Annotated in this window: 53 protein-coding genes and 2 pseudogenes (2 of these 55 cut by a window edge); 12 read left to right on the top strand and 43 right to left on the bottom strand. The window is 60.6% G+C overall.

The window, feature by feature from the left end; genetic code table 11:
• From NQ050_RS01745 to NQ050_RS01735, 3 genes are all read left to right on the top strand, one after another.
• Nucleotides 1-153, top strand: partial view of an ABC transporter ATP-binding protein gene (locus NQ050_RS01745; RefSeq protein WP_257037528.1) — the final stretch only. The gene continues 984 nt to the left of window position 1, outside the view; 153 of the gene's 1,137 nt are visible here — the last part of the coding sequence; its start codon lies off the left edge, out of view; its stop codon occupies nt 151-153.
• A 141-nt stretch (nt 154-294) separates the two neighbouring features.
• Nucleotides 295-1,536: a DUF4032 domain-containing protein gene (locus NQ050_RS01740; protein ID WP_257037527.1), complete on the top strand. Its 1,242-nt coding sequence runs from the start codon at nt 295-297 to the stop codon at nt 1,534-1,536.
• The gene (locus NQ050_RS01735) at nt 1,533-2,240 is read left to right on the top strand and encodes a hypothetical protein (RefSeq protein ID WP_257037526.1); all 708 of its coding nucleotides are present in this window, start codon (nt 1,533-1,535) and stop codon (nt 2,238-2,240) included. The genes NQ050_RS01740 and NQ050_RS01735 overlap by 4 nt, the downstream gene beginning before the upstream one ends.
• Here NQ050_RS01735 and NQ050_RS01730 read toward each other — a convergent pair.
• From NQ050_RS01730 to NQ050_RS01715, 4 genes are all read right to left on the bottom strand, one after another.
• Nucleotides 2,198-2,938, bottom strand: a complete 741-nt coding sequence (locus NQ050_RS01730) for a hypothetical protein (protein WP_257037525.1) — start codon at nt 2,936-2,938, stop codon at nt 2,198-2,200. The two genes, NQ050_RS01735 and NQ050_RS01730, sit on opposite strands and share 43 nt — an antisense overlap.
• A gap of 92 nt (nt 2,939-3,030) precedes the next feature.
• Nucleotides 3,031-3,903 (bottom strand): sugar ABC transporter permease, encoded by an 873-nt coding sequence (locus tag NQ050_RS01725; protein ID WP_257037524.1) that lies wholly within the window; start codon nt 3,901-3,903, stop codon nt 3,031-3,033.
• Nucleotides 3,903-5,318, bottom strand: a complete 1,416-nt coding sequence (locus NQ050_RS01720; protein ID WP_257037523.1) for a carbohydrate ABC transporter permease — start codon at nt 5,316-5,318, stop codon at nt 3,903-3,905. The genes NQ050_RS01725 and NQ050_RS01720 overlap by 1 nt, the downstream gene beginning before the upstream one ends.
• Before the next feature lie 131 nt (nt 5,319-5,449).
• A complete protein-coding gene (locus tag NQ050_RS01715; RefSeq protein ID WP_257037522.1) occupies nt 5,450-6,697 on the bottom strand; it encodes an extracellular solute-binding protein in 1,248 nt (415 codons plus the stop codon).
• Between the two features lie 317 nt (nt 6,698-7,014).
• Between NQ050_RS01715 and NQ050_RS01710 the strand changes: the two genes are divergently transcribed.
• Nucleotides 7,015-8,724 (top strand): glycoside hydrolase family 13 protein, encoded by a 1,710-nt coding sequence (locus NQ050_RS01710; RefSeq protein WP_257037521.1) that lies wholly within the window; start codon nt 7,015-7,017, stop codon nt 8,722-8,724.
• Between the two features lie 64 nt (nt 8,725-8,788).
• Here the strand turns inward: NQ050_RS01710 and rplO are convergent, their stop codons facing one another.
• Genes rplO through rpsH form a run of 6 tightly spaced genes read right to left on the bottom strand, consistent with a single transcriptional unit; the run spans nt 8,789 to nt 11,451 of the window.
• A complete protein-coding gene (gene rplO, locus NQ050_RS01705; protein WP_257037520.1) occupies nt 8,789-9,235 on the bottom strand; it encodes a 50S ribosomal protein L15 in 447 nt (148 codons plus the stop codon).
• Nucleotides 9,236-9,238: 3 nt separating this feature from the next.
• Nucleotides 9,239-9,424: a 50S ribosomal protein L30 gene (rpmD, locus tag NQ050_RS01700; protein WP_257037519.1), complete on the bottom strand. Its 186-nt coding sequence runs from the start codon at nt 9,422-9,424 to the stop codon at nt 9,239-9,241.
• A 3-nt stretch (nt 9,425-9,427) separates the two neighbouring features.
• Nucleotides 9,428-10,054 carry a 30S ribosomal protein S5 gene (gene rpsE / locus NQ050_RS01695; protein ID WP_257037518.1) on the bottom strand — a complete coding sequence of 209 codons (627 nt, stop codon included), beginning with the start codon at nt 10,052-10,054 and terminating at the stop codon, nt 9,428-9,430.
• A 37-nt stretch (nt 10,055-10,091) separates the two neighbouring features.
• Nucleotides 10,092-10,496, bottom strand: coding sequence for a 50S ribosomal protein L18 (gene rplR / locus NQ050_RS01690; RefSeq protein ID WP_257037517.1), 405 nt, complete (start codon nt 10,494-10,496; stop codon nt 10,092-10,094).
• A gap of 3 nt (nt 10,497-10,499) precedes the next feature.
• Nucleotides 10,500-11,036: a 50S ribosomal protein L6 gene (gene rplF / locus NQ050_RS01685; RefSeq protein WP_257037516.1), complete on the bottom strand. Its 537-nt coding sequence runs from the start codon at nt 11,034-11,036 to the stop codon at nt 10,500-10,502.
• A gap of 16 nt (nt 11,037-11,052) precedes the next feature.
• Complete coding sequence (gene rpsH, locus NQ050_RS01680; protein ID WP_257037515.1) at nt 11,053-11,451, bottom strand: 30S ribosomal protein S8; 399 nt, start codon at nt 11,449-11,451, stop codon at nt 11,053-11,055.
• 455 nt (nt 11,452-11,906) lie between these two features.
• Here rpsH and NQ050_RS01675 point away from each other — a divergent pair, with 455 nt between their 5' ends.
• Nucleotides 11,907-12,071 (top strand): antitoxin, encoded by a 165-nt coding sequence (locus NQ050_RS01675; RefSeq protein WP_257037514.1) that lies wholly within the window; start codon nt 11,907-11,909, stop codon nt 12,069-12,071.
• A gap of 134 nt (nt 12,072-12,205) precedes the next feature.
• On the opposite strand, the gene rplE is transcribed toward NQ050_RS01675, so the two are convergent.
• The 4 genes from rplE to NQ050_RS01655 all read right to left on the bottom strand — a co-directional run bounded on the left by rplE (nt 12,206) and on the right by NQ050_RS01655 (nt 14,335).
• Entirely contained in the window at nt 12,206-12,772 is a 567-nt protein-coding gene (gene rplE, locus NQ050_RS01670) for a 50S ribosomal protein L5 (protein ID WP_257037513.1), read from the bottom strand.
• Nucleotides 12,773-12,774: 2 nt separating this feature from the next.
• Entirely contained in the window at nt 12,775-13,089 is a 315-nt protein-coding gene (rplX, locus tag NQ050_RS01665) for a 50S ribosomal protein L24 (RefSeq protein ID WP_257037511.1), read from the bottom strand.
• Nucleotides 13,090-13,092: 3 nt separating this feature from the next.
• Nucleotides 13,093-13,461 carry a 50S ribosomal protein L14 gene (gene rplN, locus NQ050_RS01660; protein WP_257037510.1) on the bottom strand — a complete coding sequence of 123 codons (369 nt, stop codon included), beginning with the start codon at nt 13,459-13,461 and terminating at the stop codon, nt 13,093-13,095.
• Nucleotides 13,462-13,636: 175 nt separating this feature from the next.
• Nucleotides 13,637-14,335 (bottom strand): NUDIX hydrolase, encoded by a 699-nt coding sequence (locus NQ050_RS01655; protein WP_257037509.1) that lies wholly within the window; start codon nt 14,333-14,335, stop codon nt 13,637-13,639.
• A gap of 80 nt (nt 14,336-14,415) precedes the next feature.
• Here NQ050_RS01655 and nadA point away from each other — a divergent pair, with 80 nt between their 5' ends.
• Nucleotides 14,416-15,387, top strand: a complete 972-nt coding sequence (gene nadA / locus NQ050_RS01650) for a quinolinate synthase NadA (protein ID WP_257037508.1) — start codon at nt 14,416-14,418, stop codon at nt 15,385-15,387.
• Nucleotides 15,387-16,313: a carboxylating nicotinate-nucleotide diphosphorylase gene (gene nadC, locus NQ050_RS01645; protein ID WP_257037507.1), complete on the top strand. Its 927-nt coding sequence runs from the start codon at nt 15,387-15,389 to the stop codon at nt 16,311-16,313. The genes nadA and nadC overlap by 1 nt, the downstream gene beginning before the upstream one ends.
• Before the next feature lie 50 nt (nt 16,314-16,363).
• Here the strand turns inward: nadC and NQ050_RS01640 are convergent, their stop codons facing one another.
• Both NQ050_RS01640 and NQ050_RS01635 read right to left on the bottom strand, forming a co-directional pair.
• Nucleotides 16,364-18,367: a sucrose-specific PTS transporter subunit IIBC gene (locus NQ050_RS01640; RefSeq protein WP_257037506.1), complete on the bottom strand. Its 2,004-nt coding sequence runs from the start codon at nt 18,365-18,367 to the stop codon at nt 16,364-16,366.
• A gap of 295 nt (nt 18,368-18,662) precedes the next feature.
• Complete coding sequence (locus NQ050_RS01635; protein ID WP_257037505.1) at nt 18,663-20,024, bottom strand: glycoside hydrolase family 32 protein; 1,362 nt, start codon at nt 20,022-20,024, stop codon at nt 18,663-18,665.
• Between the two features lie 446 nt (nt 20,025-20,470).
• Between NQ050_RS01635 and NQ050_RS01630 the strand changes: the two genes are divergently transcribed.
• From NQ050_RS01630 to NQ050_RS01615, 4 genes and pseudogenes are all read left to right on the top strand, one after another.
• Entirely contained in the window at nt 20,471-23,227 is a 2,757-nt protein-coding gene (locus tag NQ050_RS01630) for an FtsX-like permease family protein (protein WP_257037504.1), read from the top strand.
• A gap of 218 nt (nt 23,228-23,445) precedes the next feature.
• A pseudogene (locus tag NQ050_RS01625) lies at nt 23,446-24,426 on the top strand (PhoX family phosphatase); the annotation flags it as partial.
• Nucleotides 24,427-24,599: 173 nt separating this feature from the next.
• On the top strand, nt 24,600-25,532 hold the full coding sequence (locus NQ050_RS01620) for a serine hydrolase (protein ID WP_237208030.1): 933 nt from the start codon (nt 24,600-24,602) through the stop codon (nt 25,530-25,532).
• Between the two features lie 81 nt (nt 25,533-25,613).
• Nucleotides 25,614-26,708 (top strand): annotated as a pseudogene (locus NQ050_RS01615) (PhoX family phosphatase); the annotation flags it as partial.
• Here NQ050_RS01615 and pulA read toward each other — a convergent pair.
• From pulA to NQ050_RS01510, 21 genes are all read right to left on the bottom strand, one after another.
• Nucleotides 26,705-28,573 carry a type I pullulanase gene (gene pulA / locus NQ050_RS01610; RefSeq protein ID WP_257037501.1) on the bottom strand — a complete coding sequence of 623 codons (1,869 nt, stop codon included), beginning with the start codon at nt 28,571-28,573 and terminating at the stop codon, nt 26,705-26,707. The pseudogene NQ050_RS01615 and the gene pulA sit on opposite strands and share 4 nt — an antisense overlap.
• Nucleotides 28,574-28,639: 66 nt before the next feature.
• The gene (gene rpsQ / locus NQ050_RS01605; RefSeq protein ID WP_257037500.1) at nt 28,640-28,936 is read right to left on the bottom strand and encodes a 30S ribosomal protein S17; all 297 of its coding nucleotides are present in this window, start codon (nt 28,934-28,936) and stop codon (nt 28,640-28,642) included.
• Nucleotides 28,937-28,938: 2 nt separating this feature from the next.
• Entirely contained in the window at nt 28,939-29,169 is a 231-nt protein-coding gene (rpmC, locus tag NQ050_RS01600) for a 50S ribosomal protein L29 (protein ID WP_257037499.1), read from the bottom strand.
• Entirely contained in the window at nt 29,169-29,585 is a 417-nt protein-coding gene (rplP, locus tag NQ050_RS01595) for a 50S ribosomal protein L16 (protein ID WP_257037498.1), read from the bottom strand. Before rplP ends, rpmC begins: the two co-directional genes overlap by 1 nt.
• A 3-nt stretch (nt 29,586-29,588) precedes the next feature.
• On the bottom strand, nt 29,589-30,338 hold the full coding sequence (rpsC, locus tag NQ050_RS01590; RefSeq protein ID WP_257037497.1) for a 30S ribosomal protein S3: 750 nt from the start codon (nt 30,336-30,338) through the stop codon (nt 29,589-29,591).
• Nucleotides 30,338-30,697, bottom strand: a complete 360-nt coding sequence (rplV, locus tag NQ050_RS01585) for a 50S ribosomal protein L22 (protein WP_257037496.1) — start codon at nt 30,695-30,697, stop codon at nt 30,338-30,340. Before rplV ends, rpsC begins: the two co-directional genes overlap by 1 nt.
• A gap of 3 nt (nt 30,698-30,700) precedes the next feature.
• Nucleotides 30,701-30,976 (bottom strand): 30S ribosomal protein S19, encoded by a 276-nt coding sequence (rpsS, locus tag NQ050_RS01580; RefSeq protein ID WP_144275457.1) that lies wholly within the window; start codon nt 30,974-30,976, stop codon nt 30,701-30,703.
• A 15-nt stretch (nt 30,977-30,991) separates the two neighbouring features.
• Nucleotides 30,992-31,834, bottom strand: a complete 843-nt coding sequence (rplB, locus tag NQ050_RS01575) for a 50S ribosomal protein L2 (protein WP_257037495.1) — start codon at nt 31,832-31,834, stop codon at nt 30,992-30,994.
• Between the two features lie 21 nt (nt 31,835-31,855).
• The gene (gene rplW, locus NQ050_RS01570; protein WP_257037494.1) at nt 31,856-32,158 is read right to left on the bottom strand and encodes a 50S ribosomal protein L23; all 303 of its coding nucleotides are present in this window, start codon (nt 32,156-32,158) and stop codon (nt 31,856-31,858) included.
• Nucleotides 32,158-32,811, bottom strand: a complete 654-nt coding sequence (gene rplD, locus NQ050_RS01565) for a 50S ribosomal protein L4 (RefSeq protein ID WP_257037493.1) — start codon at nt 32,809-32,811, stop codon at nt 32,158-32,160. Before rplD ends, rplW begins: the two co-directional genes overlap by 1 nt.
• The gene (rplC, locus tag NQ050_RS01560; protein WP_257037492.1) at nt 32,808-33,464 is read right to left on the bottom strand and encodes a 50S ribosomal protein L3; all 657 of its coding nucleotides are present in this window, start codon (nt 33,462-33,464) and stop codon (nt 32,808-32,810) included. The genes rplD and rplC overlap by 4 nt, the downstream gene beginning before the upstream one ends.
• Before the next feature lie 32 nt (nt 33,465-33,496).
• Nucleotides 33,497-33,802: a 30S ribosomal protein S10 gene (gene rpsJ, locus NQ050_RS01555; RefSeq protein WP_257037491.1), complete on the bottom strand. Its 306-nt coding sequence runs from the start codon at nt 33,800-33,802 to the stop codon at nt 33,497-33,499.
• Between the two features lie 452 nt (nt 33,803-34,254).
• Nucleotides 34,255-34,920, bottom strand: coding sequence for a hypothetical protein (locus tag NQ050_RS01550; protein WP_257037490.1), 666 nt, complete (start codon nt 34,918-34,920; stop codon nt 34,255-34,257).
• A 63-nt stretch (nt 34,921-34,983) separates the two neighbouring features.
• Nucleotides 34,984-36,174, bottom strand: a complete 1,191-nt coding sequence (gene tuf / locus NQ050_RS01545; RefSeq protein WP_257037489.1) for an elongation factor Tu — start codon at nt 36,172-36,174, stop codon at nt 34,984-34,986.
• A gap of 344 nt (nt 36,175-36,518) precedes the next feature.
• Nucleotides 36,519-38,645 (bottom strand): elongation factor G, encoded by a 2,127-nt coding sequence (fusA, locus tag NQ050_RS01540; RefSeq protein ID WP_257037488.1) that lies wholly within the window; start codon nt 38,643-38,645, stop codon nt 36,519-36,521.
• Nucleotides 38,646-38,869: 224 nt separating this feature from the next.
• Nucleotides 38,870-39,337 (bottom strand): 30S ribosomal protein S7, encoded by a 468-nt coding sequence (gene rpsG / locus NQ050_RS01535; protein WP_257037487.1) that lies wholly within the window; start codon nt 39,335-39,337, stop codon nt 38,870-38,872.
• 3 nt (nt 39,338-39,340) lie between these two features.
• A complete protein-coding gene (gene rpsL / locus NQ050_RS01530) occupies nt 39,341-39,712 on the bottom strand; it encodes a 30S ribosomal protein S12 (protein WP_025251882.1) in 372 nt (123 codons plus the stop codon).
• Nucleotides 39,713-40,131: 419 nt separating this feature from the next.
• Nucleotides 40,132-41,223, bottom strand: a complete 1,092-nt coding sequence (locus NQ050_RS01525; RefSeq protein ID WP_257037485.1) for a sn-glycerol-3-phosphate ABC transporter ATP-binding protein UgpC — start codon at nt 41,221-41,223, stop codon at nt 40,132-40,134.
• 35 nt (nt 41,224-41,258) lie between these two features.
• Nucleotides 41,259-42,560: an ABC transporter substrate-binding protein gene (locus tag NQ050_RS01520; RefSeq protein WP_257037560.1), complete on the bottom strand. Its 1,302-nt coding sequence runs from the start codon at nt 42,558-42,560 to the stop codon at nt 41,259-41,261.
• A gap of 104 nt (nt 42,561-42,664) precedes the next feature.
• Entirely contained in the window at nt 42,665-43,450 is a 786-nt protein-coding gene (locus NQ050_RS01515; RefSeq protein WP_257037559.1) for a carbohydrate ABC transporter permease, read from the bottom strand.
• Nucleotides 43,451-43,548: 98 nt separating this feature from the next.
• Nucleotides 43,549-44,400: a carbohydrate ABC transporter permease gene (locus NQ050_RS01510; RefSeq protein ID WP_257037558.1), complete on the bottom strand. Its 852-nt coding sequence runs from the start codon at nt 44,398-44,400 to the stop codon at nt 43,549-43,551.
• 247 nt (nt 44,401-44,647) lie between these two features.
• Here NQ050_RS01510 and chrA point away from each other — a divergent pair, with 247 nt between their 5' ends.
• Entirely contained in the window at nt 44,648-45,763 is a 1,116-nt protein-coding gene (gene chrA / locus NQ050_RS01505) for a chromate efflux transporter (RefSeq protein WP_257037484.1), read from the top strand.
• Between the two features lie 437 nt (nt 45,764-46,200).
• Here the strand turns inward: chrA and NQ050_RS01500 are convergent, their stop codons facing one another.
• The 6 genes from NQ050_RS01500 to NQ050_RS01475 form a co-directional block, all read right to left on the bottom strand.
• Nucleotides 46,201-46,335: a hypothetical protein gene (locus NQ050_RS01500; protein WP_257037483.1), complete on the bottom strand. Its 135-nt coding sequence runs from the start codon at nt 46,333-46,335 to the stop codon at nt 46,201-46,203.
• Nucleotides 46,336-46,415: 80 nt separating this feature from the next.
• Nucleotides 46,416-47,291 carry a VOC family protein gene (locus NQ050_RS01495; protein WP_257037482.1) on the bottom strand — a complete coding sequence of 292 codons (876 nt, stop codon included), beginning with the start codon at nt 47,289-47,291 and terminating at the stop codon, nt 46,416-46,418.
• A gap of 41 nt (nt 47,292-47,332) precedes the next feature.
• On the bottom strand, nt 47,333-48,436 hold the full coding sequence (locus tag NQ050_RS01490; RefSeq protein ID WP_257037480.1) for a Fic family protein: 1,104 nt from the start codon (nt 48,434-48,436) through the stop codon (nt 47,333-47,335).
• Between the two features lie 504 nt (nt 48,437-48,940).
• Nucleotides 48,941-52,951, bottom strand: coding sequence for a DNA-directed RNA polymerase subunit beta' (locus NQ050_RS01485; RefSeq protein ID WP_257037479.1), 4,011 nt, complete (start codon nt 52,949-52,951; stop codon nt 48,941-48,943).
• Nucleotides 52,952-53,081: 130 nt separating this feature from the next.
• Nucleotides 53,082-56,576 carry a DNA-directed RNA polymerase subunit beta gene (locus tag NQ050_RS01480; protein ID WP_257037477.1) on the bottom strand — a complete coding sequence of 1,165 codons (3,495 nt, stop codon included), beginning with the start codon at nt 56,574-56,576 and terminating at the stop codon, nt 53,082-53,084.
• Nucleotides 56,577-56,924: 348 nt separating this feature from the next.
• On the bottom strand, nt 56,925-57,671 hold the 3' portion of the coding sequence (locus NQ050_RS01475; RefSeq protein ID WP_257037475.1) for a DUF3068 domain-containing protein. 204 nt of this gene lie beyond the right edge of the window; the window shows 747 of its 951 coding nt (coding positions 205-951); its start codon lies off the right edge, out of view — the gene reads right to left on this strand; it ends in the stop codon at nt 56,925-56,927.

Genomic DNA, 57,671 nt, shown 5'->3' with positions numbered 1-57,671 from the left:
GACGCAAACCCGGACGACACCCCAACTGGTCAGATCATCGTGCGCACCGCGCCGCACTCTGCGCCACCAATTGGCTCCGTAGTCCACGTGCGAATCCGCCCAGGTGCGCAGCACAACTTCTCCAAGGCCACCGGAGCGCGCCTGCCTGAATAAGGCTTGCGCCTCAAAGAGAGCAGTGGATTACTAGGCGGCACCTCGTTGGGGTGCCGCTTTCGCTTTTCCACATCTCCCACTTCTCCCACATCTCTGTGAGCTTCCCTGTTTTCCTCACTTCCCGCCGTTGAAAGGTCCACCATGCCCGCCAGCAACCCATCGATGAGTATTGCCAACTCCACGTTTGCGTACTCGCTGCTCCAGCTCCCCTGGCATTTGCCCCTGGTGGACTGGCCGCAGGACCTCATCGCGGCGCTGCCGCGCGGTATTTCCCGCCACGAGGTGCGTTTTGTGCGCATCAACGGGCATGTGATCGCCATCAAGGAGATCGGCCAGAAGGTGGCCCACCACGAATTCCGGATGCTCCAGCAGCTCGGCCGGCTGGGTGCGCCCTGCGTGAAGCCGATCGCGGTGATCACGGGCCGCGAGGATGAACACGGCGAGGAACTCACCGCGGCACTCGTCACCGAACACCTGGAATACTCATTGCCCTACCGTGCAGTGTTCTCCCAAGCCATGCGCCCAGAAACCGCAAGCAGGTTGATCGACTCCCTCGCCGTGCTGCTCGTGCGCATGCACCTGCTCAACTTCTTCTGGGGTGACGTCTCCCTTTCCAACACACTGTTTCGCCGCGACGCCGACTCCTTCTCCGGCTACCTCGTGGACGCCGAAACCGGTGAACTCCAGCCCGAGCTCTCCGAGCAGCGCCGCCTCTACGACGTAGAAATCGCCCGCGTAAACATCATCGGCGAGCTCATGGACCTCCAGGCAGGCGGCCTCATGGAGCCTGAAGTGGACACCATCGCCGTGGGCAATCACATCGTGGAAAAATACGAACTCCTGTGGCGCGAGCTCACCGCAGAAGAGGCAGTGGACCCCGCCGAGCCATGGCGGGTTCAGCAGCGCATCGAGCGCCTCAACTCCCTGGGGTTCGACGTCGGCGAGCTCAAAATTGCCGGCGACGAACACTCCCTACGCATCCGCCCCCGCGTGGTGGACGCCGGCCACCACAACCGAGCCCTCATGCGACTCACCGGCATGGACTTGGAGGAGCGCCAGGCCCGCCGCATCCTCAACCTCATCGCCTCCTACGCCGCAATGCGCTCAGTGGAGGTGGACCCCCAGGTGGCGCACAACTGGCTCGCCGAAATCTACGAACCCGTGCTCGCCCTCCTGCCCACCGACGCCTCCCAGAAACTCTCCCCCGCCCAAACCTTCCACGAGATCGTGGAGCACCAGTGGTACCTCTCCGAAGCTGCCGGCGCCGAAGTCCCCCTCATGGACGCCGCCCGCCACTACATTGACACAATCATGCCGCAGCGGCGCAATGAGGCGGTGTTGCTCGATGATGATGACGCCGAAACCGAAGCCGACCCCTCATGAGCAGAAAATTCATCCCCTGCCCCGCCGCGATTGTTCATGAGGGGGAGGTGTCGGTGCGCCCGCGCCGGCTCACGGGCGAAGAACCCCTCACCATCCGCGTCGACCAGCGCGAGGTGGCCAACCTCTGGCGCATCCCCGGCCAGGACATCGCCCTAGCCAGGGGCTTCCTGGCGGCCAGCGGCATCACCGCCGAGGTGCTGGAGGCCTGCTATTGCAGCGGCGCTGTGGCCGGAGTGAATCCCTACAACCTGCTGGATCTCACGCTGGGCGCGCCCCGCGAACCCCTCTCCCCCTCATGGACACCGCTTGAGGTGTCGCAGCTTGACGACGCCTGGCAGCAGTTCAGCAAGGCAGCAGGCTCAGCCAAGGCCCCATACTGCGCGGCGGGAATCGACCTTGAGCGTGCGGTTGCCGCTGTGGGGTGCGTGAGCATGAGCAATGCCCTGGACAAGGCCGCCGGCCTGCGCGAGCTCGCCCCGGCGCCGATCATCGCGCTGAACGCTCCGGTGGACCGTGAGCTCATGAGGAGGATTGTGGCGCACGGGGCACCCAAAGTAGTGCTCTCCCCTGCCCCACCCACCGCGGCGGCGGCGCAGCTCGCGGCGGATCACGCGGTGGGCATCGCCACCTCCCCATCCTCCGCCCCAGCCCCCTGGACCGTTTACGGTGACACCAACGCCGTGATCCCCAACGCCACCGGATAGGCCCAGAGCCAGATTTGTTTGGGCAGGGCCCACGAGGCGTCGTCGAGGGGCTTTCGATAGTGCAGCAGCACCACGCCAAGGCCCGGCATGAGCAGCATCATCGCGCCTAGCCCGCCGGCGGTGAGCATGGCGGCGTTCTCGTTGGTCCACAGCGTAGCGAACACCAGGAAAAACACCAGGATCAGCACCCCTAAGGAGAGGAAGCCAAAGCGGGTGCCAACGTTCATGAGGATCGCCCAGATTATCGTTGCCAGGAATACGGTGCCGACGATCACCGCGCGGGCCATCCGAGAACTGTTGCGGGTGCTGCGCAGGATCGCCCAGAGGAGCATCGCCAGGAGGAATCCCCATACGGGCGACTGCGCCTCCAGGGCAAACCACTTCCCTTGGTTCACTTGGTCATAGAACGGCTCGCTGAGAATCGCCAACCCGAGCAGCGTTCCGGTGACACGCCACGGGTTCACGCCGCGGCGCAGAACCAACACCAGCACCCAGGTGAACACCGGTAAAGCTGCCCATGAGGCGAGCTCCAGGATCACCGCGGCAGTGAGCTGGGCGTTGCCCATCGTGGAGAAATCTTGCCCAGGTGGTGCGATTAGCGTAGAGGCCATTCCCGCGGCGGTGAGCACGGCGGCTATCACCAGCAAGGTACTAACGCTCAGTCCCTTGAGGGGCGGGTTCGGGTGTTTCGCAGTCATAGTGTGTTCCAGGCTATCCCAAGTGAGGGTGAATCGAGAACGCCCGCGCTCCCCGTATGGATAAGGAGACGCGGGCGCGGGATTTGTGGAGCTTAGCCCTTCACGGAACCGGACATAGAATCCTGGTAGTAGCGCTGCATCACGATGAACAGCAGGGCGATTGGGATGGAGACGCACACGGCGCCGGCAGCGAAGCGTGCGAACCAGTCATAGATGTATTCCTTCTCCAGCATCTTCCACAGGCCCAGGGCCACCGTGTAGTTTTCCTGGGTCCGGGCGATTGCCTTTGCCAGCACGAAGTCCAGCCAAGGGATCAGGAAGCCCACGATTGCCTGGTAGACGATCATTGGCTTACAGATCGGCAGGATGATCAGGCGGAACACCTGCCAACGGGTGCAGCCGTCCAACAACGCAGCCTCATCAAGGGAGATGGGGATGGTGTCCATGAAGCCCTTCATCACGTAGAAACCCATGCCGGTGCCGGCCGAGTACACGATGATCAGCGCCAGGTTTGTGGTCCAGCCCTGGGTGAGACCAAGTGCCTTGAGGATGAAGTAGATTGCCACCACAGCCATGATCGAGGGGAACATGCCCAGGATCAGCGCAATGTTCATGTAGACCTTGCGGAAACGGAAGCGCAGGCGGCTGAGCGAGTAGGAGACGATCAGCACGAAGATCACCGAGATCACGCAGGTGAAGCAGGCGATGATGAAGGTGTTGAGGAACATCTTCGGGAAGTTCAACACGGCGCGTTCGGTGAATAGCGCAATGTAGTTGTCGAACGTCCACTCAGTGGGGAAGAACGTGGAGGTGTATGGCGCGGTGTTCTTGTTGAAGCTCTCCGCGAACACCCACACGATTGGCACCACCCAAAGGATGGCGAGTACAGCCAGGAAGATGTGGACCACCGCGTTGGTGATCGCGTTGGCGCGGCGCTGGCTGTGCACCTTTTGCTTTTGAGCCATCACTGGAATCCTTCCTCATTGCGGTACGAGCCCGAACGGCGGTAGGTCACCAGCGCCACGCTGGCGAGCACGATGAACGTCAAGATACCGATCACGGCACCGACGTTGTAGTCACCGCGGTCCACAGTGAGCTTGTAGAGCCAGGTAATCAGCAAGTCAGTCTTACCCGCGGAGGCGCCAACAGGTGTTGGGTCACCGCCAGAGAGCAGGTAGATAACGTTGAAGTTGTTCACGTTCGCGGTGAACGTGGTGATCAGGTACGGGGTCATCACAAACAGCATGTACGGCAGCGTGATGTTGCGGTAGATCTGCCACCAGGAAGCACCATCAAGGCGGGCGGCCTCGTACAATTCCGCTGGGATATTCTGGAGAATACCGGTGACCTGCATGATGGTGTACGGAATACCAATCCACAGGTTGATGAGGATCACGGTCACGCGCGCCCAGGTAGCGTCGGTAAAGAATGGCAGCCCGGAGTCGATCCAGCCCCAGTCCAGCAGCATGCGGTTGATGATGCCTTCTGGCTGCAGCATGGAACGCATGACCAGGAGCGTCACGAACTGTGGCACAGCAACGGACAGAGAGAAGATTGCGCGCCAGAAGCCTTTTCCGCGGGTACCGTTGCGGTTGATGAGCATTGCCAAGAACATTCCGGCGAAGTAGTTCAGGAATGTGGCAAAGAATGCCCAGACCAGGGTCCAGATCAGCACCTCAACGAAGAGATTGAGGTTCACAGTGCCGCCGCTGTTGGAGAGCACGGTGACAAAGTTGTCCAGGCCAACCCAGTCGAACTTGGTCACGTGGCCGGAATCGTAGCTGGTGAACGCCATGGCGATCATAAAGATCAGTGGCAGCACCGTGAACGCCAGGATGCCGACGGTGGGCAGGGTCATGAGCAACGTGGGCGCGTCTTCGTCGGTCAGCGCATGGAGATCTTCCTTGAGGGTGCGTGCGCGCCCCTGCTCCTGCTGGAACACCTGTGCTTTGTAGGCGCTGCGCAGAGCGATGGTAGCAAACCACAGGAAGACGATGATGAGGAAAACGGTTGCCACGCCTTCCAGGAGGAGCACTACTGAGGGTTCGGAGTTTTCATAGACCCAGAAGCCATCTACCTGCACGCGCTTCTGCTCACCGGTGCCGAGGCCCGGCAGCTCAGCGAGTGCGCTGAACCCAGTGGTGAACAGGTACGCCAGGAAGGCGATTTCAATGGCGAGGAAGGCGATTCCCTTTACTACCTGCTTGCGGGCGAGGTTGCCGAGGCCGAACACCAGAAGGGAGGCCTTGGTGAGAGCGTCGCCGTGTTTCCAAGCAGTCCCAGTTGCGTAGGGGCTCGGTGGGTCTTCTCGTTTGCGGGTGTGCTTTGGTTTCGCGGGCTTGGGTTGCGCCCCAGCCGTTGCGAGGACTCCTTGGGTCATGAGTCCGATGTCCTTTCAACTATTGCCAACCGCCTACGCGGCTGGCCGTGTAGGCCATACAAAGGGCCCAGCAAGGTGCTGGGCCCGATGGTTGAAAGCATTAGCGTAATGCTATGGATTCGAAGCGCAGCTTACTGCAACTGGGAGACAAAAGCCTCGGTCTGAGCAGCGGCGTTCTCTGGAGTGACGTCGCGGTTGGCAATAGCCTTACCGAAGTTCTCTGCAGGATCCCAGAAGTCAGACATGGACTTCACGGTTGGCTGCAGGATGGAGTTGGAGTCCACGGTGGTCAGCAGGGCGGTTGCAACGGGGTTCTCAGAGATGGTGGCGTCGGTAGCGAGGGTCTGATCGGATGGGATCACACCGTTCTTCTCGTAGTGCACCTTCTGGGAGTCAGCGCTTGCGAGGAAGGCTGCGAACTCTGCGGCTGCGCGGGTGTCAGCGGAGTTCGGGTTGTAGGCCACGGCCTTGGAGCCGGAGAAGGCCTTCATCTGGATCTGCTCGCCGCCGAGGGTAAAGGTTGGCAGGGTGGCAACGCCGTAGTTCTCGCCGAGGATCTCCTCGATCTTTGCTGCATCCCAGGAGCCGGAGAACACTACGTCCACGGAGCCATTCTGCAGGCCGCCAACGCCGGAGCCGTCAACATCGTTGATGAAGTTCGGGTTCGCTGACAGCTCTGCGAGGTACTGGGTGACCTCTGCAGCGCGGTCGCCGAGATCGATGCCGGCTGCCTCATCCAGGCCGTCCTCACCGAAGAAGGTTGCGCCAGCGCCAGCGTAGAAGGCTGGGAAGTACCAGGAGTTGGACAGTGGGAAGGAAACGCGTGCCTTCTCCAGCATGGTGTCCAGGTTGGTCACGTCCTCAGCAGTGAGTGCGGAGGTGTCGTAGTACATGAACCAGGTGTTTGGCTCAATTGGCAGGCCGTAAGCTGCGCCATCCTGGCCAGTCACGGAAGCAGCCATGGTGTCTGCTGCCTGCTCGGAGAGCTGAGCTGCGCCGGAGTCGGAGAGCTGGCCGATTGCGCCTGCCTCGAGCAGGGCACCGAGCTGGTCGTTTGCAAAGACGTAAACGTCTGCTGCTGCGGATGGGTCCTGATTCACGGTGGTGCCGGCGTCTGCTGCGGAAACCACTGCGTTTTCCCAGGTGATGTTGTACTCAGGGTGAGCCTCAGCGAACTGAGCCTGCATGGTCTGCAGCCATGCGTCATCGTTGGTCTGATCTTCCTGAGAGGACCACACGGTGAGGGTCACGTTGGTGGTGTCGCCAGAGGATGCGCCCTCGGAGGAGCTAGAAGATGAGGAATCGGAGGAGCAAGCAACGAGGCCCAGGGAGGCTGCTGCGAGGACCGCGATGGTCTTCTGAATGTGGTTGAAAGCCACGATAAATCACCTATCTCTACTTTGTGTTCAGTGACAAGAACGGCTCACAGCCCTAGTCCGATCCCAACTGCTACGTCCACCCAGATACAACGATTCGCGTTTTCCAACATATCGGGCAGATCGGACATTTTGGTTCAGTGAGTTTTCCGCTTACACCGCCACAATACCCATCATGAGTTCAGTTACAAAAACGCTTAGCAATGCCGTAAATCACATTTGTTTGTCTTGTATTCATTTCCGCATATGAGCAGTTGTTTTTCTTTGTAGTGGGAATTGCCACATGAACAGAATGAAATCAAAGCATGTAGCGTGAACGCATGTCCTCTTCTGGTTTTGATTCCGATTTCAGCAGCTTCAACCCCACTCCCCAACCAGACAAGCAACCACAAACACAGTGGTGGCGCGACGCAGTGATCTATCAGATCTACCCCCGTTCCTTCGCGGGAAGTACAGGCCCGAACGGCACTTTGGCCGGTATCACTGCCCGCCTTGAGCACGTCGCTAAGCTCGGCGCAGACGCAGTCTGGCTCTCCCCCTTCTACACTTCACCCCAAAAAGACGGCGGCTACGATGTGCAGGACTATCGCAACATCGACCCCATGTATGGCACGCTTGCCGACGCCGACAGACTCATCGAACACGCGCATGCACTCGGGCTAAAGATCATAGTGGACTTGGTGCCCAATCATACCTCTGACCAGCACCCTTGGTTCCAGGCTGCACTCGCCGCTGGTCCAGGATCCCCTGAGCGCGAGCGCTACTGGTTCCGCGACACCCCGAACGACTGGCAGTCCATCTTTGGCCAAGGCGCGTGGACCCAGGTGTGCCAACGCCCCGACGCCCCCGGCTCCTCATGGGAACACGACACCTCCTGGTACCTCCACCTCTTTGACAGCACCCAACCAGACCTCAATTGGTCCAACGAGGATGTCCATGAGGAGTTCGCGCAGATCTTGCGCTTCTGGCTGGATCGCGGCGTGGACGGTTTCCGCGTGGACGTGGCACACGGCATGGCTAAGGACCCGGAACTGCCGGACTGGCAATTTCACTTCGCCATGGTGGAGGGCGGCGACCGCTCCGAGGAAAGCAACGTTGTGATCCCAGATCCCCCAATGTGGGACCGCGAGGAAGTCCACGAGATCCACCGCGAATGGCGGGCCATCCTTAACGAATACTCCCCGGCTCGCATTCTGGTGGCCGAAGCCTGGGTGGACCCCGACCGCGGCCTGGCAAAGTACGTGCGGCCAGATGAGATGCACCAGGCGTTCAACTTCGACTTCCTGGTGGCCAAATGGACCCCCGAGGTCCTCGCGCCGGTGATCACCCGTTCACTGAAGGAATTGGCCACGGTGGGCGCGCTGCCAACGTGGGTGATGAGCAATCACGACGTCGTCAGGGCCGCTTCCCGGCTGGGTTTGGCTGCACTGGACAGGCCGAACGGCATCAGGCCCACGGATCCGCAGCCGGATGCGGAGCTGGGTGCGAAGCGGGCTCTCGCCGCCCACGCCCTCATGGAAGCACTGCCTGGTTCGGTATACATCTACCAGGGAGAGGAGCTTAACCTGCCGGAGCACACGCAACTGCCTGACTCCGTGCGCCAGGACCCGGCGTACTTCCGCACCCTGCCCACAGACCACCCGGAGCCGGGGCGCGATGGCTGCCGCATTCCGCTTCCCTGGGTGCACAACGCCCCCGCCTTTGGTTTCAGCGATACCGGCGAAACCTGGCTGCCGCAGCCGGAGGAATACGGGGATTTTGCTGTTGATGTGCAGGAAGCCAACCCGGATTCCGCGCTGCACTTCTTTAGGAAGATGATTCGCCTGCGCAAGCAGCTTGGCTTGGGTCAGGGAGCCGCGGAAAACATCAGGGTGGAAAACGGCACCCTGCGCCTGCGGAACATGGGCGTGGAGGTGGTGACAACCTTTGACCATCCCTACCCTGCCCCGGAGGGTGCTGTGCTGCTTTCCACTCAGGAGCTGGTTGATGGGGTGATTCCGCCGAATACCACCGCGTGGATTGCCTCATGAGATAGCAAAAATCCACCCACGGTGTGCACATGATGCACCGTGGGTGGATGTTTTTTGCGAGGTGTTACTTCGCGGTGACAGTGCCGCCGGCTGCCTCGATCTTCTCGACTGCAGACTTGGAGAACTTGTCAGCGGTGACGTTCAGCTTGACGCCGAGCTCACCGTTACCCAGGACCTTCACTGGCTGCTTTGCACGCACGAGGCCTGCTGCAACGATGTCGGCCACGGTGACGTCGCCACCGTTCGGGAATGCCTTTTCCAGGTCAGCAACGTTGACAACCTGGAAGTAGACCTTGTTGTTGTTCTTGAAGCCCTTGAGCTTTGGCAGACGCATGTGCAGTGGCATTTGGCCACCCTCGAAAGCAGCGGAAACCTGCTTACGAGCCTTGGTGCCCTTGGTACCACGGCCTGCGGTCTTACCCTTAGAGCCTTCACCGCGACCAACGCGGGTTTTGGCCTTGTGTGCACCCTTTGCTGGGCGCAGGTCATGAAGCTTAATTGGATCGCTCATGTGTTACTCCCCTGCCACTTCTTCGACAGACACCATGTGGCGCACCACATTGATCATGCCGCGCACTGCGGGGGTGTCATTACGGACTACGGAGTGGTTGATGCGCTTGAGGCCCAGGGCAGCCATGTTCTTGCGCTGCTTTGGGTTTGCACCAACCAGACCTTTGTTCTGGGTGATCTTCAGAGCCATGATTTATGCCTCCTGTCCTGCGCGTGCGCGCAGCATGCGAGCTGGAGCAACTTCCTCCAGGGTCTTGCCACGGCGGGCAGCGACCTCTTCTGGGCGGACGAGCTGCTTCAAGCCATCAACGGTGGCGTGAACCACGTTGATTGCGTTGTCAGAGCCGAGGGACTTGGACAGGATGTCCTGGATGCCTGCGCACTCGAGCACTGGACGTGCTGCGCCGCCTGCGATCACACCGGTACCTGGGGCTGCTGGCTTCATCATCACGATGCCTGCCGCTGCCTCACCCTGAACTGGGTGGGTGATGGTGCCGCCAACCATTGGGACGCGGAAGAAGTTCTTGCGAGCCTCTTCTGCACCCTTCTGGATAGCTGCTGGAACTTCCTTGGCCTTGCCGTAGCCAACGCCAACCATGCCCTTGCCGTCGCCGACGATCACGAGGGCGGTGAAGCTGAAGCGACGACCACCCTTCACGACCTTGGACACGCGGTTGATGGTCACGACGCGCTCGATGTACTGAGAGCGCTCGTCCTGCTGCTGGTTACGACGGTCGTCGCGGCGGCCGCCGCGGCGCTCGTTCTTGTTCTGGTTTTCGTCGGCGGAGCGTCCGCCGTCACGCCGTTCACGTCCCGGCATTACGCGTTCCTTCCGTTGTTGGTGATGATGGTAGCCATTAGAACTTCAGACCACCTTCACGAGCTGCGTCGGCCAGTGCAGCAACACGGCCGTGGTACTTGTAGCCAGCGCGGTCGAAAACGACCTGCTCGATGCCGGCTGCCTTTGCACGCTCAGCGACAAGCTGGCCAACCTTAGCGGCCTTTGCCTTCTTGTCACCCTCGAATGCGCGCACATCTGCCTCAATGGTGGAGGCAGCGGCCAGGGTGTGACCTGCGAGGTCGTCGATCACCTGGACGTGGATGTGGCGGGAGGAGCGGTGCACCACAAGGCGTGGAGCCTCTGGGGTGCCACGCAGGTGCTTGCGGATACGGTTGTGGCGACGTGCGCGGGCCAGACGGCGACGGGTGGAAATATCCTTGCCAACTGGCAGGCGCTTGCCGTTGTTGTTCTCGTTGCTCATGTTTTACTTACCCGTCTTTCCGACCTTGCGACGGATCTGCTCACCCTCGTAGCGGATACCCTTGCCCTTGTAAGGATCATCCTTACGCAGGCGACGGATGATGGCGGCGATCTGTCCGACCTTCTGCTTGTCGATACCGGAAACAGACAACTTGGTGTTGCCGTCTACGGCGAAGGTGATACCTTCTGGAGCCTCGATCAGCACTGGGTGGGAGTAACCGAGAGAGAACTCCAGGTCCTTGCCCTTCAGTGCTACACGGTAACCCACACCGAAGATTTCCATCTTGACGGTGTAGCCCTCGGTGACGCCAACCACGAGGTTGTTCACCAGGGAGCGGGACAGACCGTGGAGCGAGCGGCTCTTGCGGTGATCATCTGGACGGGTGACAACGATCTCGTTGTCTTCCTGAGCAATGGTGATCGGTGCTGGAACCTCAAGGCTCAGAGTACCCTTAGGGCCCTTGACCTCTACGAACTGGCCGTCAATCTTGACGTCAACACCGGATGGGATTGCGATAGGTGCCTTACCTACACGTGACATCTCTAAATCCTCCCTATTACCAGACGTAGGCGAGAACTTCTCCGCCTACGCCCTTCTCGGTAGCCTGACGGTCGGTGAGCAGACCCTGGGACGTGGAGATGATCGCCACGCCCAGGCCGCCGAGGACCTGTGGCAGGTTGGTGGACTTTGCGTACACGCGCAGACCTGGCTTGGAAACGCGGCGCACACCAGAGATGGAGGCCTCGCGGTTTGGGCCGTACTTCAGGTCGAGGGACAGGGTCTTGCCAACCTTTGCGTCCTCTACCTTGTAGTCAGCGATGTAGCCTTCTCGCTTCAGGATCTCAGCGATGTTCACCTTCAGCTTGGAAGAAGGCATCGACACTGCGTCATGGTGCGCATTGGATGCGTTGCGCACGCGCGACAGCATGTCGGCGATTGGATCAGTCATGGTCATTGATGTGACCTAATGCCTTTCTCGTTGCGGTTCCTTCCCACCTTGAAGGCGTCACCGCATGATGATGGGCCACTCAGACGCTCCCCACACTCAGTAGCATGGGGTACTCGCAGCCTCGTTCTGCCTTGCGGTCGCATAGGGCGGGGGGCCTACAACAAAGTAGGTTGAAAAAGTACTCATGGACTTTTCAGCGGGCGCAAGCGGAGATGAGTCCGTGCTCATGAGAGCGCACCGGAGCTGACAAAAGTCCAAGCGGCAACATTACCTGATTTCCAAAGACTTGTAAATAGGCTGAATGGGATCGTGGCGGCAAGGCGCGAGACTAAGCCCTTTCAGATAAGATTCCCATAAGGTTTTGTAAGAAACTATCGTGCACCTGAAGCACCCAATCAGCATGGGACAGCGTGAAACGTTGAGCGTTTCGGCGCTGCACCCCCAAAAGGAAGGAATCCACCATGGGCATCATGGACAAGGCAAAGGAACTGCTCAACCAGGAAGGCACCACTGACCAGATCCTGGACAAGGCCGAGCAGCTCGCCAAGGAGAAGCTGGGCGAGGACAAGGCCGAGCACATCGCCAAGGCTCGCGAGGAAGCAGACAAGCGCCTGGGCACTGAGTAAGCTTCCCGACGTTACCTGCAGCCACCCCTCGAGGGTGGCTGCTTTATTGTGCGCCGGGAGCGTTTGAGCCATGCCGTTTCCCGGAAACAGCAAAACCGCCCCATATGAAATGGGGCGGCAGAGCAGACAACGATTTAGGAAGCGTCAGACTTCTTGAATGGGAAGCCGAGTTCGCGCAGCAGTGCGCGGCCTTCCTCGTTGTTGGTTGCGGTGGTGACAACGGTGATGTCCATACCGCGTGGGCGGTCAACCTTGTCTACGTCGATTTCGTAGAACATGGTCTGCTCGGTGAGGCCGAAGGTGTAGTTACCGTGGCCGTCGAACTGCTGGTCGGAGAGGCCGCGGAAGTCGCGGATACGTGGCAGGGCCACGGTCAGCAGGCGGTCCAGGAACTCCCACATGCGGTCGCCGCGCAGGGTAACGCGGGCGCCGATTGGCATGCCTTCACGGAGCTTGAAGTTAGCGATGGACTTCTTTGCGCGGCGAAGCTCTGGCTTCTGGCCGGTGATCGCGGTGAGGTCCTCGAGTGCGCCGTTGATGAGCTTGGAGTCGCGGGCTGCGTCGCCCACACCCATGTTCACAACAACCTTGACCACACCTGGGATCTGCATGACGTTCTCGTAGGAGAACTCATCGTTGAGCTTGGTGCGGATTTCCTCGCGGTAGCGGGTCTTCAGACGTGGAGTGTAGTTCTCGCTCATGTTTAGATGTCCTTCCCGGTGCGGCGAGAGATACGGACCTTCTTGCCGTTCTCGTCGAAACGGTAGCCAACGCGGGTTGGGGTGCCGTCAGCGTCCAGAAGCATCACGTTAGAAACGTGGATTGGAGCTTCCTGGGTAACGATGCCGCCGGAGGAAGCGCCGCGCTCTGGTGCAGAGTTTGCAACGTGCTTCTTGATGCGGTTCACGCCCTCCACGAGTACCTTGTCGCGGCGTGGGTATGCCTCGATGACCTTGCCCGTTGCGCCCTTGTCTGGGCCGGAGATCACGATGACGTTATCGCCCTTCTTGATCTTCATGGGTTAGATCACCTCCGGTGCGAGAGAAACGATCTTCATGAACTTCTTGTCGCGAAGCTCACGAGCAACTGGGCCGAAGATGCGGGTACCGCGAGGCTCAGAGTCGTTCTTGATGATGACGGCTGCGTTCTCGTCGAACTTGATGTAGGAGCCGTCTGGACGACGGGTTTCCTTCTTCGCGCGAACAACTACTGCCTTTACAACCTCGCCGGCCTTTACGTTGCCGCCTGGGGTTGCTTCCTTGACAGTCGCGACGATTACGTCGCCAATGCCAGCAAAGCGTCGGGTGGAGCCACCGAGGACGCGGATGCACAGAATTTCACGTGCACCGGTGTTGTCGGCGACCTTCAGACGCGATTCCTGCTGAATCACTATGGGTCTCCTTGACCTGGATTGTATGTGTGGCAGATTTCCGAACTGACACACGCGGTCTATGTACTCACTCGCCTTTCGCGCCCCCGCCGCTCCCGGAAACTAGCAGCACGAACGCACCTGTGAAAGGCAACCCGACTATTCAACCACACCCGCCGCCTGCTTTGCAAGATGCTCATGAGGGGCGAAACGCTGCAAAGGGATCCGTGACCACGAGCCGCTGGGAGGCAAAGCGGTAGAGCGCAGCGGGGCGCCCTCCCCCGGCAGGCTTCACGACGTCTCCAGTTGGTTCAAGCACCCCTCTGCGACTCAGCACCCGCTTCAGGTTGGTCACGGATACCTCATATCCCAATACCGCGCAGTACACCTCACTGAGCTGCGCCAATGAGAACGCCTCCGGCATCAACGCGAACGCGATGTTGGTGTAGCTGAGCTTGCCGCGCAGTCGGGCAACCGCGAGCTCTACGAGCTCCAGGTGGTCAAATGCCATTTCCCTGAGCCCTGCCACCGGCAGCCACTGCCCCTCATGAGCTTGGGGCGTCAAGCCCAGGTAGGCGGTGGCAATCGTGCGGTCAAAAGGATCCCTGCCCACCTCGCCGCGCGTGACGAGCTGTTCGAAGTGCGCAACCTTGGCGGCGTCGGCACTGCGATTCAGGAGATTCCTGAGATGCCTGATTACGGACTGATCCAAGCTCTCGTCTACTTCCACCGGACCGGAGGGGAGTTCGGGGAGGCCCGGGAAGGGTTCGCGCTGGCGGGTGTGGGTGAGGACCTCGAGTTGTTCGGTGACGCGCAGGACCACCGCCACTGCTTGATGGCGGAATTTCGCGGTGCCGGCGTGGTCGCGCAGGGGGCCTACGGGGGGATGTGTCACGGGTTCATGCTACTGTGCAAAGCAGTTTTCGCCTAATGGTCTAAAACCCCAGTCCATACCAGCCCCTTGGAGAACACCTCATGTCCACACTGCCTGCCAATTGGGCCGATGAAGTGCGCGAACTCGCCTCCGCGCGCAATGCAGTCATCCTTGCCCACAACTACCAGCTCCCCGAGATCCAGGATGTAGCGGATCACGTTGGTGATTCCCTAGCACTTTCCCGGATCGCCGCACAGACGGACGCAACCGAGGTGATCTTCTGCGGCGTGCACTTCATGGCGGAAACCGCCAAGATTCTCTCCCCAGAAAAGCGCGTGCTTATTCCGGACGCGGCGGCGGGCTGCTCGCTTGCAGACACCATCACGGCGGACGCACTACGCGAATGGAAAATGCAGCACCCCGGCGCGGTTGTGGTGAGCTATGTGAACACCACCGCTGAGGTGAAGGCGGAGACGGACATCTGTTGCACCAGCGCGAACGCCGTGGACGTGGTGCGGTCTATCCCGGCGGACCAAGAGGTGCTGTTTTGCCCAGACCAGTTCCTGGGCGCCCATGTAAAGCGCGAGACGGGACGTGAAAACATCCGCATTTGGGCAGGTGAATGCCATGTGCATGCGGACATCTCCCCCAGCGGGCTCACCCGGGCCGTGAAGGACAATCCGGACGCCGAGCTATTTGTGCACCCCGAGTGCGGCTGCACCACCTCTGCGTTGTGGCTGGCTTCCCAAGGGGAGTTTCCCGCGCAGCGCACGCACATCCTCTCCACCGGCGGCATGCTGGATCAGGCCCGCGCCACCTCCTCCAAGAAGGTGCTGGTGGCCACCGAGGTCCACATGCTGCACCAGCTCAAGAAGGCCCGCCCGGACACCGAGTTCCTGCCCGTCAACCCCGATGCTTCCTGCCCGTTCATGGAGATGATCACCCCGGAGAAGCTGCTCCGCTGCCTGCGCGAAGGCCGCGACGAAGTCCACGTTGCCCCCGACGTTGCCGCCAAGGCCGCCCAGGCGGTGCAGCGCATGATCGCAATTGGCACCCCAGGTGGTGGCGAATAATGTCCACTCAACACCCTGAAACCGGGTTGCTCCCCGCACCACTGATCAAACAGTTGCGCGAGGCCGACTTGGACCCCGGCTATGTTGTGGATGTGATCGAGCGCACCCTCGACGAAGACCTCCAATGGGGCCCGGACGTCACCACCTTGGCCACCATCGGCAGCTCCCTCATGGGCACCGCGGACATCGTGGCCCGCGCTCACGGTGTGCTCGCCGGCGTTCCCGTAGCCGCCGCCGTGGCGTACTGCTGGGCCGGGCGCTATGAGGGCCGCGTGATGCAGGTGGATGTGCAGCAACACTGTGCCGATGGCTCCAGGGTCACGCCCGGCACGAAAGTACTGAGCGTCACTGCCCCAGTGGTGGACCTGCTGACCTTCGAGCGCACCATGCTGAACCTCATTTCCCAACTCTCCGGGGTGTCCACGCACACCGCCGCGTGGGTTGAAGCCTGCGCAGGCACCACCACGAAGGTTCGGGATACCCGAAAGACGATCCCCGGCATCAGGATTTTGCAGAAATACGCGGTGCGCTGCGGCGGCGGCGTGAACCACCGTATGGGTTTGGGCGACGCCGCCCTGGTGAAAGACAACCACATTGTGTCCACCGGCTCCTTGAGCGCCGCGGTGGAAAAGGTCCGCGCCTACGCCCCGGACCTGCCGATAGAGGTGGAGTGTGACACCCTCGCCCAGGTTGCCGAGGCCATCGAGGCCGGGGTGCGGCTCATCCTGCTGGACAACATGAGCCCAGATGAGGTCAGCGAAGCGTTGGAGCTCATCCACCCCGCAGGGGCGCTCGCGGAAGCCAGTGGCGGGCTCACCCTTGAGGTGGCCGCGCAGTACGCCGCCACCGGGGTGGACTTCCTGGCCGTGGGCGGCCTCACCCACTCCTCGCTGGTGCTGGACCTGGGGCTGGACCTGCGCGCATAACACAAAACCACCTACCGCGGTAGGTGGTTTGAGCATTGAGCTGAATGCGCTTAAACGTTCGTGGTTTCCACTGGAGCGGCCTTTGGATCCACGGTCATTACGCGCTCGCCGGCGATCACCGGGCCAGGGATTGCACCTGGGACCGGGAGCACCGGGCCGGTGCGCTTGGAGTTGGACACCACCACGGGAGTGGTGACCTCGTAGCCTGCGGCCTTGATGGCATCGATGTCGAACTCGCAGAGCAGGTCGCCTGCCTTGACCTCATCGCCTTGCTGCTTGTGGGCAGTGAAGTGCTCGCCCTTGAGGTTCACGGTGTCAAAGCCCACGTGCATGAGGATGTCTACGTCCTTGCCGTCTGCACCCTGGGTGCGCACTGCAAAGGCGTGGCCGGATGGGAAGGCAACCACGATCTTGCCGTCAACTGGGGCTACCAAGCGGCCTTCGGTTGGCACGATTGCAATACCCGCGCCCAGCTTGCCCTGGGCAAACATTGGGTCAGACACGTTGGAGAGCACCTCTGCCTCACCGGTGAGTGGGGCCACAACATCCAGGGCGTTTGGCGCTGCTGGCGGGATGACCTCTGCCAGCGCTGCGGCTGCCGCGGCATCTGCCTGCACGCTGTCAGTTGCGTCAGGATCGATGGTGCCGTTCTTGGTTACCAGGTAGCGGCCGTAAGCGAAGGCTGCGATGAAGGCCACGATGAAGGTAATCACGGCGATCACAAGGAACTGCGGGATATCCTCTGCGCGGATGGACACCGCACCAATGAAGCCTGCTGCGCCCAGCGCCTTGGCCTTGACGTCGAACAGGGCAACCAGTGCCGAGCCGATGCCGGCAGCGCCGAGGCCGATGTAGAACGGCCAGCGCAGGCGCAGGTTTACACCGAAGATTGCAGGCTCGGTAATACCGAAGATTGCGGAAGTACCAGAGGCACCCGCCAGACCCCTGAGCTTCTCGTTCTTGCTGAGGAAGTACACCGCGAATGCCACGGCACCCTGTGCAATGTTGGCCATGGAGGCGGTAGCAAAGATGAAGGAACCGCCTTGCTCGAAGAGCATGAGCTCGATCGGCGGGAAGGACTGGTGCAAGCCGGTGATCACGATTGGGGAGTAGACCAGGCCAAACAGCAGACCAGCGAAGATACCGCCGGCCTCGTAGCCGTTTGCCAGGCCTTGCGCGAGCATGTCGCCCACCCAGCGCAGCGCAGGACCCACGGCAATGAAGGTGATGAAGCCGGTGATCAGCAGCGTGAGCACTGGGGTGATCAGGAAGTCAGCAGTGCCCTTGAAAGTGCGGTGGAAGAACTTCTCCAACGTGGCCAAGATCCAGGAAACAGCGAGCACTGGCAGGACGGTGCCCTGGTAGCCAGCCTGTGCAACATCAAGACCGAAGAGGTTCCAGTAGGGCATGGAGCCGTCGGCAATCGCCTCTGCCACGCCGTAGCCATTGACCAGGGATGGGAACACCATGGCCATACCCATGCCGGCGCCCAGGAACTCGTTGCCGCCGAAGCGCTTGGTGGCCGTGAAACCCACCAGCACGGGAAGGAAGGCAAACGGTGCAGCAGCCAACAAGTTGATCATTTCCGCCATGCCGGCGATGTTCGGGAACTGCTCCACCAGGGACTGTGGGCCGAACAGGTCCTGGGAGGTGAGCACGTTGTTGATTGCCATCAACAAACCGCCACCCACGAGGATCGGGATGAGTGGAACGAAGATGTCCGCGAGGACCTTCACCGCACGGGTGAACCAGTTGCCGGACTTTGCGGCAACTTCCTTGAGCTCCTCAGTGGACACGGCGATGTTTTTGGAAGTCATCTTGTCCAGCTCAGCGAACACATTGTTCACGTCACCTGGGCCAACGATGATTTGGTACATGCCGCCGGTCTCAAAGGTGCCCTTGAGGTCGGGGTCATTGTCCAGTGCAGCCTGGTCCACATCCTTGGAGTCCTTCAGGACCATACGCAGACGCGTAGCGCAGTGCGCAGCGGCAACGAGGTTTTCCTCGCCACCAATAGCCGTGAGCACACGGCTGGCTACTTCCTTATGTTGCATTGCATTCCTTTTGCGTTGTAGGAACTTGAACTTTCACAGAACTTCACATCATTAGACCAACAAAACAGAAGGAATACAAGCTAAATCACAACATTTCCCAAATGTAATGCCCATCACCCTAAGGTGGCGAATGTGCTACCAACGGCCTGCGAAAATCTGCCACTGAACAGGGATGATTTTCATTTACCCCCAAAACCGGTACCACAGAAACAAAAAATGTCCGATACCACAAGCAAACATCGCAATTGTGGTATCGGACAAAACCGGAAATTACACCCGTCCCCTCATGAGAACATCAGAAATTGCTCACGCGGCGCACCCCAGCCCAGCCCCGCGGATCCGCGGCAAACACGGCACTGGCCAACGCCACCGCACCGCCGCCCGCAGTGACTTCCACAGCACATCCATCGGCGTAGATCACGAGTTCCCCACCCTGCTCTGGCAACGCGCACTGGCGCACATCTCCCGCCACATCCAAACTCAGCGCGCCATCGGCAACACTCACCTTGAGCCCTGCGGCGCCAGCGGCGTCGTAAAGCTCCCACGCACCCTCCCCCGTGATTTCCTCGCGATGAACCAGGGCCTCCTTGGGAAGCAGCAACTCCTGGAACAAACGCCCGCCACGAAGGCGCAGCATGCGCGGCGTGGTGAGGGTATGGACCCAGCCTTCCTCGGTGACGGTGGGGGTGTCATCTTGCGCAGGCAGTCCCATCCAACCGACGAGCAACGCGCCCTGCTCGTAGGCCGTGACCTGCGGTGCGTAGAACTGGTGGCCAAAATCCAGTTCACTGAAACCACGCAGAACCTCAAACGTGGTGCTGTGAAGGCGCCCAACCAAGTAACCGCACTGGTCAGAAGATGCGTAGTGGGTGTTGCCTTGGGTGTCGGTGATCGGGGCGAGACCCTGGGGGCACATAATGAGGACGTCCAGGTCCTCGCCGGTTTCCTCGTCGCACAATGTGATGAGGTTCGGGCACTCCCACATGAACCCGCCGGGCACGAGGTCGGGTGCGGACCCCGGCTGGGCATGGTCGATGCTGAACTCCAGCGCGCCTGCAAACTCCCAGTGGAAGAGGTCTTCACCGCGGTACAGGGCCACTGCTGGAGTTTCGTCCTCGCGCTGCGCACCGATCACCATGCGCCACTTGGACTGCCCCGTGGGGTCTTTGGTCACCATTGGGTCGCGGAAATGCCCAGTAAAGCCCGGTTCTTGGCGTGCGATGAGGGGGTTGTGCTCGCTACGGCGGTAGATCCCGCCCATGGGGTCGCCGTAGCCCACCGCTGGCACGATGTTTTGGCTGGGGATGCGTTCCCCGTCCACCTTGAGGTTGCCGGTATAGAAGAGGTACACCTGGCCGTCATCGTCGCGGGCCGCGCCGCCCGAGTAGACGCCATGCAGGTCATAGGGGGCATCCGGGTAGAGGGCGTCCGGGTGGTGCGTCCACACCAGTTCATCGAGCTTCGCGGAGGCGTGGCCCCACCCCGTGCGCTTGGCGCCAAAGGGGAAGGCGGGGTCGTGCTGGTAGTACACGTGGAGCGTATCACCATCCACGAACATGCCGTTCGGGTCATTCAGGCGGCCCTGCGGCGGCGAGACATGAAACTTCGGGCGGTGGGGGCCAGCTGAAGAAATGGATGGCTGGTGTGTTGTGCTCATATTGACCAAGCATATCCACGCACCGTGGGAAATATTTTGATCGGGCACACAATCTGCCCGGTTCCTTGGCCTATCTCACACAGTTTTCGCGCTGATCCCACGGTTTTCGCAGTTCCCGCGCCTCTTCCTCCCGCGATCCATCGGTCCTTTTGGCGGGCTTGGTTGGCTTTGATTCCGAACTCCACCGTATGCGAGCATGAATCAGTAACAATTCAATTCCGTGCGCGATAATTAAACAGAAACCCTTTTTCCACATCCCGCCTTCCAGACCCCACCCTCAAGGGGGAGAAGAGGACCACTAGTTCCGTGTTCAGCCCGAACCCCGACGCCCCCGCAAGCTCCCATACGGGAACCCCTGCGGCACTTCCTGCAAGCACCATTGCCCTAGGTGCAACAGCGTGATTGGAATTGGGAACGGGGACGGTTCGGGACAAGGAGCTGACGGTTTGGACGCGGGAACAGGCGCGGGCAACAGCACTGCCCTACGCACGCGCCCACGCAGCGGAGGCAACACTGTGCGCGCGATCCCCGCGTTGCTGCGCATCGCAGGGAAAAACATTCACTCCCATAAGGCGCGTTTCCTGCTTTCTCTGCTCGCCGTGGCAATCGGCGCGGCCTTCCTCGCGGGAACCGTGGTGCTTACCTCAAGCATCCAGTCCACGCTCAACACGCTGGTGTCAAACGAGTACCAAAACACAGACAGCATTGTGCGCCAGCAACGCGGGATTATCGGCACCTCTGCGGAGCAGCGCCTGGAGGCAACCGAGCAGCTTGAGTCCAGCAACCTTGGGCTTTCCGTCCTGCTCACCTCAGATCAGCGCATCCCCATCAGCCTGTTGGAACCGATCCGTCAAAACCCAGAGGTAGCGGCAATCAATATTGATACTGCCTACTCCATGACGGTCACCGACGCCCAGGGCAACAATCCCTTCCAATTCCGCCCACCCACGCTGAGTACCTTTTATGGCACAGAAGAGATCGTGGGCAACAAGTACCAGGTGATCGAGGGCCGCGCCCCCGAGCAGCACGCCCCGGAGGCTGTCATCAGTGACACCATGGCCAAAGAGGGCAACCTGTCCGTGGGAAACACCATTCACGTCACCCACCCCTACTTTTCCGCTGACCTCCTGATCACCGGGATCTTCCAGGACGTGCAAACCCAATCCACACTTTTGGGCGGAACCCGCGACGTGCTCGCCCCAACAGAAACCTCCCAGATCAGGGTTTCTGAGGGCACCTTCATTCACACCTTCACCGACGGCCAGTTTGTGGGGTCCATGAAGCTCAACGGACGTACCATGCACGGCGCTGAACTGGCGAGCTACCTGCGCACCACCTTCCCCGAGGCCCAGTTCCTCGACGCACCCACGCTTGCGGCCCAACTGGAAGGGACGATCAGCACCACGATCACCTTCCTGCGGATGTTGCTCACCGCATTCGCCCTCATTGCCCTGGTGATCTGCGCTTTCGTGATCTCCAATACCTTCGGCGTGGTTGCGGCGCAACGCATCGAGGAGTTCTCCCTCCTGCGCTCCATCGGCGTGCAGCGTAAGCAGTTGCTCTCACTAGTACTCCTGGAGGCCTCCGCGCTGGGCTTGCTGGGCTCCGCGCTCGGCACCGCTGTGGGCATCGCTTCCGGCTGGGCCGGGGTGAAATGGATTGGCACCACCGCGGTTTCCCCAGCCCCTCCGGCGTTTTCTGTGCCGGTGGAGGCAATCTCCCTGCCCGTGGTCGTGGGTGCGTGCGTCACCGTGCTCGCGGCGCTGCGTGCGGGCCTGCGTGCGTCGAAAGTGCGCCCCCTTGAAGCCCTGCGCCAATCCGAGCAGCTCACCTCCCGCCCCACGCACCTGCGCACAATCCTGGGCCTGGCGCTGCTCGCCGTGTCCGGAGTGTTGATTGTGTTTCCGCTGCCGCACACCTACGCCCTGGTCACCGGTGGCGCCGCGGCGGTATTGTGCATCCTGAGCGTGTTCCTCATCACCCCGGCGGTGCTGGTGCTGATCGGTACCCTGCTCGCGCCACCAAAAACCACAGCCTCGCACCGCAAAAAACGCGCTTCTTCGGGCAGGACACTGCGGCAGATGGCGGCGCAGTCCATGATCCGCACCCCGCGGCGCAGCGCAGCAACCTCCTTCGCATTTGCGCTCGGCGTGAGCTTGGTGATTGCGTCGCAGGTGCTCAGCACAGCCGCGAACAGGCTGATGACGGACGAGGTCCGCCAGGAAATCACCGCCGCCGTGAGCATCCAAAGCTCCGCCGACGGCTCCTTTGAAGTACCCGCTGAATCCATTGAGGCATTAGGCACCTCCCCCGAGGTTGCCCAGATGCTCACCATGAGCGTTGCCCCAGTTCAGGTAGCACAGAAGACGCAGGGGACGCTGCCGGTAACCACCGTCATGAACCAAGACCCCGCAAACTTCATAGCCCTTGAGGGGGTTTCGGGCTCCACCGACCTCTCCCAACCCAACACTTTTATTGCCGACGCCGCCACCGCCGCGGCAAACGGCTGGAGCATCGGCGCTCAAGTCCCGCTGCTCGGCGCGCTGGGCGACCAGTACCACAACCTCACCCTCATCGGCATCTACAGCTCCTCCAACACCATGGGCAGCCTGGTCATTTCCACCTCGAGCCTGGAGGACCTCCCATACGGGCCCACCCGCAACCTCACCTCCTACTTCCTCAACCCCATCCCGGACGTCCCCGCCGCACAACTCCTCACCACCGCGCGCGCCGAACTCAGCGAGTACCCACTGCTGCGCGTGGGCTTGGGCCAGGACTTCACCTCTAGCCAGGCACAACTGTTCAACCAGGTGCTCTTGCTAGTGAATGTGCTGGTTGCGCTGGCGCTGGTGGTAGCGGTGCTTGGTGTGGCAAACACGCTGGTACTCAGCGTCCTGGTGCGCCGCCACGAGTACGCCCTGTTGCGCGCCATCGGGCTGCTGAGCACGCAAATCCGCGCACTCATCCAGCGCGAAGCACTGTTCCTCGCCGCAATCGGCGCCGCTGCGGGCATCACCTTGGGGCTGGTAATTTCCGGCATCGTCCTAAGCAGACTCGCACCAGACACCGTGCGCGCCACCCTGGACACCGCCCTGCTTTGCAAGGTGGCGGCAGTCGGCGCGGGCGCGGTACTCATCGGCTGGATCACAGCGCTCACCCCGGCACGAGTCGCCGCGCGCACCTCTCCCCTAGAAGCAATCTAGATCCGACTAGATTCGGGCGCTTTTCGACGCGCACCGGGGCCCAGTATGGCACGGTACACGAGCGGGCTCGCGGCTGGAGGTCGCCAGGAAGCAGGAGTGCACTTGAGGTTCAGTTCAGCGGTGCCAGATTGTCACCACACGCGCATAGTCTCCGCCTAGCCAACGCCTAGCCAACGCCTAGCCAATCTGGCATCGCTTAGTGATCGGAGACTTCACCCATGGCACTCAAGGGCCTCAATCTGCTGTTTCAATCCAACCGTTCCAAGCTCACCTGCACCTACAAGTGCGGCAACGCCTGTCTTGGGGAGTGCACCAACAACTCAGACAACCCCTACTTCGGCACCATCGTTTCCCGGCGCACCGTCTTGCGCGGCTCCGCGCTCACCGCTTTGACCTTTGGTGGCGGTGCTGCGTTGGCGGCGTGCAGTCCGGCGTCGGAAAATGCCAGCTCCTCTACCACCGCCGTTGATACGTCACGCGCGGCGGCAGCGGCAGACCCCGCGGGGCTACGCTTTGAGAACGTTGCCCCAAACACCGATGACCGCGTAACCGTTCCCGCAGGTTACGCAGCCGGAGTGCTCATCGCTTGGGGCGACCCAGTGTACGAGGACGCCCCGGAGTTCGACCCCAACAACCAGACCGCAGCGGCCGCCGAGCGCCAGTTTGGCTTCAACAATGACTTCGCCGGCCTGATTGAACACCCCGAAAACCCCGAGCGCATGGTGTATGTCTGCTCGCATGAATACACCACCGAACCACAGATGTTCCCGGACTACGACCCAGAAAACCCCTCCAACGAGCACATCAACATCGGCCTGGCCGCCCACGGCCACACCATCTTAGAAGTGACCAAAGACGCCAGCACCGGCGAGCTCACCCGCACGTTCGGGCCGCTCAACCGCCGCATCACCGCCAACTCCGACTTCCGCCTGGTAGGGCCTTTGGCTGGCTCCGACCTGGTACGCACCAGCGCCGACCCCACCGGCACCCTGGTCAAGGGCACACTCAACAACTGCGCCGGCGGCATGACCCCATGGGGAACCTTTCTTTCCGGCGAGGAGAACTTTGAACAATACTTTGGCAACGCCAAGGACCAAGGCGAGGGGCGAGCCGCGGAGGACCTCAAGCGCTTTGGTGTGCCCGAGGAGGAGTCAGCGCGCAAGTGGGAGCGCCTGCATGACCGCTTTGATGTGTCCAAGGTGTGACTTTGTCCGCTAAATGGCGTGACATCTTGATCGCTGTGTGGCGCCCTCAGAGTGTCCACTCGTGAGACGCGTCGCTGGTAGGGTGAACAGGTATGAAACCCGCCTGTCTCACAAACGCATCAACGACAGACGGTGACACCGCTCTGGCAGGCCTTCTACTCAACTCCTTGCCGCTCAAGCGTCCCGTCTATGCCGCCTGTCTCGCCACAGTCGGCCCGGCAGGCACTCGCATCGCCACGATCGGGTGCGACCTGCAGAAAACGTTCCACATCGGTTCAATCAGCAAAGCCCTCAACGGCTTGATCTACACCGACATGGTGCAGACCAGGCTGATCTCACCGCACGACCGACTCGAAGACTACCTCCCCCTGGCCGGAACAGCTGCCGGTGAAGCGACTTTGGAGTCCTGTCTGACCCACACCTCAGGACTGCCTGCCACCGGCGGGGGAATCCGCTCAGCAGCCCGAGCGCTCAGTGCTGTACTGACAGGTGGTGATCCACAACCCGAGAACCTCGCCGATCTGATGAACCAACTTCGCCGATCGCGTGTCCGTCATGCCGGGCGCTTCAGCTACTCCAACCTCGCCGCCTCAGCATTGGGCCACGCGTTAGCGGCCGCCGACGGGGCGGACTACCCGACGCTGGTGCGAAACAGGCTGACGATACCGCTGGGGTGTTCACGCCTGCGCGCTCAGCAACCTGCACAGCGAAACCTCCCGCATGACCTCAACGCTGTCACCGTGTGGGGCACTGACCAACTGCCCTGGACCGGGCAAGGCTATGGACCGGCCGGAGCGATCAGGGGAAGCGCCCATGATTTCGCCACGGTCATGTCAACCCTTCTCGCCGATGACTGTGTCTACGAGGATGCTTTCCGAGTGCGCTTCACTGATGACACTAAATCTGTCGCGGCGGGGTGGTTTGTTGAAGACAGATCCGATCGACCCCTGGTGTGGCACAACGGTTACGCCTCCGGATTCGGCGCTCACATGGTGCTGGATCGCCAGCGCCGACGAGGGGCGTTCATCTCGGTGGTCAGCCCGTATCCCGACGCGGACATCGAGCCCGTCGCGATGACAATGCTGGATGCGGCGGTGTAAGCGACATCCTCTGTACGAGGCCACGACGACAGCAGGACGTTCTCGTCAGTGCCCGAGGACCATGGTGCTGGCAGCAGCCTCAAGGAGCCAAATGAGATCAACCGCTTTGGCTACATCGTGGAAATCGACCCCCTGGACCCCAACTCCACCCCGGTCAAGCACACCGCGCTCGGCCGCTTTAAGCATGAGGCAGGTAACATCCACGTGACGTCGGATGGCACCGTGGTGTGTTACTCCGGCGACGACGCCCGCTTTGAGTACATCTACAAGTTTGTCTCCTCAAAGAAGATCAAGGAGGGCGACATCACCCACAACATGACCATCCTGGACGAAGGCACCCTCTATGTAGCCTCCCTGGAAGGCAACTCCCCCGCCGCGGAAATCACCGGCACCGGAGAACTGCCCAAGGACGGCGCCTTTGACGGCACCGGCACCTGGCACAAACTGCTCACCGTTTCTGGCGACACCGCAACCTCCCACGTGGACGGCTTCACTGCCGAAGAAGTTGCCGTGTACACCCGCCTGGCCGCAGACACCGTTGGCGCAACCAAAATGGACCGTCTCGAGGACTTCGAGGCCAGCCCCAAGACCGGCAAGGTGTACGTAGCGCTCACCAACAACTCCTACCGCGGCGCCACTGGCGCGAACGCCTCCAAATCCAAGGAGGACCCAATGGAGTGGGCGCCGGTGCGCGAAAACAAAAACGGCCTGGTGATGGAACTCGACGACGACCACGCCGGCGAATCCTTCACCTGGAACATCCTGCTGGTCTGCGGCGACCCCGAGGAAGCCAACACCTACTTTGGCGGCTTTGACAAGTCCCAGGTCTCCCCCATCTCCTGCCCAGACAACCTGGTCTTCGACGACCACGGCAACCTCTGGATCTCCACCGACGGCAACGCCCTCAAATCCAACGACGGCCTCTACGCCGTAGCGCTGGAAGGCCCCAACCGCGGCCAGCTCAAGTGCTTCCTCACCGTCCCCGTGGACGCGGAAACCTGCGGCCCGGTGGTCCAGCGCAACCGCGTGCTCGTGAACGTCCAGCACCCAGGCGAAGCCGACGACGCCACCTTCACCCAAGCCACCTCCTCCTGGCCCGAAGGCGGCAGCAACATCCCACGCCCCGCAGTCGCCACGGTCTGGCGTACCGACGGCGGCGAAATCGGCATGGCCTAAAATTCACCGCGCTCGCCGCGCCGCTGCAGCACCAACACACTCAGCGGCGCGACGGGCTGCTGGTCCCAGGGGCGGGCTGGTGTGAACACGCGCTCGTCAGCCACATGCACCACCCACCCCTCATGAGCAGAAGTATGACGTCTGATGTCCCACGCGGTGACGTCGGCATTGATCACAATCAGGGCGTCTTCGCCATCGAAGGCCCCCGCCACGCGATAGCAAAGGTGCAACCCTTCTGCTTCCATGAGGGAGGTTGTGGCGGCGATCGTGGCGTAATCGCTCTCCGTCACCCACCCCCAACGCCGGCGGAATGCCACCAGCTCCCGGAAGAACTCGAGTTGTTCAGGGAACGTGAGGGCGCGGTTGTAGTCGAAGGCATTGATGGAATCTGGCGCGTTATAGGAGTTTTCCACTCCTTGCTTCGTGCGCAGCAGCTCTTGTCCCGCGTGGACAAAGGCGATGCCTCGGGAAAGCATTTGGATGCTGGTGGCGAGTGTATGCCGCCGCGCAATTTCCCCCTCATGAGCATGTTCCAACCCGGCGGTGCCGCGGAGTTTGTCGAACATCGTGAAGTTATCGTGTGCCTCGTTGTAGATCACGCATTGCGCGGCGCTCAGGTAGTTGCGGCCCTCGGGGGCACCGTTCATGGCGTCGAAGAGCAACTTCGCTGCGGGCTTTTTGTCCATGAGGGTGGAGTCGGGGGCGTAGGAGGGATTCCCGCTGACAAACCCCGGCCCGGCGAGGTTGAAGTTGGAGCCTTTCACCACGTCGCGGAACGTATCTTGGAACATGCCAATCCTAGGCATGAGGTGGCCTGCGTTTTGGTCGGCGGGGATGACGCCGGGCTCGTGGTTGCCCATGGTCCAGCCTTCGCCAATGATGAGGATGCCGGGGTCGATCTCATCGAGGGCTTCGCGCACGGCGTTCATGGTAGCCACGTCGTGGATGCCCATGAGGTCAAAGCGGAAGCCGTCGAGGCCGAAGGTTTCGGCCCAATACACCACCGAGTCAACGATGAAGCGGCGCATCATGGGGTGTTCGGAGGCGGTTTCGTTACCGCAGGCGGTGGCGTCGTGGAAGGAGCCGTCGGTACGCATGCGGAAGAACGTGCCGGGCTCCACCAGCTCGAGGGGGTTGGTGCCGGCGTCGTAGACGTGGTTGTAGACCACATCCATGATCACCCGCAGGCCGCGCGCGTGGCAGGCGTCTACGAGGGCGCGGAACTCGCGCAGCCGGGCAAAGGGGTCGTGTGGATCGGTGGCGTAGGAGCCTTCGGGGACGTTGTAGAGCACAGGATCGTAGCCCCAGTTGTATTGGGCGCCGAAGCTGAGGTCACCGGTCTCATCCACCGAGCCGAAGTCGAACACCGGCAGCAGTTGCAGGTGCGTGACCCCAAGCGAGGCGATGTAATCCAGGCCGGTTGGCACGCCTTCGCTGCTGCGGGTGCCGGCCTCCGCGAGCCCGAGAAACTTGCCTTTCGCCCCTATGCCGTTATCCGGGGAGATGGTGAGGTCACGAACATGCGCCTCATAGATCACAGCCTCGCCGGGGTCAGGGAAGCTGGGCAGGCGGCTGGCAGGTCCGAGGAGCTTTCCGACGTCCACCACCACCGCCTGCTCACCGTTCGCCGTAGCCGCGCGAGCGTGGGGGTCGGCGGTGCGGCGGCCGTCGATAGTGAAGCTATACCTTTCCCCCTCATGAACACCGGGGATGTGCACGTACCACTGTCCCTGGGCGCCTTTGGTGAGGGGAACCGTGCGGGATTCTAAGTTGACGGCCACCTCATGAGCACTTGGTGCCCATAGGGTGAATTCGGTGCCGGTGGCTGTGACCTGCGCGCCGAGGGGGCCAGTGTAGTGTGTCATGGTGTTCTCCGGTGTGTGTTGGGCGCAAAAAAGCCCCGCCGAGGCGGGGCTTAGTGCGCCAAGGGTTTAGCGTGCCTTCTCGATGATTTCTACGAGACGGAAGTGCTTGTCCTTGGAAAGTGGGCGGGTCTCCTCGATGCGCACGAGGTCACCGATGCCGGCGATCTCGTTCTCATCGTGGGCCTTCACCTTGGAGTTGCTACGGATGGTCTTGCCGTAGAGGCCGTGCTGCTTACGGTCCTCGAGCTCAACCACGATGGTCTTCTGCATCTTGTCAGAAACCACGTAGCCGGTGCGTACCTTGCGGGCGCCCTTTGTCTTCTTTTCAGAGGTGTTCACGTTGTTCACAGTTGCCTCACTCATGTTTAAGCCTCAGCTTCCGGAACGACGGACAGGCCCAGCTCGCGCTCGCGAATAACGGTGTAAATGCGGGCGATGTCGCGCTTGACGGTGCGCAGGCGACGGTTGTTGGTCAGCTGACCGGTTGCTGCCTGGAAGCGCAGGTTGAAAAGCTCTTCCTTGTTCTCAGCCAGCTTGGTCTTCAGCTCCTCGGCGTTCAGCTCGCGAAGCTCGTGTGCGGGGGTACCGTTAGCCATTAGAACTGGTCCTCCTTCTTAACGATACGAACCTTGCAAGGGAGCTTCTGGCCTGCACGGCGCAGAGCCTCGAGTGCCATTTCCTCGTTTGGGTAGGACATTTCGAAGAGGATGCGGCCAGGCTTCACGTTGGCCACCCACTTCTCCACTGGGCCCTTACCGGAACCCATACGCACACCGAGTGGCTTCTGGGTCAGAGGGCGGTCTGGGAAGATGTTGATCCAGACCTTACCACCACGCTTGACGTGGCGGTTGATGGCAATACGAGCAGACTCGATCTGACGGTTGGTGATGTAGGCGGGCTCGAGAGCCTGGATGCCGTAGTCACCGAAGTTGATGCGGTTACCGCCCTTGGAAACACCGCTGCGGTGTGGACGGTGCTGGCGGCGGTACTTGACGCGCTTTGGGATAAGCATGGATTAACCCTCCTGCTTCTTCTCAGCGCGCTGACGACGCTGGCCACCACGACGCGGACGTGCTGCGTTGCGGTCGCCGCGGCCGCGGCGCTCTGCTGGTGCGTTGAGATCGCTTTCGCGACGGCCACCAACGACGTCACCCTTGTAGATCCACACCTTGACGCCAATGCGGCCGAAGGTGGTGTGAGCCTCGTAGGTGCCGTAGTCGATCTCGGCGCGAAGCGTGTGCAGTGGAACGCGACCCTCGTGGTAGCGCTCGGTGCGGGACATTTCTGCGCCGCCCAGACGGCCGGAGCAAGCAACCTTGATGCCCTTGACCTGTGGCTGGCGCATTGCGGACTGGATAGCCTTACGCATTGCGCGGCGGAATGCCACACGGTTGGTGAGCTGCTCGGCGATGGACTGTGCCACCAACTGAGCGTTTGCATCAATGTTCTTGACCTCTTGAATGTTGAGGGCAACCTGCTTGCCGGTGAGCTTCTCCAGCTCCTTGCGGAGACGCTCAGCCTCGGAGCCGCGGCGGCCAATCACGATGCCCGGACGGGCGGTGTGAATGTCCACGCGGACGCGGTCGCGGGTGCGCTCGATCACGATGTCGGCGATGCCGGCGCGATCCAGCGTCTTGGTGAGGAACTCGCGGATCTTGATGTCCTCGGCGAGGTACTCAGCGTAGTTCTTCTCGGCGAACCAGTGGGACTTCCAGTCGGAAGTAATGCCCAGTCGGAGGCCGTGAGGATGGATTTTCTGGCCCACTACTTGGCCCCTTCCTTCTGGCTAACAACCACGGTGATGTGGCTGGTGCGCTTACGGATCTGGTATGCACGACCCTGTGCGCGCGGGCGGATACGTCGCATGGTTGGCCCCTCATCAGCAAATGCCTCAGAGATAACCAGGCTGCGGCGGTCCAGGCCGAAGTTGTTCTCGGCGTTGGCCGCTGCGGAAGCAACAACCTTGGCAACTGGCTCAGAAGCAGCCTGTGGGGCGTACTTCAGGATTGCCAGTGCCTCTTCCACGGACTTACCGCGAACGAGGTCTACTACGCGACGTGCCTTCATAGGGGAAACGCGGACAAAGCGGGCCTGTGCGCGTGCGGAGGTGATGGTCTCACTCATCGCTTATCGACGTCCCTTCTTGTCCTGGATGTGACCCTTGAAGGTCTTGGTTGGTGCGAACTCGCCCAGCTTGTGGCCGACCATGGAGTCGTCCACGAACACTGGCACATGCTTGCGGCCGTCGTGAACGGCGAAGGTGTGGCCAATGAAATCTGGGAGAATGGTGGAACGGCGGGACCAGGTCTTGATGACCTGCTTGGTGCCCTTTTCGTTCTGAGCATCGACCTTTGCGAGGAGGTGCTCATCGACGAACGGGCCCTTCTTCAGGCTGCGTGGCATCTAACTATCCTCCTCTTAGCGCTTCTTGCTCTTGTTCGTGCGGCGACGCTGCACGATCATGCTGTTGCTGTAACGGTTGGGGTTACGGGTACGGCCTTCCTTCTTGCCCCATGGGGACACAGGGTGACGACCACCGGAGGTCTTACCCTCACCACCGCCGTGTGGGTGATCAACTGGGTTCATCACAACACCACGGACGGTTGGGCGGACGCCCTTCCAGCGCATACGGCCAGCCTTGCCCCAACGGATGTTGATCTGGTCAGCGTTGCCGACCTCACCAACGGTTGCGCGGCAGCGGATGTCCACACGGCGGATTTCGGAGGAAGGCATACGCAGCACTGCGTACTTGCCTGCCTTACCGAGGAGCTGGATGGAAGCACCTGCGGAGCGGGCGAGCTTTGCGCCTGCGCCTGGCTTGAGCTCCACGTTGTGGATCACGGTACCGGCTGGGATGTTGCGCAGTGGCAGGTTGTTGCCCACCTTGATGTCGGCGTTTGCGCCGGCCTCAAGGATCTGGCCCTGCTGCAGGCCCTTCGGTGCAATGATGTAGCGCTTCTCACCATCGCGGTAGTGAAGCAGCGCGATGTTTGCGGTGCGGTTTGGGTCGTACTCGATGTGTGCGACCTTCGCTGGGATGCCGTCTTTGTCGGTGCGGCGGAAGTCAATCACACGGTACTGGCGCTTGTGGCCGCCACCCTTGTGGCGCACGGTGATGTGGCCGTGTACGTTGCGGCCACCCTTCTTTGGAAGGGGGCGAACCAGAGACTTTTCTGGGGTCGAGCGAGTGATCTCCTCGAACATAGAAACGGAGCTCTGGCGGCGACCCGGGGTTGTCGGCTTGTACTTACGAATAGCCATAGTTTGTCCTTACCTCGACCCTTACGCGGCGGAGCCGCCGAAGAGGTCGATAGTGTCGCTGCCCTTAAGCGTCACGTAGGCGCGCTTGGTTGCCTTGCGGCGCCCGAAACCGGTGCGGGAGCGCTTGCGCTTGCCCTCGCGGTTCAGGGTGTTCACGGAGGCTACCTTCACGCCGAAGATCTGCTCGATAGCAATCTTGATCTCGGTCTTGTTTGCGGATGGAGCTACGTAGAACGCGTAGGTGTTCTCCTCCATCAGGCTGTACGACTTCTCAGAGAGCACAGGGGCGAAAATGATGTCGCGTGGGTCTGCGATCTTAGCCATTAGTTCTCCTCCTTAGCCGCACCAGTGGCGCGGTCGATGAAGGCGTTGAGAGCGTCTACAGAGAACACAACGTCGTCAGAGTGCAGCACGTCGTAGGTGTTCAGCTGGTCGGCGAACAGGATGTTCACGCCTGGCAGGTTGCGGGCGCTCAAACGGGAGGTTGCGTCCTCGCGGCCAACCACGAACAGGACGTTGCGGCGGTCGGTCAGGCGCTCGATGAACGCGCGAGCGGACTTGGTGGAAGGAGTCTGACCAGGAACCAGCTCTTCAACAACGTGAATGCGATCGTGGCGTGCACGATCAGACAGTGCGCCGTAGAGAGCAGCCTTGATCATCTTCTTCGGGGTGCGCTGGGAGTAGTCGCGTGGCTTCGGGCCGTGCGAGATACCACCACCGGTGAAGTGAGGAGCGCGGATCGAGCCCTGACGAGCGCGACCGGTGCCCTTCTGGCGGAATGGCTTACGGCCACCGCCGCGAACCTCACCGCGGGTCTTGGTGGAGTGGGTACCCTGACGACGTGCAGCGAGCTGCGCGTTGACAACCTGGTGGAGGAGTGCCACAGATACTTCGCGGTCGAAGATCTCTGCAGGCAGCTCGACCGAACCATTGGTCTTACCCTCAGCGGTGTGGACGTCCAACTTCAGATTGGTCATGCGTGTGCACCGCCCTTCACTGCGGTCTTAACGGTCACGATGCCACCGCGGTTGCCCGGGATTGCACCCTTGATCAGGATGAGGTTGGCATCGGCGTCAATCTTTTGAACCTTGAGGTTCTGGGTGGTGACGCGGTCGGAACCCATGCGGCCAGCCATACGCTTGCCCTTGAAGATACGGCCTGGGGTAGCGCAGGCACCGATGCCACCAACGCGGCGGTGTGCTGCCTGGTTACCGTGGGACGCACCCTGGCCTGCGAAGCCGTGGCGCTTCATGGCGCCGGCGTAGCCCTTACCCTTGGTGGTGCCGGTGACGTCAACGAAGGTGATGCCTTCGAAGATGTCAACGGTCACGTCCTGACCAACCTCGTATGCGGAGACGTCGTTCATACGAATCTCTGCCACGTGGCGGCGGGGGGTAACGCCAGCCTTCTTGAAGTGGCCGGCTGCTGGCTTGTTTGCCTTGCGAGGGTCGATTTCGCCGTAGGCGATTTGGATGGCGTTGTAGCCATCGGTTTCTTCGGTGCGAATCTGGGTCACAACGCATGGACCAGCTTCAACGACGGTCACCGGGATTACGCGGTTTTCCTCGTCGAAGATCTGCGTCATGCCGAGCTTGGTGCCCAGAATGCCCTTGATCTCAGTTTCACTCATTAGTTATTCTCCGCTGCCAAAAATTTCGTCGATCACTGAATGTTCACGTCGACGCTGGCCGGAAGGTCGATGCGCATAAGGGCGTCAACCGTCTTCGGCGTCGGGTCGAGGATGTCGATCAGGCGCTTGTGAGTGCGCATCTCGAAGTGCTCGCGAGAATCCTTGTACTTATGGGGAGAACGAATAACGGCGTACACGTTCTTTTCGGTGGGCAGTGGCACTGGGCCGACAACGCGTGCACCCGTGCGGGTGACGGTCTCCACGATCTTACGAGCGGACTCGTCGATTGCGGAGTGGTCGTAGGCCTTCAGCCGAATGCGGATCTTTTGTCCCGCCACGCTTATCCTCTTCCTCGCTAGTCCCACATCCCAAGGTTGGGAGAGGTGGGAATCGCTTCTCTTAATCTCTATAACGTTGTCCGGACCTTCAGGACCTTGGCACAACGCCAGTTCTTACTTGACTATCTGCTGGGGCTCCAAGGCGCGGAAATAAACACGCGCCAACTGGGGTACAAGGTCCCTTGTGCTACCCAGGAGTCAAGCCGGAAGGGATCTCATCTCGCGATAAGCGTGGCCCTTACGTACTGCCGCTGTTTATTTGCCATGCCCCTTCACTCCGGCCCTTCAAGCTCAAACGTGCGCTGCACTTTTGAAGTCTTGGAGGATCCTTAACTGTTGCTTCCTGGCCTCCCAGAAAGCCACCGTGAAGGTGTCACGATTACCAAGCCACAGCAAAGCCATGTCAAGGCAACTTGAATAGTTAATCATGCAGGCAGGGCTTGGCGCAACCCCTAGCGCGAAGTTTTTCTTAACGACGCCCCCAAGGTCCCACGCCGCGACGTCTCCTGGGGAGTCAAGGGCACATCCACCAAGTGCTCTGTGGCTACTCGCAACTCCCCCAGTTCGCAGCGCAAGATCCCGTCCTGCAATTCGGCGGTACGGCCCTGCCAGGTCCGCGTATCACGGCGTTGCGGCAGCCAAAGTGTGGTATGCCCGTCCGGGGTACGACAGCCCAAGCCCAGGCCGTCTGAGAATATCAGCACTTGGTATCTGCGCTCCCCCATCGCCGTGATTCGCCGTACCACCCCGAATTTGTGTGCGGCGTCGGCGGCGTCGGCAATGCGCAGCGGCAACCCCACTTCCGCTCTCATGAGGGAGCTGTATTCCCAGGCTGTGGGGGTCTCGCCACGGACGATGACGTGAGTTGCGGTGATGAGGAATTCGCGGTCAGGGCTTTCGCAAAGGATTGCATAGCCGTCAGGGGTGCCGGTGAGCCGCCCAGGGAATTCTTGGGCGAGGGCGGTGCAGATTGAGATGGTGTCGTCGATACTGCTTTGCCATGTGAGGCCGCGGGCTTCCAACATGCTCATGAGGGAGAGGAGGGGTTGGTCGGCATTGCCGAGCCAGGCTGCTTCGAGGGCGCGGATGGCTTGGGGGATTTTGCTGGGGTCGTTCATTTGGGCTCCGGTACGGCAAAAGCCGCCCCTTATGAAAGGGACGGCTTTCGGTGATTCCTGGTGTTACTTCAGGATCTTGGTCACACGACCAGCGCCAACGGTGCGGGAGCCCTCGCGGATAGCGAAGCGCAGGCCCTCGTCCATTGCCACAGGCTGGATCAGGGTGACGGTCATGTCGACGTTGTCGCCAGGCATAACCATCTCGGTGCCCTCAGGGAGCTTCACAACACCGGTAACGTCGGTGGTGCGGAAGTAGAACTGTGGGCGGTAGTTGTCGAAGAATGGGGTGTGGCGGCCGCCCTCGTCCTTGGACAGAACGTAGACGGAGCCCTCGAACTCGGTGTGAGGGGTGTAAGCGCCTGGCTTCACAACAACCTGACCGCGCTCAACGTCCTCGCGCTTGATGCCGCGGAGGAGCAGACCACAGTTGTCGCCAGCCTCGGTGTAGTCAAGGAGCTTGCGGAACATCTCGATACCGGTAACGGTGGTCTGGATGGCCTTTTCCTTGATGCCGATGATCTCAACATCCTCGTTCACGTTGAGCTGACCGCGCTCCACACGACCGGTAACCACGGTGCCGCGGCCGGTGATGGTGAAGATGTCCTCGATTGGCATGAGGAATGGCTTGTCGGTCTCGCGAACTGGGTCAGGGATGGAGTCATCACATGCCTGCATGAGCTCGAGGATGGACTTGGTCCACTCCGCGTCACCCTCCAGAGCCTTCAGAGCGGAGATGTGGATGATTGGAGCCTCTTCGTCGTACTCCTGCTCAGCGAGCAGCTCACGGATCTCCATCTCAACGAGCTCGATGATTTCCTCATCATCAACCATGTCGCACTTGTTCAGAGCAACGAGGATGTAAGGAACGCCCACCTGGCGAGCGAGCAGCACGTGCTCACGGGTCTGAGGCATTGGGCCGTCGGTTGCAGCAACCACGAGGATTGCGCCGTCCATCTGAGCAGCACCGGTGATCATGTTCTTGATGTAGTCGGCGTGACCAGGGGCGTCAACGTGTGCGTAGTGGCGCTTCTCGGTCTGGTACTCCACGTGGGAGATGTTGATCGTGATGCCACGCTCCTTCTCTTCCGGTGCCTTGTCGATGGCATCGAAAGCGAAAGCCTGGTTCAGATCTGGGTAAGCATCGGCCAGCACCTTGGTGATAGCTGCGGTGGTGGTGGTCTTGCCGTGGTCGACGTGACCGATGGTGCCGATGTTAACGTGCGGCTTAGTACGCTCGAACTTAGCCTTTGCCACTGTGTGTCCTCCTGGACTTCGTGGTGGCTACGAGTTTCGCAGCCACGTGTTTGACAAGCGCTCCACATTCTCGCTGCTAATTCGGCAGCATGGCAGCGGAGCTTATTACAAATGTGCCAGTTACATGATCCTAGGGTCACACGGCGTATTTTTCAAGCCGAGTTACGCAACCTGTTTAGGATCGGCCTTATGGTAACGGCCGGCTCAACATCCACATGTGTGGGTGTTCAGCGAGCCGCTGCCACAAGGCAGAGCTGTAGTGAGTGCGCTGTGGCCTCTCAAGGGTCTGGCTCCCTAGAGGTCACAGCTCCTAGGCACTCACTATTGCCAAAGCTTTGGGCAGCTTAGGCGGTGCCGTTGCGCTCTGCGATGATCTCTGCAGCCACGGAGGTTGGGACCTCTGCGTAGGAGTCAAAGACCATGGAGAAGTTTGCGCGGCCTGCAGTGGAGGAACGCAGGTCACCGATGTAGCCGAACATCTCGGACAGTGGCACGCGTGCGCGCACAACCTTTGCACCGGAGCGGTCTTCCATTGCGTACACCTGGCCACGGCGGGAGGAGATGTCACCGTTGACGGTACCCATGTACTCCTCTGGGGTGACAACCTCAACGGCCATCACTGGCTCGAGCAGCACTGGCTTTGCCTTAGCAACGGCCTCCTTGAGGGCCTGGGAGCCTGCGAGCTTGAAGGCCATTTCGGAGGAGTCAACCTCGTGGTATGCGCCGTCGAGCAGGGTTGCCTTGATGTTCACCAGTGGGAAGCCTGCGAGGTAGCCGTACTGCATTGCATCCTGGATACCGGCGTCCACGGATGGGATGTATTCCTTAGGAACACGACCACCGGTGACGGCGTTTTCGAATGCGTAGGTTGCGGACTGGCCCTCTTCGAGCTCTTCTGCAGCAGGTGCGTAAGGCTCGATGGCGATGATGACCTTTGCGAACTGGCCGGAACCACCGGTCTGCTTCTTGTGGGTGTACTCGAGCTTCTCCACAGCCTTGCGGATGGTCTCACGGTACGCAACCTGTGGGTTACCCACGTTTGCCTCGACCTTGAACTCGCGCTTCATGCGGTCCACCAGCACGTCGAGGTGGAGCTCGCCCATGCCGCCGATCACGGTCTGGCCGGACTCTTCATCCAGCTCAACGGTGAAGGTTGGGTCCTCTTCAGCGAGCTTCTGGATAGCAACACCCAGCTTCTCCTGGTCGGACTTGGTCTTTGGCTCAATGGAAACCTTGATCACTGGGTCCGGGAAGTCCATGGACTCGAGGATGATCTGGTTGTTTGGATCACAGAGGGTGTCACCGGTGGTGGTGTCCTTCAGACCAATGAATGCGTAGATGTTACCTGCGCGTGCCTCGTCAACAGGGTTTTCCTTGTTGGCGTGCATCTGGAAGAGCTTACCGACGCGCTCCTTCTTGCCCTTGGTGGAGTTTGCCACCTGAGCGCCTGGCTCAACGATGCCGGAGTAGACGCGGACGAAGGTGAGCTTACCGAAGAATGGGTGCACAGCGATCTTGAACGCGAGAGCTGCGAAAGGCTCGTCCACGGAAGGCTTACGCACAACGTCGACGGACTCGTCGCCCACAGCGTGGCCGTGAACCTCGCCGATGTCCAGTGGGTTTGGCAGGTAGTCGATCACGGCGTCGAGCAGTGGCTGCACACCCTTGTTGCGGTATGCGGTACCACAGAGCACTGGGTACACCTCGGAGTTCACGGTGAGCTTGCGGATAGCGCCCTTGATCTCCTCGATGGAGAGTTCCTCGCCGCCGAAGTACTTCTCCATGAGCTCTTCGTCGGACTCAGCAACGGTCTCGAGCAGCTTCTCGCGGTACTCTTCTGCCTTGTCCTGGAGGTCGGCTGGGATCTCCTCGATGGTTGGCTCAGCACCGGTTTCAACCTTGCCGCGCCAGGTGATGGCCTTCATCTCGACGAGGTCAACAACGCCGTCAAAGTCGTCCTCAGCGCCGATTGGGAGCTGCAGAACCAGTGGCTTTGCGCCGAGGCGGTCGATGATGGTTTGAACGGTGAAGTAGAAGTCTGCACCGAGCTTGTCCATCTTGTTCACAAAGCAGATACGTGGCACGTCGTACTTTGCAGCCTGACGCCACACCTGCTCGGACTGTGGCTCCACGCCTTCCTTGCCGTCGAACACGGCAACAGCACCGTCGAGCACGCGCAGGGAGCGCTCCACCTCAACGGTGAAGTCCACGTGGCCTGGGGTGTCGATGATGTTGATCTGGTTGTTCTTCCAGAAACAGGTCACGGCAGCGGAGGTAATGGTGATACCGCGCTCCTTCTCCTGCTCCATCCAGTCGGTGGTGGATGCACCGTCGTGGGTCTCGCCGACCTTACGGTTGATACCGGTGTAGAAGAGGATGCGCTCGGTGGTGGTGGTCTTACCGGCATCAATGTGGGCCATGATGCCGATGTTGCGGACCTTGTTGAGGTCCTTAAGCACTTCTTGTGCCACGGTTTTCCCTAACTTTTCTTGACGAGCGAGCCGCACGAATGCGCCTCGTTGTGGATTTGTGTCGCGTTCTATAGTGCCAAACCTGCGCCTTTTTCTCAGCGCAAGGTGGTACACACTCTAGGAAATACGCGAATGTCCCAACCTTGCAGCCCCCTGCCCGCCGCAACCAAGGGCGGACCTTGGGGGCGTCGGCAAGCGGAGCGAACAGGCTGGGACCATGCGAATTACCAGCGGTAATGAGCGAAGGCGCGGTTGGCCTCTGCCATCTTGTGGGTGTCCTCGCGGCGCTTCACGGAAGCACCGAGGCCGTTGGCTGCGTCCAGGATCTCGTTAGCAAGGCGCTCGATCATGGTGTTCTCACGACGCTGGCGGGTGAAGGTCACCAACCAACGCAGGGCGAGGGTGTTCGCACGTGCTGGGCGAACCTCAACTGGCACCTGGTAGGTAGCGCCACCCACGCGGCGGGAGCGAACCTCGAGGTCAGGCTTGATGTTGCCGAGGGCCTTCTCCAGGGTCAGAACTGGATCGGTTCCGGTCTTCTCCTTGCAGATGTCCAGTGCGCCGTACACGATGCGCTGCGCGGTGGACTTCTTGCCGTCCAGGAGAACCTTGTTCACGAGCTGGGTAACAACCTCAGATCCGTAGATTGGATCCTTGACTACTGGGCGCTTTGGAGCTGCATTCTTACGCATTGATTACTTCTCCTTCTTTGCGCCGTAGCGGGAACGAGCCTGCTTACGGTCCTTCACACCCTGGGTATCCAGAGCGCCACGGATGATCTTGTAGCGAACACCTGGGAGGTCCTTCACACGACCGCCACGCACGAGCACCATGGAGTGCTCCTGGAGGTTGTGGCCCTCACCTGGGATGTAAGCGGAAACCTCGATGCCGGAGGTCAGGCGCACACGGGCAACCTTACGCAGAGCGGAGTTAGGCTTCTTAGGAGTAGTGGTGTACACACGGGTGCACACGCCACGACGCTGAGGGGAACCCTTCAGAGCTGCAGTTTTCACCTTTGCAGTCTTATCGTGGCGGCCCTTGCGGACGAGCTGCTGAATAGTTGGCATGAACCGTCTTTCTAGAAACTTCTAATACGTTTTCCTGTGCTTACCTAGGAGTCAAGCGCGGAGCGAGGCCGGACGGCGAGCTGCGGGCTGCGAGCTGGGCGTTGCCGCCCGCGCACATCCGACCGGGAAATTAACCCAGACAAACCAAAAAAGGGGCTCTTTTCCGGGGCCGCTTCCGCACTTTCCTAGAACATCCATGGCTGCTCACACAGCCAGAATGACAGGCTCCCACATATGCACATGGGACTTCCCGAGACCCTATCACACGCCGCGGGGGTTGCAAAATATTTCTTTTTCTCTTGTTCCTTACAGAGCCCTTCCGACGCCCTTCCGACGCCGCCAGCGCCCGCACCTGACAGCGCGGCAGGGTCGGTACGGTGGTGGCTGTGCGGTGGGCTGGTTGATGTCTTGATTGCCTTTTAGCGGATGCGCTGGCCCGTTGTGGCGTCGAACAGGTAGAGGTGCATCGGGTCCACCTCAACCCGAATGGTTTGCCCCTCATGGACACTGCTGTGGGGGTCGAACACAATAACGTTGCCAAAGTTGTTGCTGGTGTTGTGCAGCGAGGGGTGTTCGCAGTAAGCGTAGGCCTCGTGGCCGAGCTCTTCCACGTGGGAAACCTTAAGTTCCAGGCCGGTTGAATGCCCGCTTTCGGTGATTCGCAGGTGTTCCGGACGCACACCCGCGAGAATTTGCCCGTTAGCCTGGGCCCGCTGCTGCGGGGTGATGGGTACGGTGATGTTTCCCAGGGCAACGCCCTGCTCCGTGAGTGTTGTGTCAAAGAGATTCATTGCCGGCGAGCCGATAAAGCCTGCTACGAAGGCATTCGCGGGGTCATTGTAGAGTTCTTTTGGCGGCGCTACCTGCTGGAGCGTGCCGGACTTCAGCACCGCTACCCTATCCCCCATGGTCATGGCCTCCACCTGGTCATGGGTGACATAGACCGTGGTGGTACCCAGGCGCTTTTGCAGCGCAGACACCTGCGCGCGAGTAGATACCCGCAGTTTGGCGTCCAGATTGGAAAGTGGTTCGTCCATGCAGAACACTGCGGGATCACGCACGATCGCCCGGCCCATTGCCACGCGCTGGCGCTGTCCACCGGAAAGCTGCGCGGGTTTGCGCCCCAACAGAGGCGTGAGTTCCAACATTTCCGCAGCCTCGGCCACCTTTGCCTGCACATCGGACTTGGCCATGCCCAGGTTGCGCAGGGCAAAACCCATATTCTGAGCAACCGTCATGTTGGGGTACAGCGCGTAGTTTTGGAACACCATGGCGATATCTCGCCCGATTGGGCTGAGCCCCGTGGCGTCGGTGCCGTTGATGAGGATGCGGCCTGCGTCGGTAGGCTCAAGCCCCGCGAGCATCCGCAGCGAGGTGGATTTACCACACCCGGAAGGGCCAACCAGTACCAAAAATTCGCCGTCGGCGATATCCAGATTGAGCTGATCCACCGCCGGCGGATTGCCTTTTTGGTACGTTCTGGTGACGTTTTCAAAACTTACGCTTGCCACGTGGTTGGCCTTTCAACGGATGGGGTGGGTGCTACTTAGAGGTTGGGCTTGATCTGGACGTCGTAGATGGACTGCACATCCTTTTGCAGTTCATCCATGGTTTCGGTGACGTCCGCACCCTGGACCAGGATCTTTTCAAACGCGCCGCCAATGCGGGTGTCTGCGCCAGGGATGAACACGCGCGCGTAATCCTGGGAACGGGTATGCGGCAACTGGTCAAGCGCGGTCTGGTAGTTCGGGTTCTCCTCCAGGAATGCCTTCTGCTCAGGGTCGCTGGCGGCGTCCTTGCGCACTGGCATGTACCCCACCTCGCGGGACCAGTAGGTGGTGTTTCGCAGGTTGGTGATGAAGTCGATGAACTTCGCTGCAGCCACCTTGCGTTCTTGGGAAATACCAGCGGGGATCGCCAGGCCGGCACCGCCGGTGGGGCAGCCGCCGTCGCCGTTGGGGTTCGGCAGGGCCGCGGTGCCCACCTCAAAGGTGGAATCCGCCAGGATGCCGGAGAGATCGCCGGTAGAAGCGATTGCCGAGGCCGCAAGCCCCGCGGAGAAATCCTGCACATGGTTTGCGGAAACGCGAGCGTAGCCGCCGTCAGCGGCGGTATCACGCAGCCACTCCACGGATTTGATGGTTGCTGGGTCGTTGAACTTCAAATCCCAGCCGTCAGAGTAGGAGCCGCCGAGCGTCCACATTGGCCCCTCGAAGGTCCAGGCCAGGTAGTCTGCGGCGTTGCCCCAGACGTGACCCACCTGGTTGGCGTCCAGAGTTTCCTTGAGCTTGGCGCCCCACTCATCCATCTCCTCCCAGGACTCCGGGCCACGATCAGGCAGGCCTGCGGCAGCCCACATCTCCTTGTTGTAGTAGAACAGCGGAGTGGAGCGGGCGAATGGGAAGGCATAGTAGTTGCCATCCAACTCGTAGTCACCGTAGAGGGAGTCAACGTAAGTGGAAGGATCGATGCCGGCCTCGGCGACCAGCTCGTTGACCGGTGTGATCTGTTTGTTCAGGGCAAAGTTGAACCACCAGACGTCGGAAAGCACCACGATGTCCGGCAGGTCGGTGCCGGTCAGCGCCGCGTTGAACTTCTGGGCGAGCTCCTCGTAGTTCTTACCGCCGTCTACCAAGTTGATCGTGATGCCTGGGTTTTCCTGCTCGAAGCGAGAGATGAGCTCCAGCTCCACGTCCTTGGACTTCGCGGGGTGATTGGACCACCAGGTCAGGGAGGTCACTTCCCCGCTGCCACCAGCTGCGGAGGAATCGCCGGAAGCTGCTTCCGGTGCTGTGGAGGAGGTGCCGGCGCAGGCCGCGAGGGTTGCCGAACCACCGGCCACACCCATGATGGCCAGGAAGTTGCGGCGGGAGAGCTTGAGGTTGTTTGCAGACACGAAAGTGCTCCTTATTTGCGAGTGTTTGTGTGCGATCAGGATGTGTAGCCGAGGTGCTAGCCCTTGACTGCACCCGTGGTCAGGCCCTTAATCATGTATTTCTGTAGGGCCAGGAAGATGATGAGAACTGGGACGATGGTGAGGATGGTTGCCGCCATCACCGGACCCCAGTTGGTCACGCCGTCGTTGTTTTGCAACATGGTGAGGCCGATGGGCAGGGTTGCTACGGCCTCGGTGTCGGACATAATGAACGGCCACAAGTACTGGTTCCATTCATTGACCATGGTGATCACCGCGAATGCTGAAAGCGTGGGCAGAGAAACCGGTAACAGCACTCGGGTGAGCAACTTGATCGGCCCGGCGCCGTCCATGCGGGCGGCTTCCACGAGCTCATGAGGGAGCGAAAGGAAGTGGTTGCGCATCAGGAAGGTGCCAAAGGCCACACCCGCCAGCGGCACGATGATGCCCTGGAAGGTGTTGCGCCACCCGAGACCGTTGACCAGCGCGTAATTGGAAATCACCGTGATCTCGCTGGGCACCATGAGCGCCGAGATCACCACGATGAACACCAAATTGTGGCCCGGGAAACGCAGGATCGCCAGCGCGTAGGCCGAAAGCACACCGAGGACCACCTTCACCACGCAAAGCACCACCGTGACGATGATCGAGTTGCGCAAGTACTGCCAGAAGGGGACGTCGGTAAGCGCTGTGTGATAGTTGCTCCACTCGAAGCTCGACGGCCACCATGTGACCGGCTGTGTGTAGATCTCCTGGCGCATCTTGAGACTGGTCAGGACGATCCACAGCAGCGGCAGGCCCACCATCAAAAGGGCGCAGGCCATTCCGACGTAACCAGCTGTCTTCTTCACTAGTTCCAGCCGAGCCGCGCGGCTGGCGTGCCGGGTTTCGCCGCTTTGGCTGGCGTGCGTATTGGCGTAGCTCATCGCTGCCTCCTATCCATGATGCGCACTTGCACCAACGTGATTGCCAGGAGGATAAGGAACAAGATGGTGGCCACTGTTGCCCCGTATCCGGCGCGGAAGTTGTGGAAGGTTTCAAAGTAGACCTGGAACACCAGGGTTTGCGTGCCATTTCCCTGTGGGCCGCCGCGGGTCATGACGTTGATGATGTCGAAAACCTGCACCGAGTTGAGGGTGACGGTGATGGAGAGGAAGAAGGTGGTGGGGCGCAGTTGCGGCAGCGTGACCCTGGTGAACTTGGTCCACCATTTCGCGCCATCAACCAGCGCGGCTTCATCCAGATTCTTGTCCAGGCCCTGCAGCGCGGCGAGGTAGATCACGAAGGTGTAGCCCAGGTTCTTCCACACGAAGGTGAAGGTCACCATCACCAGTGCCCATGAGGGGATCTGGTAGAAATTCGGGGCCGTCACACCGACCCGTTGCAGGAGGTCTTGGACGAGCCCGAAGTTGGGGTCGAAGATAAATTGGAAGGCGATGCCCACGGCCGCCCCGGAGATGGCGAAGGGGGCGAAAATCACCGAGCGCGTAAAGTTGCGCCCCTTGAGCTTTTGGTCCAGCAGCAGCGCCAGTACAAGACCCAACACCATCGAGCCCACCACGGCAAAGAACGTAAAGAACAAGGTGTTCTTGAGGACCACCAGGGTGTCTGGCCTGGTGAACCACTCACGATAGTTGGCCAACCCGATGAATCGGGAGGTGGGGCTCGAGATATTCCACTCAAAGAAGCTCAGCCGAATGTTGTCCAGCAGCGGCCGGTAGGTGAACACCGCGAGCAGCACGAGGTTGGGCAGCAAGAACAAGGCAGCCAGCAACCACTCCCTGGTGAGGAGCGTGCGTTCGCTCGGCGCTGACTTTGTTGCCTTTGGCTGGGCGGTCTGGGCTGGTTGGCCGGACTGACCGGGCTGGGCGGACTTGACGGACTGGACATCGGACACAAAGAAGAACTTTCTCAGCGGAAAATGAACTCCCGGGGGCGCTGAGGTGAAACGTTTTGGTCAAGTAGGTAAGCAATAGGGTGTAGCTCACCTCCTGCACCGCGATCCGCCTAGCATCAAGGGCATGGCTGGAACCCTGCGCGCGTCGATAGACGTCCTGAAAGCGTTTACCCTGCTTGGCCTCACGAGTTTCGGCGGCCCCACCGCCCACCTTGGCTACTTCCGCCAAGAATTTGTGGCCAAGCGCCGCTGGCTTTCGGACGCGAGCTACGCCGACATCGTTGCGCTGTGCCAGTTTCTGCCGGGGCCCGCGTCGAGCCAGGTGGGCATGGCGATCGGGTGGCGCCGCTCCGGTGGCCTGGGGATGCTCGCAGCGTTTGTGGGCTTCACGGCGCCGTCGGCGGTGATTATGGCGGCGGCCACCTCCCTCCCCTTCCTCGAAAACGCCACCAAAGGCCTCATGGCCGCTGCCGTCGCCGTGGTGGTGATCGCGCTAATCGCCATGGCAAAAACGCTCGCGAGCACCGTGCCCTCCGCCCTGATCGCACTCGCAACCGCCGCCGCCCTCATCGCCGCGCCGCACGCCTGGATGCAACTCTTCTGCATCGCAGCCGGGGCGCTGATCTCTCTTATGCTTCCCGACGCCCCCAGCACCCCCACTTCCCCACCGCCTGCGGGGCGCGTCGGGTGGGCTCCGGTCGCGGCGATCGCGCTGGTGGCACTGCTGATCGCATCTTCCTTCTTCTGGTGGGGCCCGTACCTGCGGGCGGGCGCGTTGGTGTTTGGCGGCGGGCACGTGGTGCTGCCCATGCTGGAGGCGGATCTGGTGCTCACTCAACTCGACGCCCCCACCTTCCTCGCCGGCTACGGCCTCGCGCAGGCAATGCCTGGGCCCCTGTTTACGCTGGCCAGCTACCTCGGCGCGGCAACCGGCGGCGCATGGGGCGCACTCGTGGCAACCCTGGCGATCTTCGCGCCCTCATTCCTCCTGCTCGCCGCAATCATGCCCGTATGGACACGCCTCGCTGCGCTCGCCTGGATCCAACGTGCCCTGCGCGGCATCAACGCAGCCGTCGTGGGGCTGCTCGGCGCGGCGCTCTGGGACCCCGTGATCGCACACGGAATCACCGACCTCACCAGCGCCCTCATTGCTGCCGCCGCCGGCATTTTCCTTTGGCGCGGCGCCCCTGCCTGGGCCGTAGTCCTCGCCGCTGGGTTCGTGGGGATGGTTGTGAGCTAAGCGGAGCTTCGGGCTGGGTGTTGGGGTGAGGGCGGAGCGTTTGCGGCGTGGCACGCCCTAAGCAGGACACCTTTGGTGATATTCGTGCAGGGAAATAGAAAGGTGTCCTCCTAAGGGCGCGCGGGGTGGTGGGGTTGGCGCGGGCGAACCCTAACCAGGACACCTTGCGCCAAACCCGCACCGGAACACCGAAACGTGTCCTCCTTAGGGCGCAAGGGCCGGCATCCAGCAGAAAAACCCTAACCAGGACACCTTGCGCAAAAAACGGTGCAGCCGAACCGAAAGGTCCTGGTTAGGGCGCGCCACTCTAGAGTTACCGAACCGGGGCTCATTTGGCGCAACAAAAAGTGCCCTGCCGAAGCAGGGCACTTTCCTTGAACCGCAACGCCGCGGGGCGCCTGAATTGTGGGGCGCTGGCGGCGTCGGGAAGCGTGTTCTTAGACGGAGAACAGCGGAGCGTTGATCAGCGCAGAGATGCCGGTGAAGATTGGGGCCCACTGTGCGTAGAAGTTGAAGATCTCTGGAAGAGAGGAGGTGAAGCCTTCAACGAGGATGGGGATAGGAATGATCATGAGGTCTCCTTAGTAGTGATGAAACTTTCTTAAAGGATTCTAACTGATGGAGGGCGAAAGTGTGAGCTCGTGGGGTGGGGTTAGAAGTCGGCGATGATGATTTTGCCCATTCTCATGAGCTTTTCATAGGCGCCGGGGCGGGACATGAGTTCGTCGAGGTTGTCGGGGACGATTTCCCAGGCGAGGCCGAACTCGTCGCGCAACCAGCCGCAGCGCTCTGCCTCGGGGACCGCGGAGAGGGCATTCCAGTAGCGATCAAGCTGCTCCTGGCCGTGGGCGTTGACGAGGAGGGCGAGGCCGCAGTCGAAGTCGAAGTCCTGGGGCACCGCGGAATCCATCGCGCCGAACTTCTGACCGGCAAGGGTGAAGGTGGAAAACACTACGGAATCCTTTGTGATCACGCCGCCGAGCTCATGGCCAAAATCAGCATAGGTGACCACCTGCTCGATCGCGGAGCCGTCGATCACCTCCACATAACGCTGAATCGCCTCATGAGCACGGTTCTGGGCGCGGCCGCAGAACATCAGGCTCGGGTAAATGTAGGTCTCCGCATCCGGGGAGGTCATGAGCTGCCAAGACACGCCGAACTTATCCTCCACCCAGCCGTAGAAGGGGTTGAAGGGGTATTCCGCCAAGTCCATCAGCACCCTTCCCCCCTCATGGAGACCGTCCCACAGCGCTTGGGTGAGCTGCTTGTTTGCGCTGGTCACCATGAAGCTGATGGAGGGGTTCGGACGGAAAGTATCATCCGCATTGATGAGGGTGAGCTGGTAGCCCTGAATCTCCACATCCACCGTGAGCGGCTGGCCCGCCATCGGCTGCTGAAAATCCAGCAGGCCCTCCGTGGGATAGCGCACCACGTTCGTAATCTCGGTGTTGGGGAAGATTGTTGCGTAGTGTTCAGCCACCTCAAGGGCGTTGCTGTTGCACCAGATATTCGGCACGATCGTTTGCATGGGTGTCATGTTACTCGGGGGTGAGTTTGGGATTGCGTGCTCTACGCGCGAGTGAGTACAGAGAGCGCCTTGTCATTGATGAATAGGCGTTCACGGCCCACCTTCACATCGCTTAGTAGGCCTGCCTCAGTCAAGGAATTCAGCCACGCCGTAGCCTGCTGACGCTTCACCAGACCAGCTTCAACAACATTGGAGATGCGCAGGTAAGGATTAATGAATAGCAGTTCTGCCAAATCTTTAGCCGGGCCGATTCCAACTCCGCGAATGGCGTCTGCCACTTCATCTTGGGCATCTCGGAGATCGTTTATGAGCGCTAGCGCGTTGCGTGCGGATGATTCCACTGCCCTAACCATGAACAAAACCCAAGCTTCCCAATTCCCTTCAGACGTAACCTCCCGTAAAAGTCGGTAGTACTCGGACTTGTTTTCCACAATAAAGCCCGAAAGATACAGAACTGGAGCCGTCAAGAGCTCCTCTTGCATGAGCAACAGGATGTTTAGGATGCGTCCTGTGCGCCCGTTTCCGTCATGGAAAGGGTGGATGGCTTCAAACTGGTAGTGAGTCACTGCCATGAGAACAATGGGGTCAAGCCCATGGTCGGAATAGATGAACCTCTCCCACAACGCAAGATGATCAAGAATCACATCTCGCCCCTCCGGGGGCGTATAGATCCTCTTTGAGGCCTGTGAATCACCAATGTAGGTACCTGGAGTAGAGCGAATAGGCGATGGGCCTCCCTGAAGACTCTTACAAACCAATTCAGCAGTTCGGATTGAAAGCGGACGGCTTTCTAGAGCTCGAATCCCCTCATGGAGGGCGTTCTTATATCTAATCGCCTCCTTGGTGGCGGGACTAGGCGCCTGGTCCACCAGCCAGGCGGCACGGAAGAGTTCGTCATTCGTAGTGACTATATTTTCAATCTCGCTCGACGCTCGCGCCTCTCGCAGTGGGATCGTATTGGTGAGGACCAAAGGGTTCGGGATCAGCCGACATGCCATCTTAAGCTCCGCCAGTGCTTCTCGCGCCTTAATGACGTTCTTCAAAACTTGTGGGGTTTCTAATGGAACACCCGGCGGAAGGGGCGGCAACCCATTGAAGGGCTTGGCTGGGTCGAATGCTGGTTGATCTGGAAGAGTTTGGTACATATCCAAAGATTAAATATGTTGCGGTGATGTGTCGAATTTTCACTAAATATTCGACACATGGCCCAAGATGTCACAATGATAAACGCTTAGCTTCACCCAAGCAATTGTTTCAAAATTGGCCGACAACCTGCGAGTATCATCGGCATCGTTGCCCGCCTGGCAAGATATGTTTAGCCATTCGACACATCCTGCAAACGTGTCGAATTTTCTGGAAATATTCGACATATCAAGCCGAGTGCTCTCGGTGACGGTCTTGGATTGGCGCCCCGTCTCGGCGGGCAGCTGGCGGTGGCTTGGCGTTAAGCCGGAAGCATGAAACAACTCCGAAACAACTTGAAAGAACTTCCCCTCCCCTCATGGACACCGCCTGCCTCGCGCTGTCCCGCTTCCCCACTGCCACACCCCTATGCTCATGAGGGGAATGAAAATGCCCCTCATGGGCAATCCTGATTTCTCAGGATTGCCCATGAGGGGCGGGTTGCGCTCGCGATCTGCGAAGCGGCTTTAGAGGTCGAAGGCCTCGTCGAGTGGCACGGATGCGCCAGTGAATTCGCCGTAGCCGTCGTCGCCGTAGATCGAGTCGCCAAGGGTTGGGATCGAGTATGCGGCGTTGCGTGCAGCCTCGGTTGGCTTGACCGTGATGTTGCGGTAGCGGGCGATGCCGGTACCGGCTGGGATCAACTTACCGATGATCACGTTTTCCTTCAGGCCGATGAGCTTGTCGGAACGCTTGTTGATCGCGGCGTCGGTGAGCACGCGGGTGGTCTCCTGGAAGGAGGCCGCGGAGAGCCAGGACTCGGTTGCCAGGGAGGCCTTGGTAATACCCATGATCTCGGAACGCAGCTCTGCTGGCTGGCCGCCCTCTGCGATTGCCTCGGCGTTTGCTGCCTTAGCCTCGGAGAGATCCACCAGGGTGCCTGGGAGGAACTCGGTGGAACCGGATTCGATCACGGTGCCGCGGCGCAGCATCTGGCGGATGATGATCTCGATGTGCTTGTCGTGGATAGCCACACCCTGGGCGCGGTACACGTCCTGCACCTCGTCCACCAGGTGCTGCTCCACACCACGGCGGCCGAGCACCTCGAGCACGTCGTGCGGATCAGCAGGACCACGCAGGAGACGCTGGCCAACCTCTACGTGGTCGCCCTCAGCCAGGGTGCGCTCAATGAACGCACCTGGGTTGGACTCCATTGGCACGCGAGTAGATGCCAAGCCTTGGCGCTTGGACAGCTTCTCGTACACGACGTTATCGGATCCGTCGTCCGGCGTAATTGTGAGGGTGTAGAAGTTGCCTTCATCTTCCAAGTGCACGGTGCCCGCCACGGAGGCGATTGGGGCTCGGTTCTTTGGCACGCGGGCCTCGAACAGCTCTTGGACACGTGGGAGACCACCGGTGATGTCGCCACCCACACCACCTTGGTGGAAGGTACGCATGGTGAGCTGGGTACCAGGCTCACCAATGGACTGTGCAGCCACGATGCCCACTGCCTCGCCGATGTCCACCAGCTTGCCGGTGGCCATGGACTTGCCGTAGCACTTTGCACACACACCGGTTGGGGTCTGGCAGGTGAGCACGGAGCGCACCTTGACCTCTTCGATACCTGCTGCAACGAGCTCATCAATCATTGGGTCGGTGAGGTTTTCACCGGCTGCAACCAACACGTTGCCGTCGGAATCCTTGATGTCGGTGGCCACCACACGCCCGGAGACGGAAGTCTCGATGAGGGTGTGTGCGGAGTAGCCGGTGACGTTGCCCTCAGCGTCCTTGTTTGCCACCGCAACTGGTACGCGGATGCCCTGGCGGGTGCCGCAGTCTTCTTCGCGAACGATGACGTCCTGTGCCACGTCCACGAGACGGCGGGTGAGGTAGCCGGAGTCTGCGGTACGCAGAGCGGTGTCGGCCAGGCCCTTACGGGAACCGTGGGAGTTGTTGAAGTACTCCAGCACCGAAAGACCTTCACGGAAGGAGGTCTTGATTGGGCGGGTGATGTAGTCACCCTTGGAGTTCACAACCATGCCCTTCATGCCGGCAAGGGTCCAGATCTGGCGCATGTTACCTGCTGCACCGGACTTCACGATCATAGGGATCGGGTTGTCATCTGGGTACAGTTCCTCAACTGCCTTACCAACCTCGTCGGTGGCGTTCTTCCACAGCTCCACCAGGCGGTCGTAGCGCTCACGCTCGGTGAGTGCACCCTGCTCGTAGAACTTGCGCTCGATCTTGCGGGCCTCGGACTCGTATGCCTCAAGCATTTCGTTCTTGTTTGGCAGGACGAGCACGTCGGACATCGCGATGGTCACACCGGAACGGGTTGCCCAGTAGAAGCCGGCGTCCTTCATCTTGTCCATGGTCTGTGCCACGGTGATCATTGGGTACTTGGCAGCGAGGTCGTTGATGACGTCGCCGAGCATGATCTTGTCCGTGCCGCCACCCTTACGAACCATCACACCTTCGAGGTATGGGTAGTTCCATGGGAGGAGGTCGTTGAACATCACGCGGCCCAGGGTGGTGTCTGCAAGCCAGGTTTCACCCTGCTTCCAACCATCTGGGAACTGCTCTGCCTCAACATCTGCCGGTGGGCGCAGGTGGGAGATGCGCACCTTGATCTTGGCCTGCAGGCCAAGCACGCCGCGGTCGTAGGCCATGATGGCCTCAGCGTAGGAGGAGTACACACCCGTTGCTGGGCCCTGCTCGTTTGCCGGAGCGTAGGCGCCCTGGCCGCCGAATTCCTGCGCACCCTTGTCCATGGTGAGGTAGTACAGGCCGGTCACCATGTCCAGACGTGGCATGGCCAGCGGCTTGCCGGATGCTGGGGAGAGGATGTTGTTGGAGGCGAGCATGAGCACGCGCGCCTCAGCCTGTGCCTCAGCGGACAGTGGCAGGTGGACTGCCATCTGGTCACCGTCGAAGTCAGCGTTGAACGCCTCACAAGCAAGCGGGTGCAGCTGGATTGCCTTGCCTTCGATGAGCTTTGGCTCGAAGGCTTGGATACCCAGGCGGTGCAGGGTTGGTGCGCGGTTGAGCATCACTGGGTGCTCGGCAATTGCCTCTTCGAGCACGTCCCACACCTCTGGGCGCTGGCGCTCCACCATGCGCTTTGCGCTCTTGATGTTCTGCGCGTAGGAGTTTTCCACCAGGCGCTTCATCACGAACGGCTTGAACAGCTCCAAAGCCATGAGCTTAGGCAGACCACACTCGTGCAGCTTGAGCTGCGGACCAACGATGATCACGGAGCGGCCGGAGTAGTCCACGCGCTTACCCAGCAGGTTCTGGCGGAATCGGCCCTGCTTGCCCTTGAGCAGGTCGCTCAGGGACTTCAGTGGGCGGGTACCTGGGCCGGTCACTGGGCGGCCGCGACGGCCGTTATCGAACAGCGCGTCCACGGACTCCTGCAGCATGCGCTTCTCATTGTTCACGATGATCTCAGGGGCACCGAGATCGATCATGCGCTTGAGGCGGTTGTTGCGGTTGATCACACGACGGTAGAGGTCGTTGAGGTCTGAGGTTGCAAAACGGCCACCGTCGAGCTGCACCATTGGGCGAAGCTCAGGCGGGATCACTGGGATGCAATCCAGCACCATGCCTGCGGGGTCGTTGCCGGAGCGCTGGAACGCTGCCACAACCTTGAGACGCTTCAGGGCGCGGATCTTCTTCTGGCCCTTGCCGTTGTTGATGATCTCGCGCAGGACCTCGGCCTCGGCGTCGAGGTCGAAGTTGCGGATCAGGGTCTGGATGGCCTCTGCGCCCATGCCGCCGGTGAAGTAATCCTCGTAGCGGTCAACGAGCTCCTCGTAGATGGTCTCATCGATGATCATCTCCTTTGGAGCAAGCTTCACAAAGGTGTTCCAGATTTCATCGAGGCGATCGATCTCACGCTCGGCGCGCTCGCGGATGTGCTGCATTTCCTTCTCAGCAGCCTTGCGCACCTTGTTGGAGGCGTCGGCCTTTGCACCGGCAGCCTCCAGCTCGGCGAGGTCTTCTTCAAGCTTCTGGGCGCGCTCTGCGATCTCGGACTCTGCATCTGCCTCAACGTCCTTCTTCTCCAGGAGCATCTCTGCTTCCAGGGTGGAGAGGTCGTTGTGGCGGGCTTCCTCATCAACGCTGGTGATGATGTTCGCAGCGAAGTAGATGATGCGCTCCAGGTCCTTTGGCGCGAGGTCCAAAAGGTAGCCCAGGCGGGAAGGCACGCCCTTGAAGTACCAAATGTGGGTCACTGGTGCAGCGAGCTCGATGTGGCCCATGCGCTCACGGCGGACCTTGGACTTGGTCACCTCAACGCCACAGCGCTCACAGATGATGCCCTTGTAGCGCACGCGCTTGTACTTGCCACACTGGCACTCCCAGTCACGGGTGGGGCCGAAGATGCGCTCGCAGAACAGGCCGTCCTTCTCTGGCTTGAGGGTGCGGTAGTTGATGGTCTCCGGCTTCTTGACCTCGCCCTTGGACCAACGGCGGATGTCGTCGGCAGTGGCCAGGCCGATGCGGAGCTCGTCGAAGAAGTTGACGTCTAGCACGTAACTCCCTTTCCCCCAGGGTTTTCTGGGGATCGTAAATGAATCTTAAAAAGGACTGTTTCCGCCTACCAGGTGTGCAGCGCTGCCCAGCCCCGTGGGGCCGCAACGCCGCAGCCTGGCAGACCTGGCGTTAGGCGATGTCGGCGTCGGAACGCTCGTCGCGCGAGAGGTTAATGCCCAACGACGCACCCGCTTGGTCGAATTCGTCGTCGTCAGAGCCGGACAGTTCCATCGGGGTGCCGTCTGCGGAGAGGACCTCCACGTTCAGGCACAGGGACTGAAGCTCCTTGAGCAGCACCTTGAAGGACTCGGGGATGCCCGGATCTGGGATGTTCTCGCCCTTCACGATTGCCTCGTACACCTTCACGCGGCCCACCACGTCATCGGACTTGATGGTGAGCAGCTCCTGGAGCGTGTAGGCAGCGCCGTATGCCTGCATTGCCCACACCTCCATTTCGCCGAAGCGCTGACCACCGAACTGTGCCTTACCACCCAGTGGCTGCTGGGTAATCATGGAGTATGGGCCGGTGGAGCGTGCGTGAATCTTCTCATCAACCAGGTGGTGCAGCTTCAGGATGTACATGTAGCCAACCGAGACTGGGTATGGGAAAGGTTCACCGGAGCGGCCGTCGAAGAGCTGGGCCTTGCCGTCGGAGTCCACCATCACGTCGCCGTCGCGGTTCGGGCGGGAGTTGGCGAGCAGGCCGGCGAGCTCCTCATTGGAAGCGCCGTCGAACACTGGGGTTGCGGTGAGGGAGCCAGCAGGAACGCTGTAGAGATCCTCAGGCAGCATGTTCATCAGCTCGGCGTTTGCTGGGTCCTGGGTGTCAATCTCCCAGCCTGCGGCTGCGAGCCAACCCAGGTGAACCTCAAGCACCTGGCCGATGTTCATACGGCGTGGCACACCGTGGGTGTTCAGGATGATGTCCACTGGGGTGCCGTCTGGCATGAACGGCATGTCTTCCTGAGGCAGGATCTTGCCAACCACACCCTTGTTGCCGTGGCGGCCGGCCAGCTTGTCGCCGTCCTGAATCTTGCGCTTCTGGGCAACGTAGACGCGGATCATCTCATTGACGCCTGGGGCCAGATCGTCGTCGTCTTCGCGGGAGAAGCGGCGAACGCCGATGACCTTACCGGTCTCACCGTGTGGCACCTTCATGGAGGTGTCACGCACCTCGCGGGACTTCTCACCGAAGATGGCGCGCAGCAGGCGCTCTTCTGGGGTGAGCTCGGTTTCACCCTTCGGGGTGACCTTGCCCACCAGGATGTCGCCGTCGCGGACGTCGGCACCAATGCGCACGATGCCACGCTCGTCAAGGTCCTTGAGCACGTCCTCGGAGACGTTCGGGATGTCGCGGGTGATCTCTTCGGCGCCCAGCTTGGTTTCGCGGGCGTCGATCTCATGCTCCTCGATGTGAATGGAGGTCAGGATGTCCTCTTCCACAAGGCGCTGGTTGAGGATGATTGCGTCCTCGTAGTTGTGGCCTTCCCATGGCATGAACGCCACCAGCAGGTTGCGGCCGAGTGCCATTTCACCGTTGTGGGTACCTGGGCCGTCAGCAATAACCTGGCCGGCTTCAACGCGGTCGCCGATGTTGACCAGCGGCTTCTGGTTGTAAGAGGTGCCCTGGTTGGTGCGCTCGAACTTGCGCAGCATGTAGGTATCGCGGATACCTTCATCGTCCATGATGGTGATGAAGTCAGCGGAGACATTCTCCACTGCACCAGACTTCTTGGAGATGATGAGGTCGCCCGCATCGTAGGCTGCGCGCTTTTCCATACCGGTGCCCACGAATGGAGCCTCAGAGCGGACCAGTGGCACAGCCTGGCGCTGCATGTTCGCGCCCATGAGGGCACGGTTTGCGTCGTCGTGCTCCAGGAACGGAATCATTGCGGTTGCCACGGACACCATCTGGCGTGGGGAGACGTCCATGTAGTCGATCTCAGTGCCGGAGACCACCTTGATCTCACCGTTCTTCACGCGCACGGTCACGCGGTCCTCGGTGATCTTGCCCTGGGCATCCACTGGGGTGTTTGCCTGGGCCACAACGTAGCGGTCTTCCTCGTCAGCGGTGAGGTAGTGCACCTCGTCGGTGACAACTCCGTCCACGACCTTGCGGTATGGGGTCTCAATGAAGCCGAAGGCGTTCACGCGGCCGTAGGAGGCCAGGGAGCCAATCAGACCGATGTTTGGACCTTCGGGGGTCTCAATTGGGCACATGCGGCCGTAGTGGGATGGGTGCACGTCGCGCACCTCAATGCCAGCGCGCTCACGGGACAGACCACCTGGGCCGAGTGCTGAGAGGCGGCGCTTGTGGGTGAGACCGGAAAGGGAGTTGTTCTGGTCCATGAACTGCGAGAGCTGGGAGGTACCAAAGAACTCGCGGATGGATGCAGACACTGGGCGCACGTTGATCAGGGAAGTAGGAGTGATGGACTCCGCATCCTGGGTGGTCATGCGCTCGCGAACCACGCGCTCCATACGGGAAAGACCCACGCGGACCTGGTTCTGGATGAGCTCACCGACGGTACGCAGACGACGGTTACCAAAGTGGTCAATGTCATCCGTCTCCACCGGAATGACCTCGCCGGTTGGGCTGGTCATCGTGGTCTCACCTGCGTGCAGGCGCACCAGGTACTCGATGGTGGTGGCGATGTCTTCTTCGGTGAGGGTCAGCAAGCCCTCGTTGTCCCCACCCAAGCCGAGCTTGCGGTTGACCTTGTAGCGGCCCACCTTGGCGAGGTCGTAGCGCTTTGCGCGGAAGAAGGAGTTGTCCAGCAAAGACTGTGCGAGGTCGCGGGTTGGCTGCTCGCCTGGACGCTGCTTGCGGTAGATCTCCAACAGGGCTTCGTCGGTATTTGCCACACCGTCTGCCTCGAGGGTGGACATCATGATTTCGGAGAAGCCGAAACGCTCAGTGATCTGCTCAGTGGTCCAACCGAGGGCCTTGAGCAGCACAGTTACGGGCTGGCGGCGCTTGCGGTCGATGCGCACGCCGACGGTGTCGCGCTTGTCCACATCGAACTCGAGCCACGCACCGCGGGAAGGGATCACCTTCACGGCATGCAGTGGACGCTCGGTGGACTTATCGATCGTCTGATCAAAGTACACACCTGGGGAGCGCACGAGCTGGGACACCACAACACGCTCAGTGCCGTTCACGATGAACGTGCCCTTGTCCGTCATCATTGGGAAGTCGCCAATGAACACGGTCTGGGACTTAATTTCCTGGGTGTCGTTGTTAATGAACTCAGCGGTCACATACAGTGGCGCGGAGTAGTTGATGTCCTTGTCTTTACACTCATCAATGGTGTTCTTCATGTCCTCGAAGCGTGGCTCCGAGAGAGACAAAGACATGTTGCCGGAGTAATCCTGGATAGGAGAAAGCTCCTCCAAGATATCCTCCAGTCCGCTTGTGACGCGGACGCCTTCACCCAACTCCTCCTGCTGACGTGCACGCCACTCAGGCGTACCAATCAGCCAAGCAAAGGAGTCGAGCTGAATATCAAGTAGTCCTGGGACCTCGATTGGTTCCGTGATCTTTGCGAACGAATAACGTTCCGGAGCCCCAGGGATTTCGGCCTTGGTCTGGCGGGAGACTGCCAAGATGGGTCCTTCCAGCACCTCACGCGGATGGCGGCCCCGCAATATTGGCCGCCAAAACCGCTGGTAATTGAGCATTTCGGTCTGCTGAGGGGCCCTCTTACCCACATAGCACGGAATGACCTTGTCAAATCCGGCTTTTTCAGCCTTCTGATCAAGGTCGTCGAACTATGCTGGTTTGGCCCCAGCGCAACGAACTACGTTAGCGCACAACAAAGCAAAGCGCAACCCCCCCATTGCGGCTCATTTCCGACGCGCCCAAGGCCTCAGGCTCCCGCAGGCAGTCCAGCGGCGAAGGCGGTGATCGAGATGCCGGAACGTACGCGGCACACTATACAGCAGCCGCGGGCATCCGCGGCACCCACGCGCTTAGCGTGTTTCATTCCCTTCTTGACGCCTGCCTCCCGCGTAGGCACCAATCAGGCCGAGCACCGCCAGGAGTGATCCGACTCCGATCACAATGTAGTTACTCATACGGGCAATGTTGCCGTCCGACACACCTGCGGCCTGAGCCCGCATGGCCGCCTGGTCTTGTTCGGTCATTTGCGCGTCGGTACGCAACGCCGTTGCCACGCGCTGCCCGTCCTGCTGTGCGTAGTAGCTGTCCGTCTGCTCATGGATGTTGAGCACGAGCCCGGAGGTGGCGTCCACGGTGAACTCGCGGGTGGCCTGGTAGTAGAGCTCTACTTGCTGTTCGCCGATTGTGAGCGCAGAGCCCAGGACGCCGGTGGTTTGGGCGAGGTTCACCGGCTCGATTTCCTGCAGGTAGCGGTACACTACCCTGCCGTCTTGCTCGAGTTCTTCGGTGAAGATGGCGGGGGCGGAGGTGCGCAGCACTGGGTCGAACACCGGATATTCCGTTTGCTGGGCGTCCGTGGGGAACTTCAGCCAGAGGCCATCCAACGGGACCTCTTCAGTGGGGCTGGCGAGTTGGGTGCTCACCGTTGCATCCGTGGTGGGCATGCCGCTTGCACGCTCCATTTGGTAAGACCACACGCTGGCGCTTTGGAGGTTATCCAGCTCATCCGTTGAGCCCGCGAACACACTTACCCCGGCCCGCACCGCCACCGTGTCTTTGCTTACCGGTGGCTGTAGGTCAAAGTGGACCTGGCGGGT

Origin of the sequence: Corynebacterium sp. 122RC1 (assembly GCF_024580955.1) — a bacterium.
Lineage (GTDB): Bacteria > Actinomycetota > Actinomycetes > Mycobacteriales > Mycobacteriaceae > Corynebacterium > Corynebacterium kozikiae.
This window is presented reverse-complemented; position numbering and strand designations above follow the sequence as displayed.

Bases quoted from the DNA above. Each gene is read 5' to 3' on its own strand.
- NQ050_RS01740 (WP_257037527.1), top strand. From the start codon at position 295: ATGCCCGCCAGCAACCCATCGATGAGTATTGCCAACTCCACGTTTGCG.
- NQ050_RS01735 (WP_257037526.1), top strand. From the start codon at position 1,533: ATGAGCAGAAAATTCATCCCCTGCCCCGCCGCGATTGTTCATGAGGGG.
- NQ050_RS01730 (WP_257037525.1), bottom strand. From the start codon at position 2,938: ATGACTGCGAAACACCCGAACCCGCCCCTCAAGGGACTGAGCGTTAGT.
- NQ050_RS01725 (WP_257037524.1), bottom strand. From the start codon at position 3,903: ATGGCTCAAAAGCAAAAGGTGCACAGCCAGCGCCGCGCCAACGCGATC.
- NQ050_RS01720 (WP_257037523.1), bottom strand. From the start codon at position 5,318: ATGACCCAAGGAGTCCTCGCAACGGCTGGGGCGCAACCCAAGCCCGCG.
- NQ050_RS01710 (WP_257037521.1), top strand. From the start codon at position 7,015: ATGTCCTCTTCTGGTTTTGATTCCGATTTCAGCAGCTTCAACCCCACT.
- rplO (WP_257037520.1), bottom strand. From the start codon at position 9,235: ATGAGCGATCCAATTAAGCTTCATGACCTGCGCCCAGCAAAGGGTGCA.
- rpmD (WP_257037519.1), bottom strand. From the start codon at position 9,424: ATGGCTCTGAAGATCACCCAGAACAAAGGTCTGGTTGGTGCAAACCCA.
- rpsE (WP_257037518.1), bottom strand. From the start codon at position 10,054: ATGCCGGGACGTGAACGGCGTGACGGCGGACGCTCCGCCGACGAAAAC.
- rplR (WP_257037517.1), bottom strand. From the start codon at position 10,496: ATGAGCAACGAGAACAACAACGGCAAGCGCCTGCCAGTTGGCAAGGAT.
- rplF (WP_257037516.1), bottom strand. From the start codon at position 11,036: ATGTCACGTGTAGGTAAGGCACCTATCGCAATCCCATCCGGTGTTGAC.
- rpsH (WP_257037515.1), bottom strand. From the start codon at position 11,451: ATGACCATGACTGATCCAATCGCCGACATGCTGTCGCGCGTGCGCAAC.
- NQ050_RS01675 (WP_257037514.1), top strand. From the start codon at position 11,907: ATGGGCATCATGGACAAGGCAAAGGAACTGCTCAACCAGGAAGGCACC.
- rplE (WP_257037513.1), bottom strand. From the start codon at position 12,772: ATGAGCGAGAACTACACTCCACGTCTGAAGACCCGCTACCGCGAGGAA.
- rplX (WP_257037511.1), bottom strand. From the start codon at position 13,089: ATGAAGATCAAGAAGGGCGATAACGTCATCGTGATCTCCGGCCCAGAC.
- nadA (WP_257037508.1), top strand. From the start codon at position 14,416: ATGTCCACACTGCCTGCCAATTGGGCCGATGAAGTGCGCGAACTCGCC.
- nadC (WP_257037507.1), top strand. From the start codon at position 15,387: ATGTCCACTCAACACCCTGAAACCGGGTTGCTCCCCGCACCACTGATC.
- NQ050_RS01640 (WP_257037506.1), bottom strand. From the start codon at position 18,367: ATGCAACATAAGGAAGTAGCCAGCCGTGTGCTCACGGCTATTGGTGGC.
- NQ050_RS01635 (WP_257037505.1), bottom strand. From the start codon at position 20,024: ATGAGCACAACACACCAGCCATCCATTTCTTCAGCTGGCCCCCACCGC.
- pulA (WP_257037501.1), bottom strand. From the start codon at position 28,573: ATGACACACTACACTGGCCCCCTCGGCGCGCAGGTCACAGCCACCGGC.
- rpsQ (WP_257037500.1), bottom strand. From the start codon at position 28,936: ATGAGTGAGGCAACTGTGAACAACGTGAACACCTCTGAAAAGAAGACA.
- rpmC (WP_257037499.1), bottom strand. From the start codon at position 29,169: ATGGCTAACGGTACCCCCGCACACGAGCTTCGCGAGCTGAACGCCGAG.
- rplP (WP_257037498.1), bottom strand. From the start codon at position 29,585: ATGCTTATCCCAAAGCGCGTCAAGTACCGCCGCCAGCACCGTCCACAC.
- rplV (WP_257037496.1), bottom strand. From the start codon at position 30,697: ATGAGTGAGACCATCACCTCCGCACGCGCACAGGCCCGCTTTGTCCGC.
- rpsS (WP_144275457.1), bottom strand. From the start codon at position 30,976: ATGCCACGCAGCCTGAAGAAGGGCCCGTTCGTCGATGAGCACCTCCTC.
- rplB (WP_257037495.1), bottom strand. From the start codon at position 31,834: ATGGCTATTCGTAAGTACAAGCCGACAACCCCGGGTCGCCGCCAGAGC.
- rplW (WP_257037494.1), bottom strand. From the start codon at position 32,158: ATGGCTAAGATCGCAGACCCACGCGACATCATTTTCGCCCCTGTGCTC.
- rplD (WP_257037493.1), bottom strand. From the start codon at position 32,811: ATGACCAATCTGAAGTTGGACGTCCACACCGCTGAGGGTAAGACCAAT.
- rplC (WP_257037492.1), bottom strand. From the start codon at position 33,464: ATGAGTGAAACTGAGATCAAGGGCATTCTGGGCACCAAGCTCGGCATG.
- NQ050_RS01550 (WP_257037490.1), bottom strand. From the start codon at position 34,920: ATGAACGACCCCAGCAAAATCCCCCAAGCCATCCGCGCCCTCGAAGCA.
- rpsG (WP_257037487.1), bottom strand. From the start codon at position 39,337: ATGCGTAAGAATGCAGCTCCAAAGCGCCCAGTAGTCAAGGATCCAATC.
- rpsL (WP_025251882.1), bottom strand. From the start codon at position 39,712: ATGCCAACTATTCAGCAGCTCGTCCGCAAGGGCCGCCACGATAAGACT.
- NQ050_RS01520 (WP_257037560.1), bottom strand. From the start codon at position 42,560: ATGGGTGTGGCCGGTGGTTCGGCAACCCTCGCGGCCTGCGCCGGCACC.
- NQ050_RS01515 (WP_257037559.1), bottom strand. From the start codon at position 43,450: ATGGCCTGCGCCCTTTTGATGGTGGGCCTGCCGCTGCTGTGGATCGTC.
- chrA (WP_257037484.1), top strand. From the start codon at position 44,648: ATGGCTGGAACCCTGCGCGCGTCGATAGACGTCCTGAAAGCGTTTACC.
- NQ050_RS01500 (WP_257037483.1), bottom strand. From the start codon at position 46,335: ATGATCATTCCTATCCCCATCCTCGTTGAAGGCTTCACCTCCTCTCTT.
- NQ050_RS01495 (WP_257037482.1), bottom strand. From the start codon at position 47,291: ATGCAAACGATCGTGCCGAATATCTGGTGCAACAGCAACGCCCTTGAG.
- NQ050_RS01490 (WP_257037480.1), bottom strand. From the start codon at position 48,436: ATGTACCAAACTCTTCCAGATCAACCAGCATTCGACCCAGCCAAGCCC.